52 protein-coding genes and 3 pseudogenes (2 of these 55 only partly in view) are annotated in these 56,843 nt (G+C 61.3%); 25 read left to right on the forward strand and 30 right to left on the reverse strand.

Annotation, left to right across the window (positions count from 1 at the left end):
* Window positions 1–571, forward strand: partial view of a succinylglutamate desuccinylase/aspartoacylase family protein gene (locus ACUN0E_RS18495; RefSeq protein ID WP_408238047.1) — the 3' portion only. 545 nt of this gene lie to the left of the window's left edge; only the last 571 of its 1,116 coding nucleotides appear in the window; its start codon lies off the left edge, out of view; its stop codon occupies window positions 569–571.
* Window positions 572–722: 151 nt separating this feature from the next.
* Here ACUN0E_RS18495 and ACUN0E_RS18500 read toward each other — a convergent pair whose 3' ends face one another.
* Entirely contained in the window at window positions 723–1,529 is an 807-nt protein-coding gene (locus tag ACUN0E_RS18500) for a MetQ/NlpA family ABC transporter substrate-binding protein (protein ID WP_445567551.1), read from the reverse strand.
* A 44-nt stretch (window positions 1,530–1,573) separates the two neighbouring features.
* On the opposite strand from ACUN0E_RS18500, the gene ACUN0E_RS18505 reads away from it, so the two are divergent.
* The 5 genes from ACUN0E_RS18505 (at window position 1,574) to ACUN0E_RS18525 (ending at window position 5,433) form a co-directional block, all read left to right on the forward strand.
* Window positions 1,574–1,807 (forward strand): hypothetical protein, encoded by a 234-nt coding sequence (locus ACUN0E_RS18505; RefSeq protein ID WP_408387814.1) that lies wholly within the window; start codon window positions 1,574–1,576, stop codon window positions 1,805–1,807.
* A 19-nt stretch (window positions 1,808–1,826) separates the two neighbouring features.
* Window positions 1,827–2,990, forward strand: coding sequence for a porin (locus ACUN0E_RS18510; RefSeq protein WP_445567552.1), 1,164 nt, complete (start codon window positions 1,827–1,829; stop codon window positions 2,988–2,990).
* A 206-nt stretch (window positions 2,991–3,196) separates the two neighbouring features.
* Entirely contained in the window at window positions 3,197–3,586 is a 390-nt protein-coding gene (locus ACUN0E_RS18515) for a DUF6232 family protein (RefSeq protein ID WP_408212036.1), read from the forward strand.
* Window positions 3,587–3,732: 146 nt separating this feature from the next.
* The gene (locus tag ACUN0E_RS18520) at window positions 3,733–4,077 is read left to right on the forward strand and encodes a hypothetical protein (RefSeq protein ID WP_408238059.1); all 345 of its coding nucleotides are present in this window, start codon (window positions 3,733–3,735) and stop codon (window positions 4,075–4,077) included.
* Between the two features lie 264 nt (window positions 4,078–4,341).
* Window positions 4,342–5,433: a hypothetical protein gene (locus ACUN0E_RS18525; RefSeq protein WP_445567553.1), complete on the forward strand. Its 1,092-nt coding sequence runs from the start codon at window positions 4,342–4,344 to the stop codon at window positions 5,431–5,433.
* Between the two features lie 98 nt (window positions 5,434–5,531).
* Here the strand turns inward: ACUN0E_RS18525 and ACUN0E_RS18530 are convergent, their stop codons facing one another.
* Entirely contained in the window at window positions 5,532–7,985 is a 2,454-nt protein-coding gene (locus tag ACUN0E_RS18530; RefSeq protein WP_445567554.1) for a glycogen/starch/alpha-glucan phosphorylase, read from the reverse strand.
* A gap of 723 nt (window positions 7,986–8,708) precedes the next feature.
* Between ACUN0E_RS18530 and ACUN0E_RS18535 the strand changes: the two genes are divergently transcribed.
* The gene (locus ACUN0E_RS18535) at window positions 8,709–10,076 is read left to right on the forward strand and encodes an MFS transporter (RefSeq protein ID WP_408238077.1); all 1,368 of its coding nucleotides are present in this window, start codon (window positions 8,709–8,711) and stop codon (window positions 10,074–10,076) included.
* A 159-nt stretch (window positions 10,077–10,235) separates the two neighbouring features.
* On the opposite strand, the gene ltaE is transcribed toward ACUN0E_RS18535, so the two are convergent.
* From ltaE to ACUN0E_RS18550, 3 genes are all read right to left on the reverse strand, one after another.
* A complete protein-coding gene (gene ltaE / locus ACUN0E_RS18540) occupies window positions 10,236–11,243 on the reverse strand; it encodes a low-specificity L-threonine aldolase (RefSeq protein WP_445567555.1) in 1,008 nt (335 codons plus the stop codon).
* A gap of 60 nt (window positions 11,244–11,303) precedes the next feature.
* The gene (locus ACUN0E_RS18545) at window positions 11,304–12,077 is read right to left on the reverse strand and encodes a peptidoglycan DD-metalloendopeptidase family protein (RefSeq protein WP_445567556.1); all 774 of its coding nucleotides are present in this window, start codon (window positions 12,075–12,077) and stop codon (window positions 11,304–11,306) included.
* A 137-nt stretch (window positions 12,078–12,214) separates the two neighbouring features.
* Complete coding sequence (locus tag ACUN0E_RS18550; RefSeq protein ID WP_166678996.1) at window positions 12,215–12,526, reverse strand: cupin domain-containing protein; 312 nt, start codon at window positions 12,524–12,526, stop codon at window positions 12,215–12,217.
* A 249-nt stretch (window positions 12,527–12,775) separates the two neighbouring features.
* Between ACUN0E_RS18550 and ACUN0E_RS18555 the strand changes: the two genes are divergently transcribed.
* Window positions 12,776–13,096: a hypothetical protein gene (locus ACUN0E_RS18555; RefSeq protein WP_408240431.1), complete on the forward strand. Its 321-nt coding sequence runs from the start codon at window positions 12,776–12,778 to the stop codon at window positions 13,094–13,096.
* Between the two features lie 168 nt (window positions 13,097–13,264).
* Window positions 13,265–14,023, forward strand: a complete 759-nt coding sequence (locus ACUN0E_RS18560; RefSeq protein WP_445567557.1) for a DUF2968 domain-containing protein — start codon at window positions 13,265–13,267, stop codon at window positions 14,021–14,023.
* Between the two features lie 132 nt (window positions 14,024–14,155).
* Here ACUN0E_RS18560 and ACUN0E_RS18565 read toward each other — a convergent pair whose 3' ends face one another.
* From ACUN0E_RS18565 to ACUN0E_RS18595, 7 genes are all read right to left on the reverse strand, one after another.
* A complete protein-coding gene (locus tag ACUN0E_RS18565) occupies window positions 14,156–14,473 on the reverse strand; it encodes a DUF4148 domain-containing protein (RefSeq protein WP_408240436.1) in 318 nt (105 codons plus the stop codon).
* A gap of 264 nt (window positions 14,474–14,737) precedes the next feature.
* The gene (gene gndA, locus ACUN0E_RS18570; RefSeq protein WP_408240439.1) at window positions 14,738–16,147 is read right to left on the reverse strand and encodes an NADP-dependent phosphogluconate dehydrogenase; all 1,410 of its coding nucleotides are present in this window, start codon (window positions 16,145–16,147) and stop codon (window positions 14,738–14,740) included.
* 163 nt (window positions 16,148–16,310) lie between these two features.
* Window positions 16,311–16,961, reverse strand: a complete 651-nt coding sequence (locus tag ACUN0E_RS18575; RefSeq protein ID WP_445567558.1) for a DUF938 domain-containing protein — start codon at window positions 16,959–16,961, stop codon at window positions 16,311–16,313.
* A gap of 12 nt (window positions 16,962–16,973) precedes the next feature.
* A complete protein-coding gene (locus ACUN0E_RS18580; protein ID WP_445567559.1) occupies window positions 16,974–17,579 on the reverse strand; it encodes a pyridoxamine 5'-phosphate oxidase family protein in 606 nt (201 codons plus the stop codon).
* 140 nt (window positions 17,580–17,719) lie between these two features.
* Complete coding sequence (locus ACUN0E_RS18585) at window positions 17,720–18,589, reverse strand: NAD-dependent protein deacetylase (protein WP_408387832.1); 870 nt, start codon at window positions 18,587–18,589, stop codon at window positions 17,720–17,722.
* A gap of 51 nt (window positions 18,590–18,640) precedes the next feature.
* Window positions 18,641–18,871, reverse strand: a complete 231-nt coding sequence (locus tag ACUN0E_RS18590) for an oxidoreductase-like domain-containing protein (protein WP_408520086.1) — start codon at window positions 18,869–18,871, stop codon at window positions 18,641–18,643.
* 153 nt (window positions 18,872–19,024) lie between these two features.
* Window positions 19,025–19,789: an SDR family oxidoreductase gene (locus ACUN0E_RS18595; protein WP_408387836.1), complete on the reverse strand. Its 765-nt coding sequence runs from the start codon at window positions 19,787–19,789 to the stop codon at window positions 19,025–19,027.
* Window positions 19,790–20,027: 238 nt separating this feature from the next.
* On the opposite strand from ACUN0E_RS18595, the gene ACUN0E_RS18600 reads away from it, so the two are divergent.
* Complete coding sequence (locus ACUN0E_RS18600; protein WP_445567560.1) at window positions 20,028–20,885, forward strand: polysaccharide deacetylase family protein; 858 nt, start codon at window positions 20,028–20,030, stop codon at window positions 20,883–20,885.
* Between the two features lie 63 nt (window positions 20,886–20,948).
* Here the strand turns inward: ACUN0E_RS18600 and ACUN0E_RS18605 are convergent, their stop codons facing one another.
* Window positions 20,949–22,361: a DUF2252 domain-containing protein gene (locus ACUN0E_RS18605; protein ID WP_445567561.1), complete on the reverse strand. Its 1,413-nt coding sequence runs from the start codon at window positions 22,359–22,361 to the stop codon at window positions 20,949–20,951.
* Window positions 22,362–22,517: 156 nt separating this feature from the next.
* Entirely contained in the window at window positions 22,518–23,531 is a 1,014-nt protein-coding gene (locus tag ACUN0E_RS18610) for a hypothetical protein (RefSeq protein ID WP_445567562.1), read from the reverse strand.
* Between the two features lie 429 nt (window positions 23,532–23,960).
* On the opposite strand from ACUN0E_RS18610, the gene motA reads away from it, so the two are divergent.
* The 4 genes and pseudogenes from motA to ACUN0E_RS18630 all read left to right on the forward strand — a co-directional run bounded on the left by motA (window position 23,961) and on the right by ACUN0E_RS18630 (window position 29,115).
* Complete coding sequence (gene motA, locus ACUN0E_RS18615; protein ID WP_408240467.1) at window positions 23,961–24,830, forward strand: flagellar motor stator protein MotA; 870 nt, start codon at window positions 23,961–23,963, stop codon at window positions 24,828–24,830.
* A gap of 14 nt (window positions 24,831–24,844) precedes the next feature.
* The gene (motB, locus tag ACUN0E_RS18620; protein ID WP_408240470.1) at window positions 24,845–25,834 is read left to right on the forward strand and encodes a flagellar motor protein MotB; all 990 of its coding nucleotides are present in this window, start codon (window positions 24,845–24,847) and stop codon (window positions 25,832–25,834) included.
* Window positions 25,835–26,066: 232 nt separating this feature from the next.
* Window positions 26,067–27,616 (forward strand): IS3 family transposase gene (locus ACUN0E_RS18625; RefSeq protein ID WP_445565976.1). Its coding sequence is split into 2 segments (ribosomal slippage): window positions 26,067–26,541 and window positions 26,541–27,616, totalling 1,551 coding nucleotides; the frame shifts between segments, so codons are not numbered across the junction.
* 249 nt (window positions 27,617–27,865) lie between these two features.
* Window positions 27,866–29,115, forward strand: a pseudogene (locus ACUN0E_RS18630) (IS256 family transposase).
* A gap of 647 nt (window positions 29,116–29,762) precedes the next feature.
* Here ACUN0E_RS18630 and mctP read toward each other — a convergent pair.
* Window positions 29,763–31,244, reverse strand: a complete 1,482-nt coding sequence (mctP, locus tag ACUN0E_RS18635) for a monocarboxylate uptake permease MctP (protein ID WP_445567563.1) — start codon at window positions 31,242–31,244, stop codon at window positions 29,763–29,765.
* On the reverse strand, window positions 31,241–31,438 hold the full coding sequence (locus ACUN0E_RS18640) for a DUF3311 domain-containing protein (RefSeq protein WP_445567564.1): 198 nt from the start codon (window positions 31,436–31,438) through the stop codon (window positions 31,241–31,243). The genes mctP and ACUN0E_RS18640 overlap by 4 nt, the downstream gene beginning before the upstream one ends.
* A 454-nt stretch (window positions 31,439–31,892) precedes the next feature.
* Here ACUN0E_RS18640 and ACUN0E_RS18645 point away from each other — a divergent pair, with 454 nt between their 5' ends.
* From ACUN0E_RS18645 to ACUN0E_RS18675, 7 genes are all read left to right on the forward strand, one after another.
* Window positions 31,893–33,302 (forward strand): cache domain-containing protein, encoded by a 1,410-nt coding sequence (locus tag ACUN0E_RS18645; RefSeq protein WP_408240475.1) that lies wholly within the window; start codon window positions 31,893–31,895, stop codon window positions 33,300–33,302.
* A 2-nt stretch (window positions 33,303–33,304) separates the two neighbouring features.
* Window positions 33,305–33,952, forward strand: coding sequence for a response regulator (locus tag ACUN0E_RS18650; RefSeq protein WP_408240478.1), 648 nt, complete (start codon window positions 33,305–33,307; stop codon window positions 33,950–33,952).
* Window positions 33,953–34,047: 95 nt separating this feature from the next.
* Complete coding sequence (locus ACUN0E_RS18655; RefSeq protein WP_445567565.1) at window positions 34,048–34,590, forward strand: hypothetical protein; 543 nt, start codon at window positions 34,048–34,050, stop codon at window positions 34,588–34,590.
* Between the two features lie 160 nt (window positions 34,591–34,750).
* Complete coding sequence (locus ACUN0E_RS18660) at window positions 34,751–36,700, forward strand: arylsulfatase (protein ID WP_445567566.1); 1,950 nt, start codon at window positions 34,751–34,753, stop codon at window positions 36,698–36,700.
* Between the two features lie 7 nt (window positions 36,701–36,707).
* Window positions 36,708–37,790, forward strand: coding sequence for a formylglycine-generating enzyme family protein (locus tag ACUN0E_RS18665; RefSeq protein WP_445567567.1), 1,083 nt, complete (start codon window positions 36,708–36,710; stop codon window positions 37,788–37,790).
* Window positions 37,787–38,581 (forward strand): MetQ/NlpA family lipoprotein, encoded by a 795-nt coding sequence (locus ACUN0E_RS18670; RefSeq protein WP_445567568.1) that lies wholly within the window; start codon window positions 37,787–37,789, stop codon window positions 38,579–38,581. The genes ACUN0E_RS18665 and ACUN0E_RS18670 overlap by 4 nt, the downstream gene beginning before the upstream one ends.
* The gene (locus tag ACUN0E_RS18675) at window positions 38,575–39,528 is read left to right on the forward strand and encodes a hypothetical protein (RefSeq protein WP_445567569.1); all 954 of its coding nucleotides are present in this window, start codon (window positions 38,575–38,577) and stop codon (window positions 39,526–39,528) included. Before ACUN0E_RS18670 ends, ACUN0E_RS18675 begins: the two co-directional genes overlap by 7 nt.
* Here ACUN0E_RS18675 and ACUN0E_RS18680 read toward each other — a convergent pair.
* The 10 genes and pseudogenes from ACUN0E_RS18680 to ACUN0E_RS18725 form a co-directional block, all read right to left on the reverse strand.
* Window positions 39,525–40,763 carry an HlyD family secretion protein gene (locus ACUN0E_RS18680; protein WP_408340348.1) on the reverse strand — a complete coding sequence of 413 codons (1,239 nt, stop codon included), beginning with the start codon at window positions 40,761–40,763 and terminating at the stop codon, window positions 39,525–39,527. The genes ACUN0E_RS18675 and ACUN0E_RS18680 overlap by 4 nt on opposite strands.
* The gene (locus tag ACUN0E_RS18685) at window positions 40,764–42,296 is read right to left on the reverse strand and encodes an efflux transporter outer membrane subunit (protein WP_445567570.1); all 1,533 of its coding nucleotides are present in this window, start codon (window positions 42,294–42,296) and stop codon (window positions 40,764–40,766) included.
* Between the two features lie 80 nt (window positions 42,297–42,376).
* Window positions 42,377–43,318, reverse strand: a pseudogene (locus ACUN0E_RS18690) (glycosyltransferase family 2 protein); the annotation flags it as partial.
* A gap of 10 nt (window positions 43,319–43,328) precedes the next feature.
* Window positions 43,329–44,846 (reverse strand): DHA2 family efflux MFS transporter permease subunit, encoded by a 1,518-nt coding sequence (locus tag ACUN0E_RS18695; protein WP_408240544.1) that lies wholly within the window; start codon window positions 44,844–44,846, stop codon window positions 43,329–43,331.
* Window positions 44,847–44,938: 92 nt separating this feature from the next.
* A complete protein-coding gene (locus ACUN0E_RS18700; protein WP_445567571.1) occupies window positions 44,939–46,282 on the reverse strand; it encodes a glycosyltransferase in 1,344 nt (447 codons plus the stop codon).
* Window positions 46,283–46,291: 9 nt separating this feature from the next.
* The gene (locus ACUN0E_RS18705) at window positions 46,292–46,861 is read right to left on the reverse strand and encodes a methyltransferase family protein (protein ID WP_408483976.1); all 570 of its coding nucleotides are present in this window, start codon (window positions 46,859–46,861) and stop codon (window positions 46,292–46,294) included.
* A complete protein-coding gene (locus tag ACUN0E_RS18710; protein ID WP_445567572.1) occupies window positions 46,858–47,829 on the reverse strand; it encodes an alpha/beta fold hydrolase in 972 nt (323 codons plus the stop codon). Before ACUN0E_RS18710 ends, ACUN0E_RS18705 begins: the two co-directional genes overlap by 4 nt.
* Before the next feature lie 597 nt (window positions 47,830–48,426).
* Window positions 48,427–48,911 (reverse strand): annotated as a pseudogene (locus ACUN0E_RS18715) (hypothetical protein).
* Window positions 48,912–48,933: 22 nt separating this feature from the next.
* Window positions 48,934–49,731, reverse strand: a complete 798-nt coding sequence (locus ACUN0E_RS18720) for an H-NS family nucleoid-associated regulatory protein (RefSeq protein ID WP_445567573.1) — start codon at window positions 49,729–49,731, stop codon at window positions 48,934–48,936.
* Window positions 49,732–49,910: 179 nt separating this feature from the next.
* Window positions 49,911–50,249 (reverse strand): hypothetical protein, encoded by a 339-nt coding sequence (locus ACUN0E_RS18725; protein ID WP_445567574.1) that lies wholly within the window; start codon window positions 50,247–50,249, stop codon window positions 49,911–49,913.
* 349 nt (window positions 50,250–50,598) lie between these two features.
* Between ACUN0E_RS18725 and ACUN0E_RS18730 the strand changes: the two genes are divergently transcribed.
* A complete protein-coding gene (locus ACUN0E_RS18730; RefSeq protein WP_445567575.1) occupies window positions 50,599–50,835 on the forward strand; it encodes a hypothetical protein in 237 nt (78 codons plus the stop codon).
* A gap of 9 nt (window positions 50,836–50,844) precedes the next feature.
* Here the strand turns inward: ACUN0E_RS18730 and ACUN0E_RS18735 are convergent, their stop codons facing one another.
* Both ACUN0E_RS18735 and ACUN0E_RS18740 read right to left on the reverse strand, forming a co-directional pair.
* Window positions 50,845–51,918, reverse strand: coding sequence for a DUF6765 family protein (locus tag ACUN0E_RS18735; RefSeq protein ID WP_445570473.1), 1,074 nt, complete (start codon window positions 51,916–51,918; stop codon window positions 50,845–50,847).
* 146 nt (window positions 51,919–52,064) lie between these two features.
* Window positions 52,065–52,301, reverse strand: coding sequence for a MipA/OmpV family protein (locus ACUN0E_RS18740; protein ID WP_445567576.1), 237 nt, complete (start codon window positions 52,299–52,301; stop codon window positions 52,065–52,067).
* Between the two features lie 235 nt (window positions 52,302–52,536).
* On the opposite strand from ACUN0E_RS18740, the gene ACUN0E_RS18745 reads away from it, so the two are divergent.
* On the forward strand, window positions 52,537–52,767 hold the full coding sequence (locus tag ACUN0E_RS18745) for a hypothetical protein (protein WP_408240523.1): 231 nt from the start codon (window positions 52,537–52,539) through the stop codon (window positions 52,765–52,767).
* Window positions 52,768–53,005: 238 nt separating this feature from the next.
* Here ACUN0E_RS18745 and ACUN0E_RS18750 read toward each other — a convergent pair whose 3' ends face one another.
* Window positions 53,006–53,353, reverse strand: a complete 348-nt coding sequence (locus ACUN0E_RS18750; RefSeq protein WP_445570474.1) for an FKBP-type peptidyl-prolyl cis-trans isomerase — start codon at window positions 53,351–53,353, stop codon at window positions 53,006–53,008.
* Between the two features lie 276 nt (window positions 53,354–53,629).
* On the opposite strand from ACUN0E_RS18750, the gene ACUN0E_RS18755 reads away from it, so the two are divergent.
* The gene (locus tag ACUN0E_RS18755) at window positions 53,630–54,919 is read left to right on the forward strand and encodes an NRAMP family divalent metal transporter (protein ID WP_445567577.1); all 1,290 of its coding nucleotides are present in this window, start codon (window positions 53,630–53,632) and stop codon (window positions 54,917–54,919) included.
* 14 nt (window positions 54,920–54,933) lie between these two features.
* On the opposite strand, the gene ACUN0E_RS18760 is transcribed toward ACUN0E_RS18755, so the two are convergent.
* Window positions 54,934–55,497, reverse strand: coding sequence for a MarR family winged helix-turn-helix transcriptional regulator (locus tag ACUN0E_RS18760; RefSeq protein ID WP_408240529.1), 564 nt, complete (start codon window positions 55,495–55,497; stop codon window positions 54,934–54,936).
* A gap of 148 nt (window positions 55,498–55,645) precedes the next feature.
* Here ACUN0E_RS18760 and ACUN0E_RS18765 point away from each other — a divergent pair, with 148 nt between their 5' ends.
* A protein-coding gene (locus ACUN0E_RS18765; RefSeq protein WP_445567578.1) for a sulfatase-like hydrolase/transferase crosses the window boundary here: on the forward strand, window positions 55,646–56,843 show its 5' portion. It continues 374 nt past the right edge of the window; only the first 1,198 of its 1,572 coding nucleotides appear in the window; the start codon lies at window positions 55,646–55,648; its stop codon lies beyond the right edge, outside the window.

Below are 56,843 nucleotides of genomic sequence, written 5' to 3' on the forward strand. Positions count from 1 at the left end.
CCTGTGGCCGGAAGTCGAGCCGCTCGCCTGCTACCTGGACGCCAAGGCCTCGCTGCTGGCGCTGAATTCGGTGGGTAATCCGTTCGATGAAATTCACAGCTTCTGCTGGTCGGATCTGCGCGGCCGTTACGGCGACCGTTTTCCGATTCCGAATGGCTCGATCTCGGTCACGATCGAACTGCGCGGTCAACGCGAAGTATCGTACGAGTACGCCGATCGCGACGCCCAGGCGATCATCGAGTACCTGACCTCACGTGGCGTGATCGACGGCACGCCGGCGCCGTTGCCGGCGCTCGAATTCGCCGCGACGCCTTTGGCCGGCGCCGAGCCGATTGTCGCGCCGATGAGCGGCGTGCTGGTTTACCGCTGCGAAGTCGGCACCTGGGTCGATGTCGGCCATGAGATCGCCGATATCGTCGATCCGTTGACCGATCGCGTCGTGACGCTGAAAAGCAGCGTGGCCGGCGTGCTGTACGCGCGGCATTTGACACGCTTTGCAACGGCCGGGCTGGAGTTCGCGCGCATTGCCGGCGCGAAGGCATTCAGAAGCGGATCGTTGTTGAGCAATTAAGAAGCAGGAAACCGCGCTTCCCGGTATTGCCCGTGGAAGCCATGTCTGCAAAGCAGATCGCCCGCTATTTCAGCGGGCGATCTGCGTTTACGCGCCTGTTGCGAAAGAACGGATTGCTCAAAGACGGCTGGAAAGCCGCTCATGAAACCGTTCAGAAAGCCGGAATGATCGCGCCTTTGAACTGCGTGTCGATGTACTTGCGCACTTCATCCGACTCATAAGCCGCGACCAGCTTCTTGACCCACGGTTTGTCGCGATCCTGCGCACGGACGGCGATCAGATTCGCGTACGGACCTTTGAGGTCTTCGATCGCGATCGCGTCTTTGGTCGGCTGCAAACCGGCCTTCACTGCGTAGTCCGTGTTGATCGACGCCGCGTCGAGGTCGTCGAGCGAGCGCGGCAATTGCGCGGCGTCGAGTTCGATCAGCTTGATCTTCTTCGGATTGTCGGCGACGTCGAGCGGCGTTGCATTGACACCGTTCGTGCCGACACCCGGCTTCAGCTTGATCACGCCGTACTTCTGCAACAGCAGCAGCGCGCGATTGCCATTCGACGGATCGTTCTGGATGCCGACCTTCGCGCCTTCCGGCAAGTCCTTGAGCGATTTGAGCTTTTTCGAATAGAAGCCCATTGGCGAAACGTAGGTCAGGCCGACGTTAACGATCTTGTAGCCGCGTTGCCTGATCTGGCTATCGAGAAATGGCTGATGCTGGAAACCATTGGCATCGAGGTCGCCGGAGTCGAGTGCCGCGTTCGGCTGCACGTAGTCGTTGAATTCGATGACCTTCACGTTCAGCCCTTTGCGCGCAGCGACCTTGGTCACAACCGACCAGATCTGCGCATCCGGGCCACTCATCGTGCCGATCTTGAGTTGTTTGTCGTCAGCATGCGCAAACGTTGCCGTTAGCGAAACAGCGGCGATAGCGAGCAGATTCTGGATGATTTTCCGGCGTTGCATGCGTGTCCCTCGAACGGTTTTGACTGATAGGCGCGGATCGTCGCATGCGGCCGATACCCCCGAAAACCAATCGTTTTTCACACGCTTATATGCACGATCCAGAAAAAGCTTATGAACCGCGCGCCTTGCTTGATTTCAACTGGCGAAGCTATCTGAGTGTCGCGCCGGCACGACAGATATCAAAAAAAGCCAAGCTGTCACATACCTTACTCTGCGTTCCCTTAAATTTCGGGCCATCGCACGACCTTACCGAAGAGCACGGCGTCGCGATCGCTTAATTTTTAATCGGAGAAAGTCTTGAACAAGAAAGTATTGACCGCCGCTACTCTCGCCGTCTTCGCCAGTGCCGCCCACGCGCAAAGCAGCGTCACGCTGTATGGCCTGATCGATGCCGGTATCAGCTATGTGAACAACTCGAAGACCGCCACGGGCCACGGCAACCTCTTCAAGTACGACGACGGCGTTGCTCAAGGCAGCCGTTGGGGCCTGCGCGGCACCGAAGACCTCGGTGGCGGCCTGAAGGCGCTGTTCGTGTTGGAAAACGGTTTTAACAGCGGCAACGGTACGCTCGGCCAGGGCGGCGCGATGTTCGGCCGTCAAGCGTTTGTCGGTCTGTCGCAGAACGGCGTCGGTTCGCTGACGTTCGGTCGCCAGTACTCGTTTTCGACGGATTACCTGGGTGGCAACTACTCGACGGGTGGCCAAACCGTCGCGGGTAACTACGCTTACCACATCAATGACGTCGACCAGTTGACGTCGAGCCGTATCAACAACGCAATCAAGTTCAGCAGCGCGAATTTCGCGGGCCTGACTTTCGGCGCAATGTACGGTTTCTCGAACCAGGCTGGCGCATTTGCCGGCTCGCCGGCTAGTGGCACGACCGCAGCACCGGTGGCAGGTTCGTCGCGTGCGTACAGTGTCGGCGTGAACTACGCGAACGGCCCGTTCGGCGTCGGCGCAGCGTACACGGACATCCGTTACCCGAGCCAGGCAACCCCGGCGTTCTCGACCAGCATCGCCAACGTCTCGACGGGCAACGTCCGCGATCTGCGCACGTTCGGTGTCGGCGGCCGTTACTCGATCGGCGCAGCCACGCTGTGGGCGTTGTACACGAACACGCGCTTCGAGCCGATCACGGGCGGTTCGACCACGTTCGCTGCATACGAAGCGGGCGCGAAGTACGCGTTCACGCCGGCACTGACGGCAGGCGCGGGCTACACGTACATGCATCTGAGCAATGCGAACCGCGGCCACTGGAACCAGGCCGACCTGAGCGTCGACTACGCGCTGAGCAAGCGTACGGACGTGTATGCACTGGGTATCTACCAGATCGCAGCGGGTCGCAACGGCACGCAGGATCTGCAAGCGCAGATCGGTTCGAGCACGAGCTACTTCAGCACGTCGGGCACGGGCGCGGACAACCAACTGGCATTCCGCGTCGGTATCCGTCACAAGTTCTAAGCGAGTTTTACCTTGGTCGGCGAGGAGCATCAGTTCCTTGCCGTTCCGAGGTTATGGAAAACGCCCTGCGGGGCGTTTTTCTTTTGAACGATCGGTTTTTCAGGCGCCTGCGCTGATCTAAAGATGTCTTGCGACGTGCGGCCACTTCCAGCGCCGGTGCCGCATCTGTTACGCTGCGCCCTTTGCTACCGCTTGCATTGGACTCGATGGAAACCCCTTTCAACGATCGCGGCGTGTCGGTCACGCGCAACGCACTCTCGTCGGCCGGCCAGGTCTTTCCGCTGCGCGACATCGTGGACGTGCAGGTCGTCACCGTACAGAAGAATAAGGTCTTGCCACGTGCAATCTCGCTGCTTGGGCTCGTCGGCGCTATTGTCGGTGGGATATTGCGCTCGCCGGTCGGCATGGTGTGCGGCACGATGCTGGTGGTGGTCGGCTGGCTTACGTGGGCGACTCAGGACGTCACGCATCGTCTGATGGTACAGACCGCGAATGGCCTGCGTGAGGCGCTCATGAGCACCGATCGCGAGTTCGTCGAGCGTGTTGCCGCGGCCGTGCACGAGGCGAAGGCAGCCGCTCCGGCGCCGAAGGCTTGAGCGTTCGCCATCCGTAAAACGCCGGGCATCGCGCGTTAACACAAAATTGATTCGCGACGCGGCAGCTTTTGCGCGTCGTTGAGGCGCGCGCCGCTAGAGTGGTTGGGTATCAACAACGCGCGCCGCCTCGCCGAATCGGCGCAATCATGATGCTCACGTCCGTAGCCACGTCTGAAGTCTCCATCCCGCGCGCGCCGCGCGAATCACGCCTTCCCCGCCGCACGCATATCGTCGTTCCGCTTGTCATCATCGACGTCACGGTGCCCGGCACTTCGTCGGCAAATGGACGGCGCGCGTTGCATACCGCGCTCGGCGACGATCTGCGTCTCTACGTCGTTACCATCGACAAACAACTCGAGCGCGTGACCTTTCGTGTCGAAGTGACCTCGCGCTCGCTCGAGGACGTGATCGGTCTGCTGACAACCGCGCTCGACCGCGCCACGCTCGGTCACGCGCAGGCCACCGTGATCCGTCGCCCGCGCAACTATTGACATAGATCAATGCTTGCACGGGCAACCTGCTAGCCGCCCCCCAAACCTTTACACATCTTTGCAATTGCCCGAGGGTGGCCATGTAGAGTCGCCGCTCCTGTTACCGCGTGTTCCCTCCCGCAGGCCCCCGCAAGCGTCCCGGTTTCCCCGTCCACGCCGTGGCAATCCAGTGAGATTGCTGCCAGTGCCGTCCAGGCTGTCCAACTCGCAGCTCACGATGCATCGCCTTCGCCAGGGATCCGCCTTTTTGTAAAGCGTGATCCTATGTTTCTGTCGTCTCTCGATGCCGCGCGCCGGCATTACGGCCATCATCTTCGTCGTTCAGCGATAGTGGCCCTGGTCGCAACCGGCACGCTCGCCGCGCTGACCGGCTGCTCCACCACCTTCCCTACCCCCACGCCGCCCGCCGCAAACGCCGCGCTGATCAATGGCGGCAATGACGGCCTGCTGATCCCCCTGCACGTGGAACGGGCCGACGAAGATCATGCACGCCTCGGCCTGCCGGTCCAGCTCGACGGTAAGTCGGTGTACATGGCGCTCGACACGGGGACGCAAGGCGCGCGGGTATTGAAGTCGGTGCTGCCGGGTTCGAACTATGCAAGCGCCGGCGGCGTGACGTCGCTGTCATTCGCGAACGGCGTGGAGATTCTCGGCGCAGGCGTCAAGGTGCCGTTCAGCCTCGCCGGCACCACGCCAACGCCGATCGCCGCGCAAGCGGTAGACGTCGTGCGCTGCCTGCCGAACGCGCGGAAGTGTGTCGGGATGGACGGCTACACCGGCGAATTCGGCTGGGCGTTTTCCGGCATCGTCGGCGTCGGCGCCGCGCAGCCGGACGACAACAGCTACACGCAACCGCTGCGCGCGCTCCCCGGCAACATCGGCCAACGCTATCTGGTGCATGCGAACTTCGCGAAACCGTACATGGTGTTGAGCCCTTCGAGCGCCATCACGAAGGACTACACGATGGTGCCGATGACGGTGTCGAAAGACGGCACGGCACAATGGCCGCGTGGCTGCGTGAATGTGGGCGGCAAGATGACCTTCTGCGCACCGCTGGTGTTCGCAACCGGCAGCACCGGCATGATCCGCATCGAAATGGACACAGCGCCCAACTGGACCGGTGATGGCGATATCGGTAACGTGCTCGAGCAGGGCAACTATGAAACGGCAATCGGCACCGGTCCGTGGGTGCACCGTTACGAGAAGGCGCAAGTCACGATTGTCAAGGCGAAGCCAAACGCTAACCGCATCGTGGTCGGTTTGATGGCCATGCAGAATATCGACGTGCTATTCGATTTCCCGCGTGCGCAATTTGGTTTGCATGCAGCGAACGAGAGCGAACGATTCGCTCCATGATACTCATCGATCGATAAAAAAGGCCGTGCGGATTGTTTCGCACGGCCTTTTTCATTTGAGTTGGCGCCTTAAAAAATACCAACGCAAACACGCCCGCATCACTCCATACTGAGTGGATTCACGTGCCAGATATTGCGTGCATATTCACCAATCGTACGGTCCGACGAAAACTGCCCCATGCCCGCGACATTTTCGATCGCACTCTCGGCCCACGCGCGCTTGTCGACGAAACGCGCATCCACCTCGTCCTGCGCTTTCGAAAACGCGGCGAAATCGGCGAGCACCATGTAGTGATCACCCCAATCCACCAGCGTGTGGAAGATGTCTGAAAAGCGCCGCGAATCGTCCGGCGAGAAGTAGCCGGAGCGAATCTGGTCAAGCGCCATACGCAGTTCCGGATTCTCTTCGTAAACTTGCCGCGGCCGGTAGCCGGTGGCACGCAGGCTGTCCACTTCGTCAGCAGTGTGCCCGAAGATGAAGATGTTCTCGCGCCCCACTGCGTCGCAGATCTCGATATTGGCGCCGTCCATCGTGCCGATCGTCAACGCACCGTTCAGCGCGAGTTTCATGTTGCCGGTGCCTGATGCTTCGGTGCCGGCCATCGAAATCTGCTCGGACAGATCGGCCGCCGGAATGATCAACTCGGCCACACTCACGCCGTAGTTCGGTACGAACACGACCTTGAGGCGATCACCGATCAACGGATCGTGATTCACCTTTTCGCTGACGTCGCCGATCAGCTTGATGATCGTCTTCGCCATGCGATACGCAGACGCGGCCTTGCCGGCGAACATCACCACGCGCGGCACCCAATCGCGCTCCGGATTCGCGCGAATCTGGTTGTACCGCACGATCACATGCAGCACGTTCAGCAATTGCCGCTTATATTCGTGAATGCGCTTCACCTGAAGGTCGAACAACGCATCGGGATCGAAATGCAGTTTGGTGTGATGCGCGAGCCGCTGCACGAGCCGCAGTTTGTTCTGTCGCTTCGCTTCACGAAAGGCGTCGATGAACGCACTGTCGTTGCGCAGCGGGCGCAGTTGTTCCAGCTCGAACAGATTGCTGCGCCAATGCTTGCCGATCTGCTGATCGATCAGCGACGACAGCGACGGACTCGCCTGCGCCAGCCAGCGCCGTGGCGTGATGCCGTTGGTGACATTGGTGAAGCGGTCCGGATAGATGCGCGCGAAGTCGGCGAAGATATCCCGCGTCATCAGTTGCGAGTGCAGCTTCGACACGCCATTCACCTTGTGACTCGCGACAATCGCCAGATACGCCATCCTCACACGCCGCTGGCCATATTCGTCGACCAGCGAAATACGGCGGATCATCTCGCCGTCATGCCCGGATTGTTCGCTGACATGCTTGAGAAAGCCTGCATTGATCTCGAAGATAATCTCCAGATGTCGCGGCAAAAGGCGCGCGAGCATCTCGACGTCCCATGTTTCGAGCGCCTCGGGCATCAAGGTGTGGTTCGTGTACGAGAAGATCTTCGTGACGTGCTGCCATGCCTTGTCCCACGGCTGATGATGAACATCCACCAGCAAACGCATCAGCTCCGGAATCGCCAGCACCGGGTGCGTATCGTTCAGATGCACCGCCACCTTTTCGGAAAAACGCCCGAACGTGCTGTGCGTGCGCTGATAGCGGCGAATCAGATCCTGCATCGTCGCTGAAACAAAGAAGTACTCCTGACGCAGCCGCAATTCGCGGCCGGCCGGCGTCGAATCGTCCGGATAGAGCAAGCGCGACACGTTCTCAGACATGTTCTTGGTGTCGACCGCGTTGCGATAGTCGCCGCGGTTAAACGCGCCGAGGTCGAGTTCTTCGCTCGCACGCGCGGACCACAGTCGCAGCGTGTTCGTCGCGCTGGTCGCGTAGCCCGGAATCACCGTGTCGTAGGCCATGGCGTTCACGTGCTCGGTGTCGATCCACTCGACGTGCTCACCACGCTGCACGGTGCGGCCGCCGAAATGCACCATGTACTTGATCTCGGGCCGCGGAAACTCCCACGGATTGCCCGCGCGCAGCCAGTAGTCCGGCGCTTCGACCTGCTCGCCGTCGACGATCTCCTGACGGAACATGCCGTATTCATAGCGGATACCGTAGCCGAAGCCCGGAATGCCGAGCGTCGCCATCGAATCGAGAAAACAGGCGGCAAGCCGCCCGAGACCGCCATTGCCGAGCGCCGCGTCCGGCTCGATATTGACCAGCATCTCCATATCGACGCCGAGACCCGCGAGCGCTTCCTTCATCTGATCGTGAATGCCGAGCGCGAGCAACGCGTTCGTAAACGTGCGGCCGATCAGGAATTCCATCGACAGGTAGTAGACGCGTTTGACGTCCTGTTCGTACTGCAGGCGCGTGGTCTTCATCCAGCGCGCGACCAGCCGGTCGCGCACGGCGAGCGCCGCCGCGTGCAGCCAGTCATGCGGGTGAGCGGTGACGGCGTCCTTGCCGACGCCGTACATCATGCGATTGGAAATTGAGCGCCGTAGCGCGTCGACGGTACTGTTGAGCTGGTCGAATTCCAGATCGACGGCTGTCATCGAAGCCTCCGGGAAAAAACGACGCGACATACGCGAACCGCATAGATGACGGACGGGAGGCGCGTGTCGGTCAGGCGGGTTAACGAACAGAGTACGACATTTTACGGCCCACGGACACCGGCGAGCGCGAGCGGGTGCTCACGCACATGCCATGCCTGTCGACACGCCGCACTTCACGGGTTTTGCGCACGTACGCGGTGCAGGCAGCCTGTGCGCGGCACTGCGCACGTGCATCGGCCCACAAAACAGGCAAACAATGGCGCACGACGAAAGGCGCTTCCATAGGAGAGACAGCACGATTATTTTTTCGACATGTGACCGGCCGATGAATACATTGACCGGTTCGATACGTGGTCAAATCGGGCGCCTCGTCTGTTGAACCGTTGTGCTGAAGTGGCGTATGACAACCCGGACGGCGCGGGTTCGAAGGTGCCGCGCGGAATTGACCGTTAGTTGCGTTATTAGCGGCCGATTAAGCGCTCCGCCCCGCCGGCCTCCCAGCACGATTTCCATGTCTCTGTAACAATTGCACCATTCCCCGCGCGAGCCGCCCTGACTGCTGGACTCAGGCCACGTGCGCTTCACTCCACGCAACCCTGCCGCTGGCGCGCCGCGCTGTCCCTCCGACATGCCCGGCGCTTCGGCATGCATAACCCGACGAGCCACGCCTTGTCCGACAAACCCAGCGCCACCGCCGCTCAGACCTTTCCAGCGGACGGCCCGATGTCCGCCGCCAACCGCCGCGCGATGGCGGCGATCATGCTCGCGGTCGCGCTCGCCACACTCGATACCGCGATCGCCAACACCGCCCTGCCCGCCATCGCCGCGGATCTGCATGCGGCGCCTGCGGCGTCGGTGTGGATCATCAACGCCTACCAGCTCGCAATGGTCGCGACACTGCTGCCGCTTGCCGCGCTCGGCGACATCGTCGGGCATCGCAAGATTTATATCGGTGGAATTGCGCTTTTCACGCTGGCGTCGCTGGCGTGTTCGCTCGCATCGACGCTGCCGATGCTGGCCGCCGCACGCGTGCTGCAAGGTCTCGGCGCGAGCGCGATCATGAGCGTCAACACGGCGCTGATCCGCTATCTGTATCCGCCGCATCGGCTCGGACGAGGCCTGGGCACCAATGCGCTGATCGTCGGCGTGTCGTTCGCGGTCGGGCCGACGGTGGCGTCGCTGATTCTGTCCGTTGCCGCATGGCCGTGGCTGTTCGCGGTCAACGTGCCACTCGGTCTGCTGGCGCTAGGCTTCGCGTGGCCCGCGCTGCCGCACACCGAGCGCGGCACACACAATTTCGACCCGATTGCCGCGCTCCTCAACGTGGTCACCTTCGCCGCGCTGATCTTCGCGCTCGGCGAGGCCGCCCAGCGCGCGCCGACGCAACTGGTGCTGAGCGCGGCCGCGATCGCCGTGGTGTTCGGCGTATTGCTGATTCGCCGTGAAGCCGGTCATCCCGCGCCGATGCTGCCCGTCGATCTGTTCAAGCGGCCGGTGTTTGCGTTGTCGGCGGTGACCGCGGTGTGCTCGTTCGCCGCGCAAGGGCTGGCGTTCGTGTCGCTGCCGTTCTACTTCGAGGATGTGCTGCATCGCAGCCAGGTTGAGACCGGCTTTCTGATGACACCGTGGCCGGTGGTGGTCGCGTTGGCCGCACCGCTGGCAGGCAGCCTGTCCGACCGTTATCCGCCGGGCTTGCTCGGCGCGATCGGCCTTGCGGTGATGTCGGCGGGAATGGCGTCGCTGGCCTTGCTGCCGGCGCATCCGCACGTGCTCGACATCGGCATCCGCATGGCGATTTGCGGCGCGGGCTTCGGCTTCTTCCAGTCGCCCAACCTGAAAGCATTGATGGCGAGCGCGCCGCCCGAGCGCAGCGGCGGCGCCAGCGGCATCGTCGCGACTGCCCGGCTGCTCGGGCAGACCACCGGCGCTGCGCTTGTCGCGCTGAGCTTCGGTATCGCCGGCCGGCATGGCCCGACACTCGCGCTCAGTGCCGGCGCTTTCTTCGCCGGCGCGGCGAGCCTCGCGAGCGGACTGCGACTGTTCGCGCCGTCGCATCGCGCGGGTGGGCACGCAAAAGCGGCAGCGAAATAAACAAAGCGGGCGCACTGCTGTGGCAGTGCGCCCGCGTTTCCTTCCCGGCATTCCGATCTTAGCCCTTCAATCTCGGGCCCCATCAATCTCGGTCCTTCAATCCCAGCCTTTCAACTCGACTGTTCAATCCGGGGTTCCCAACACCGCTGTTCCGATCAATCAACGCGCGGCGAAATACCCCTTCACTGCGGCGATAAACGTATCGATATCCGCACGCGACACATCTTTATGCGTAACGAATCGCGACGCGTACAGCATCTGCGTAAGGATGCCGCGCTCCTTGAGCCACGCTTCGAGCGGCACGCAATCCTGCTGGGGAAACTGCGCGAACACCATGTTGGTCGCGATTGACTGCACCTTGACGTGGTCGATCGATTCGAGACCGGTGGCCAGATGCGCGGCGTTCGCGTGATCGTCGGCGAGACGTTCGACGTTGTGATCCAGCGCGTACAGGCAAGCCGCCGCCAGCACGCCGGCCTGGCGCATGCCGCCGCCCAGCACCTTGCGCCAGCGATGGGCCACCTCGATCAACGCCTGGCTGCCGACCAATACCGAGCCGACCGGCGCGCCCAGCCCCTTCGAAAAACAGATCGAGACCGAATCGAACGGTTCGCACAGCGCCGCAACCGGTTTGCCCGATGCGACTGCCGCGTTGTAAACCCGTGCGCCGTCGAGGTGAGCCGACAATCCGCGCTGACGCGCCAACTGCACCGCCTCGGCGACGTAACCCGCCGGCAGCACCTTGCCGCCGATGGTGTTTTCCAGCGCCAGCAGCCGCGTGCGCGCGAAGTGATTGTCGATCGGCTTGATCGCGGCGGCGATCTTCTCGAGCGGAATCGAACCGTCGGCGGCATTCTCGAGCGGTTGCGGCTGGATGCTGCCGAGTACCGCCGCGCCGCCGCCTTCGTACTTATAGGTGTGCGCCAACTGGCCAACGATGTATTCGTCGCCGCGCGCGCAATGCGCCATCAACGCCGCCAGGTTGCTTTGCGTGCCGCTCGGGAAAAACAGGCCCGCTTCCTTGCCGGCGCGCTCCGCGACCGTCGCCTGCAGACGCAGCACGGTTGGGTCGTCGCCCCAGACGTCGTCGCCCACTTCGGCGGCCGACATTGCCGCGAGCATGGCCGCGGTCGGACGGGTTACGGTGTCGCTGCGCAAATCGATCATGATGAAAGCCTTGTATGTCTCTGTTTGTCTACGCTACGTGTGGGATTCATGCCGCCCGGCTCACCCGCCTGACTTCGGCAGCCACGCAAGCGGATCGACCGGCTGGCCGTTCTGGCGAACTTCGAACTGGATCGACGCCACGCCCCGGCCATCCACGCCGACTTCGCCGATCGTTTGCCCTTGCGCGACAGCATCGCCTTCCTTGACCAGCAGCGTGCTGTTCTGCCCGTAGGCGGTAATCAGCGAGTCGTCGTGCTTGATGATGATAAGCGGACCGTACGCCTCGATACCCGTGCCCGCGTAAACCACCCGGCCGGTCGCGGCGGCCTTGACCGGATCGCCCGGGTGACCACCGATCACGATGCCGTTCGACTTGCCCGGCACAAAGGTTTTCAGCACGGGACCACGCAACGGCCATAGCAGCACGCCTTGCTGTGCAACACCAGCGGCGCCGGGCACGCCAGGCGTCGTGGCCGAACCATTCTGACCGGCAACATTAACCGGCGGTGTCACCACACTACCCGACGCCATTGGCGGCGCCACCCGCAGAACCTGCCCCGGATTGACCGCGGAATTCGACGCGAGGCCGTTCCATGCGGCAATCTCCTGCGGCCTACGGCCGTACGCCGACGCGATGGCCGCCAGCGTGTCACCCGGATTGGCGCGGTAGTAACCGGCCGGCACAGGGACCGTGCCAAGGGTGGTCGGATGGGATGGCGCGCTGCTGTAGAACGGCGTGCTGTCCCACGGCATCGACGTACAGCCGCTGATCATCACGCCGAATGTGGCTGCGATCAGCAACCGGGTCGCCGTGAATTGCCATTGTCTTGTCATGTGATTTTCCTCGACATTTGATTCAATCGGATTCAACCAGCCCGAAACATTTGCCGTGCCGCTCGCCGCGGCGCCTGTCCATTATGCCGCCGTGTGCATCGGCGATGGCTTTGACACAGCATCGGCGCTGGGAATCGTCAGACACTGCCCTCAGCCTCGACCACCAGAATGCGCGCCACACCAACTGGATGCGCGACATGCTCAGTGCCCACCGACGCGTAGAACACATCGCCCGTTTCCAGAATGGCCGACTGTTCCACGCCGCCTTCGCGATAGCGCATCTCCACGCGACCGTCGAGCACGGCGAATACTTCCTCGCCGTCGTTGACATGCCATTTGTACGGCTGATCGGTCCAATGCAGGCGCGTCGTGATGCCGCGCATGTTGGCGATATCAAGCGCGCCCCATGGACGCGTCGCGGTGAAGTTTTTGCTGCGAATGATCTTCATGGTGAATAGCAGGTTGAGAAGCAGACGCTGCCGGCGCGTTATCCGTGCCGCATACCGAACCATCCGGCCCGGCAGGATCACGCGTTTCGACTGGCCCTATTATAGGTGTTGCGGCAGGCACGACCGCTGGCACGAGATCGCTCGAGCACATTCGTGTGATTATTGAATCCTTTCAACCCTCGCCTATACTCAGTCATGCTGCCGGAACGCACCGTACGCAAAACGCCTGGATCCTGCGAGGAGTTGGGGATGAACAAAGCCACGTTTCTGGCCGTGCAACTCAACGTCGACGATATTGCGGCGTCGCCCGGTCTGGTCGAGTTGCTGAACACGCACCTGGTTTTCGCGGCAGACGTTGCCGAAGCCGCCGACGCGCTGGTCCAGCTTGCCAGCATCGCGGGCTTGGCGAGTGGCGTTGAAGCCAGCGTCGAGATTCCGGCTCTGGCGATCGAACGGCTGCGTGAGGCGCTCGACAATCTCAGCGGTTACGACGAATCCTGGTTGCTTGCCCTGGAACCCAGCCGCGCGTTGTTCGATGAAATAGGCCGCCGGCACCGCACCCTGCATTAAAGCCGCGCTCGCGCAAACGCATCCGCATTGCTGCGCACCCTCGGCGTTCACCGACAAGCGCCGCCGGTCCGCCACTTTTCGCTCACCGCTCGAACCGCCAGATTGTCCGGCATGCTTGACCGTCGGCGCCGTCTGAAGGTTTCGGGCGAGTCAACCGGAGGAACCGCCGTGAAAAGTCTCCTGAACCGCCGCAGCGTACTGGCAGGCCCATCGCATCTCGTGCAGGTCGCGCGAGAGAACGCCGCCGATCCCGTCTCGCTCGACGACAGGGAGGACGCGGCGCTGGCCGCGGCGGCCGGCGTGACACCCGCTGCCGCTGCTGCGCCCCTCCCGGCCGCTGAGCCGGCGCGGCCGGTGACGACATTACGGCCTGTGCCTGTGGTGCCCTCCCAGGTCAGCGCACGCGGCGTGCAGATGGCCGACACCGCCGAAATCGAATGGCTCGCCGAAGAAGAAGCGCTGACGCCGTTCCGCGTGTTCCGCAGCTTCGCTTATTCCGTGAGCCTGCTTTTTCACGCGAAGGAGCTAACCTACTACGTCGCGCTGTATCAGGACGGCTCGCTGTGGCGCGCGCTCAAAGCCGCCGACCTCGAAGCCGCCGAAGCAGCCTTCCATCACTTCGAGGAACAGGCGACACGGCTCTCGGACGGCGAAACGCGCCGCGCGCAACTTGAGGCGCAAAACGAGCAGCTTGCGCGCATGATCGCGCGCTCCGAGGCGCAGGCCGAGCGACTGCGCACGGATCTGCAACGGCGCGGCGCGCAGGAACAGACGGTGTCGAACCGTCAGCATCAGTTGCATAAGGAGGTGTCGCAACTGGAAGCGCAACGCGTGGCCGCGCAGGCGCATCTGAACAAGGCGCATCGGCAGATTCATCAGCTCAATCTAACTAGCAACGAAGGAATTCCGCATTTGCCGAATCGTTGAGTCGCAGCCTGAAATCAAACTGACGGCTGACCCGCGCCGTAAACGACAAACGCCGCCCGGCAATCCGGTCGGCGTTTTTTTATTACCCGCTACCTGTCAGCCAGGCGGCGTTTGCATCAGCTTCGGCGCAGATTAGTTGCCGAAGTAAACCGAGTTACGGTCGTTGCCGCTCACCGGACGGCCGGCTTGCGAGGTGCCGGCGATCGGCGAACCGTAGCCGCTGTTCACAGCTTGAGCAGTGCCGTTCTGCGCATCGACGCGTGCTTGTGCGGCCTGAATGTTAGCCGGATAGTCGATTTGATCGCCGATCGGGTTGTAGCCGGCCTTTTCGAGTTGCACGAGTTGAGCGCGGACTTCAGCGCGCGTAACCGGCTGGTTCGACTGGGCAAACGAAGCAACAGGAGCGACCAGAGCGGCGGCGACGACAACTGCAGAGATAAGAGTCTTCATGATGTAAACCTCCAGAACTTGTTTTGATTCGCCTTGGGCTCGTTGTCCCGTAGCGCTTAAGTACAAGTTTAGGAGCGACGACACCTAGGGGAAACCCCTAAAACGACGAAACTCTATTTCGATTTTCGCAACAGTAGGCGGCTTGGCGCCCCGCCATGCTATTTGCCTAATAGCTTTGAGCAATAATTGTCTGTCTCGATTTCAATCGGACCTGCAGCCCGGCGCACCTTATGGCAAGCGCGCGCCAGGCTACGGTTCAAACGCTTAGCTCCAGTTCGCGTGGAAGCTGCCCGGCTTGTCGATACGTTCGAACGTATGCGCACCGAAGAAATCGCGCTGTGCCTGCACCAGATTCGCCGGCAGGCGTTCCGAACGATAAGCGTCGAAATACGCCACTGCCGACGCGAATGCCGGCACCGGTACGCCTGCATTGATGGCGGCAATCACCACCTCGCGCAACGCCGACTGATAGTTCTTCGCGATGTCGCGGAAGTACGGATCGAGCAGCAGATTGGCGATCCCCTTGTCTTTCGTATAGGCGTCCGTGATCTTCTGCAGGAAGCGGGCGCGGATGATACAGCCGGCGCGGAAAATCTTCGCGATCGTGCCGTAGTCCAGATCCCACTTGTATTCTTCCGACGCCGCTCGCAGTTGCGCGAAGCCTTGCGCGTACGAAATCACCTTGCTGAAGTACAGGGCACGGCGCACCGACTCGATGAACGCGTCGCGCTCGGCGCCGAGCGGTTTGGCCGCCGGCCCTTCCAGCACCTTGCTTGCGGCCACGCGCTGCGTCTTCAGCGAAGACAGCACGCGTGCGAACACGGCTTCCGTAATCAGCGGCAGCGGCGCGCCGAGGTCGAGCGCGTTCTGGCTGGTCCACTTGCCCGTGCCCTTCTGCGCCGCGCGATCGAGGATCACGTCGACCAGGTCCTTGCCGGTTTCCTCGTCTTTCTTGCCGAAAATCTTCGAAGTGATTTCGATCAGATAGCTGTCGAGTTCGCCCTGATTCCACTCGGTATAGACCTTGCCCAACTCTTCGTTCGACAGACCGACAACCTGCTTGAGCACCGCGTAGCTCTCGGCGATCAACTGCATATCGCCGTATTCAATGCCGTTGTGCACCATCTTCACGAAGTGGCCCGCGCCGTCCGGCCCCATGTACGCAACGCACGGTTCGCCGTCCGGCGCCTTGGCGGCGATTTCGGTAAGGATCGGCGCGACCAGGTCATAGGCGTCGCGCTGGCCGCCCGGCATGATCGACGGGCCTTTCAGTGCGCCTTCTTCGCCGCCCGACACGCCCGTGCCGATGAAATGCAGGCCGGCTTTTGCCAGTTCCTGATTGCGGCGGATGGTGTCGGTGAAATGCGTATTGCCGCCGTCGATCAGGATGTCGCCCTTGTCCAGCAGCGGCTTGAGCGAAGCGATAGTGGCGTCGGTCGGCTCGCCTGCCTTGACCATCAGTAGAATGCGGCGCGGTTTTTCCAGCGACTCCACGAACTCTTCCAGCGTGAAGGCCGGCACCAGTTTCTTGTCCGGATATTCGGCGATAAGTTCGTCTGTTTTCTCGCGGCTACGGTTGAATACCGACACCGCGTGGCCGCGGCTTTCGATGTTGAGCGCCAGATTGCGGCCCATGACCGCCAGCCCCACCACGCCGATTGCCTGTTTGCCCATGTGAATTCTCCAGAGTCCAAAAAATGTCGAGACGCCGCGCCGGAAGAAACGTCGGCGGGACGTCGAGGGTGAAAGGATAAAAGAAATGCCGGCTTGGCGCTCGTTGGCGGGCAAGGAGCGGGACTTTCCGCCGCGCGCGGCGCCTCACGCAACCGAACGTCTGTCAGACCCGCGCCATGTGCAGGTGTTTCCTGAAAACCAGACTGAAATTATTCGCCGGCATCGCGATCGGTTCGTCGCACACGAATCCGACCGATGCGCCTAACGCTACCACGGCTTCCATGTCGCGCACGCCCCACGCCGGATCGCGGCTGCGCAATTGTTGATCGAATGCGTCGTTGCTCGGTGAAGTTTGCGCGCCGCCCCGTTTGTAAGGACCGTACAGATACAGTACACCGCCATCGACAAGACGGCGGCTCGCGCCGGCGAACAGCGCCTGCGTCGCGCTCCACGGCGAGATGTGAATCATGTTGATACAGACTACGGCGTCGAGCTTATTGAGCGTATCCAGCGTTTGCACGCCCCAATCCACCTGATGCACGTCGAGGGCGAGCGGTGCGCGCACGTTCGCGAGTCCTTCGTGCGAGATCCACGCGGCAATCGACGCGCGCGCATCCGCATCGAGATCGCTCGGTTGCCAGTCAAGCCCGGGCATCGCGCCGGCAAAACAGATAGCGTGCTGGCCCGTGCCGCTCGCGATTTCCAGCACGCGGCCGGTGGCGGGCAGCACCTCGCGCAATACAGCAAGGATCGGTTCGCGATTGCGTTCCGCGGACGGCGAGCGTTGCCGCAGCGCCAGATGGGAATCAGTCATGTTCACTTTGTTTCAGTACAGGGTCGTGCGCACGCGTTCGGCAAGTTCACGGTCGTAGGTCACGGCATCGAAACTCGCACCGTTGATGCGCTGATGGATCGCGCCCGCACTCGGCAGGCGTGAACGTTCGACATGACGCGCCGGATCCCACAATTTCGAGCGCACCAGCGCCTTCGAGCAATGAAAGTACACCGCGTCGACGTCGATCAGCAGCACGGTGCGCGGCAGTTTACCTTCGACGGCGAAACTGTCCAGCAATTCCGGATCGTTGGAAATGCGGCCGCGGCCGTTCACGCGCAAACTTTCGCCGACGCCCGGAATGATGAACAGCAGCGCCAGACGCGGTTCGGCGATGATATTGCGCAGACTATCGATGCGATTGTTGCCGATGCGGTCCGGCAGCGCGAGCGTACGTTCGTCGATCACTCGCACGAAGCCCGGCGCGTCGCCGCGCGGTGAACAGTCGAGGCCTTCGGGACCGGCGGTGGCGAGCACAACGAAGGGCGCGACTTCGATGAACGCGCGATAGTCTTCGTTGACGTAGGGAATTTCTTTGCGCACAGCGCGCTCGTGGGGCTGACCGTAGATTGCTTCGAGCTGTTCCATCGTCGTCAACATCGGCTTACCTTGTGTGTGGCGGTTGCTTTGAGTGAGAGCGGTGCTGCGTGAAGCGAGATTCGGACTGGGATTATGGGCGATTTACGCGGGCCGCGCGTGACTCGGGCGACCCGTTGGGCGGCAGGGTTCGAGCAGCCGGCTCAGCCCAGCGCAAGTCGGCCCGTCAGCGCGGTTAACGTATCGGCACAGGGTGCGATGATTTTCAGCGACAGCAGCGCATCGGCGCGCGTGCGCCCCAGATTGATCGCGACGATCGGCTTACCCAGCTTCTGCGCCCACACGCAGAAGCGGTAGCCCGAATAGACCATCAGCGACGAGCCGACCACCAGCACGGCGTCCGCCGCATCGAGCGCATGCGAAGCCGCTTCGACACGCTCGCGCGGCACGCTTTCGCCGAAGAACACCACCGCTGGCTTTAGCACACCGCCGCAGTTCGTGCACGCCGGGATGCGAAAAGATTCGAGATCGTGCCACTCCAGATGCGCGTCGCCGTCGGCGGCGGTTTCGGCGGTGACGTTCAGCAGCGCGGGGTTGTCGGCTTCGAGTGTCTGCTGGATCGACGCGCGCGAATGCTGCATTCCGCAGTCCAGACACGTCACTCCGTCAATACCGCCATGCAGCTCGATCACCTCGCGGCTGCCCGCCCGCTGATGCAAACCGTCGACATTCTGCGTGACGAGCGTCGGCACATGGCCCGCTGCCTCGAGTCGCGCCAATGCCGTATGCGCGGCATTCGGCTGCGCGTCGGCCACGACCGGCCAGCCCACCATACTGCGCGCCCAATAGCGCTGACGCATCGCCACGGTGCCAAGAAATTCCTGCAGCGTGATCGGCGGTGAACGCTTCCATTCACCGTTGTCGTCGCGATAGCCTGGAATGCCAGAGTCGGTGCTGATGCCCGCGCCGGTCAGCACGAACAGTCGTGGATAACGCTGCACGAAGGTATGCAGGTCGTCCAGCGTGTGCGATTCGTTGAAGGGTTCGATGTGCGCGAGCGGGAGGTCGGTCATGACGGAGACGTGGTATGGCTGTGGCCTGGGCGTAAAAACCGGAAACGCCGTTCAGCGGCGCGTGCGCGGTTTGCTCTGCGGCGCATGCGCCGTTCGTGCCGTTCGCACCTTCAGCGCCGCCTGCCGTGCTTGCCACTCGGCGAGCGCCGACTGATAGCGATCGAGCGCTTCATCGTAGAGATCGAAGACACACGGATTGCAGCCGCTATGACAACAATCGTCGAGGTCAGGCTGCACGGGCGGCACCGGCTGTGGGTCGTCCTTGGGTGTGGCTCGGGGCACGGCGAATGGCTTTTTCGAAAGCGGGAAGGCCTCAGTATAAGTTGATCTCCCGCGATACGCGCGGCGGCGGCTCGCGACTTGAGCCCGCGTCTTCAATTCACATCCAGGCCCTTTCCTTCTGCCCGCTCACGCCCGAACGCCGCGCCGCCGCGCTCAGCCCCTGCCGACGAACGGCATCGTGCTCGCCATGATGGTCATGAACTGCACATTCGCCGAGAGCGGTAATTCCGCCATATGCAGCACTGCGTCGGCGACGTGCTGCACGTCCATCAACGGCTCGACTGCGATCTCGCCGTTCGCCTGCGGTACGCCGCGCGCCATCCGCTCGGCCATTTCCGTCGCGGCATTGCCGATGTCGATCTGCCCGCAGACGATGTCGTATTTGCGGCCGTCGAGCGAAACCGCTTTCGTGATACCCGTAATTGCGTGTTTGGTCGCCGTGTAGGCGATGCTGTTCGGCCGCGGCGCATGCGCGGAAATCGAGCCATTGTTGATGATGCGGCCGCCCCGCGGCGTCTGCGTTTTCATCAGACCGAAGGCCGCACGTGTGCAGAGAAATACGCCGGTGAGATTGGTATCGACCACCGAGCGCCATTCGTCGATAGCGAGTTCGTCGATATCCACGGGCGAGCCGTTGCGGCCCGCGTTATTGAACAGCACGTCGAGCCGGCCTAGCCGCGCGCGGATCGTGTCGAACAACGCGGCGACGCTGTCGGCATCCGTCACGTCGCAGGCAACGGCGAGCGCGTCGCCGCCGAGTTGCCGTGCTTCTTCAGCCACGGCGTCGAGCGGCGCCTGGCGACGGCCCGCGAGTACGACGCTATAGCCGTGTTCCAGCAGCTTGAGCGCGCAGGCTCGGCCGATACCGCTGCCCGCGCCCGTCACCAGCGCGACTTTCCTGATTCCCGTTCCTGTCACCGTGCGTCTCCTGCTCCGTTTTTGGCCCTAGCACCATACAACAGCCGATCGTCCATCACAAACGCAACGTCACAGCCGTTGTCGCGAAGCATGGTGTCTTTCAGCGTGCTTTCATTACTTCTGGTTACCCTCCGCAACAGCGTCGAACGACGCTTCAATGGTATGGTTTGCCGTTGCGCGTCACGCGCGATTCAAGACCTTCCCAGGACGGAGGGAGGAAGACAGGAAGCACGCTTTTATGAACGAATTCACCACGCCGCCGCAGGGCGCCCCGTCCGCGCCGCAGCACCGCTGGCCGCGCACCGGCTATCCGGCGATGCTCACGGCCACCGCCGCCTGGCACATTTTCGTGCTGGCCGGATGGCTGCTGGCGCCCGCCGCGTGGCCATGGTGGCTGGCCGCGATCTTCGCGAATCACGCTATTTTCACCGTGGCCGGCCTGTTGCCGCGCACCTCGCTGCTGGGCCCAAACTGGACGCGCCTGCCAGAGGGCACGCGCAACGCAGACGCGATCGCACTGACCATCGACGATGGTCCCGACCCTGTTGTCACACCGCAAGTGCTCGATCTGCTCGATGCCTTCGATGTGCGCGCCACCTTCTTCTGTATTGGCGCGAAAGCGCAGCGCTATCCGGACCTCACACGCGAAATCGTCGCGCGCGGCCACACGCTCGAAAACCACTCGCAGGTTCACGTGCACACGTTTTCGATCACGTTTCCGGGCGCACTCACACGCGAGATCGACGCCGCGCAGCGCACCTTCGAGTCATTGAGCGGTGAGCGGCCAATGTTCTTCCGTGCACCGGCGGGGTTGCGCAACATCTTTCTCGAGCCCGTGCTGCGCAAACTCGATTTGCGACTCGCGGCGTGGACGCGGCGCGGCTACGACACACGCGAGCGCGATCCGCAGGTGGTTACGCACCGGCTGCTCGACGGCCTTGCCCCGCGCGACATTCTGCTGCTGCACGACGGCAATGCCGCGCTCACCATCGAGGGTAAACCGCTGATACTCGCCGTTCTGCCACGCGTGATCGACGCGGCGCGCCGGCAGCATTTGCGCTTCGTGACGCTGCGTGAAGCACGTATCGACGTCTGAACCGGGCACACCTTCCGCGCGGCTCGCTGACATATTCATCAGCAAGCCGCGCCAACACCGCGGTCAAACGCGGAAATCCGCTGCCATGTCTTCGTCCGTGCGCGCCTCGAGCTCGCCACTACGGCAGGCCTTCAGGAACACGTCGTAGTCACGCTCCACCTGGTTCGCGTAGCTGGCGGCGTAGCCGGCCAGCGATTCCGCGAACTGATCGCCACGGCCGATATACGCGCCGATCTCGATCGCCTGGCCACTCGCTTTGGCATGCGCGCGCGCCATGATCCAGCCACAGAGTTTCGCGTAACCTTCCAGCAGATCGGTGTCGAACAACTCGATGTTCGCCGACAATTTCATGTCGCGCAGTTGCCGAAAATAGAAATGGCGCCCCGCCGGTCCACTCGCCCAGCCGAGAAAAATGTCGCTCGCCGCCTGCAACATACGCTGCCCCTGCACGACGCGTTCGCCCTCGTGCTTGATGGGCGCCGACTTATAGTACTGGGCGATCACCGACGGCCGCGCCTCCTTGATCTGCAGAAACAGAGGCTTGTCCATGTGATCGACGCTCAACACCACCATGCAGCGCGTGCCCACGCTGCCGACGCCCACCACTTTGAACACAATGTCCTGTACGGTGAAATGGCTCAGCAGCTCACGCCGGTCGTGCGACATCGTCTTCAGGTACTCGCCCCACATGCGCTCGAGCATCTTGCGCCAGTTGCCCGCCCTGTATACGTCGCTCTCTTCCGGCGTAAATAGCGTATTCGCACCCAACACGTGGAACAACGCCGGCGGCGCATCACGGATCGTCCAGTGGTCGCCGTCGCGTTCCGCCATTTTCTCCAGCAGGTTTTCGTGCGTACGGCTCGCGGCCTTTTCCATGCCGCGGCGCACGGTGCGACGACGCTCGGGGGTCAAGGCGGTTTCCGCCATCCGATCGAAGGTGATACGGTCGTACCATAGTTCGAGTGCGCCGCATTGCGCGTATTGCGCCATGCGATCACGGTATTCGCTAACGGCTGTCATCACCAGATTTTCTGCCGCACCACTGCTCAAACGCATGTGCCGCGCGGCGACTACAAGACTCGCAGTCAAACGTTTCAGGTCCCATTCGAAAGGACCGATCGCGACTTCGTCGAAGTCGTTCAGATCAAATACGAGTTGACGCTCCGGCGTCGCGAATCCGCCGAAATTCATCAGATGGCCGTCGCCGCAAATCGGCATGATGAGGCCGGTGTCGGGAACCTGGCTTAGGTCGTGGGCTTGAATGATCGCGGTACCGCGAAAAAAGGTGAAAGGCGATACGGCCATGCGCCCATAGCGCAGCGGCACCAGATTCGTAATGCGTCCCTCGCTGCTTTGCCTGAGCAACTCGATGGGGTTGCGGTTCAACTCCCCTACCGTACGATGGCTCGAACGTTTCGAGTGTTCGCGGGCCGCACGGCCACGGGCCTCCCGCTCGACGATGGTGCTGGCTTTCATGCTCTTCTCCGGTTTCTGTACGAATCTTGACTATCGGTTCTAGAAGACTGCTTCTGCTGGCACGGTAAAACGGGACGTCTTATGAAACGGTTTGCGGGCATTCAGTATCGAATGCCACGCCGCCGGGTGCATCGAACTACGCAGTTACGTGAGCCATCACCAACGGTAACCCACACCGCCGAAAATCACATCTGAATCACGATCATAGCGTGTCACGACACGATTCCATTCGAGCCGCGCGTCCCAGTGATCGGTCAGGCGATACGAGCCCGCGATCGTGACGAGGCCGGAAAACTTCCCGGCGCCCGGGCCCGGCGTCAGGCTGTTTTCGTACTCATTGATCGCATAGTAAGCGCCCACGCCGAGTCCCAGCGTAACTTTGTCGTTGAGGAACGCACGGGTCGCCCACAACTGGCTGGTGATACCGTCGCGACGCGACGCCTTGCTGCTGCCTTCGTGCAGATAGCCAACCGTCACGTCGAGGTATTTCGCCAGGCCGCGACGGTATTCAATCGCGCCGCCCAGCGCACTCGGCGAGTCAGTCGAATTGATGATGGTCTGGCCAAGGTACACCGCCACTTCGTTGTTGGTGACCTTGTGTATGCTGCCGCTTGCCCAGTCGCGCGGACCCGGGCTGCCCGGGGCATCGAGCTGATAGCCGACGCCGAACATCACGCTTGTCGCATCCGGCCCGCGTTGCACATGCACGCGATTCAACTGCAGTTGTGTAATCCACCGGCTCGACGCGTAGTACGCCGCGCGCACGCTATACACGACACCCCAGCCGTGGGTGTCGGAATAACTTCCGCCTTGCACGGCGGTAGTGGTGTCGAAGTAACGGTATGGGCCGACGCCCGCCTGCAGGACGAGCTGCGGACTCCCCACGGGAATGCGGCCCCATAGCTGGACCATCTGGCCGTCGCGATGATGATCGGGAATGTGCCCTTCATTGAGCCACGTGAAGCTCGCGGCGAAGTATTGCCCGAGCCCCTCCTGATAGTTGAACGCCCACGTGTAAGTGTTCGTGTTCCCCGCGCGCGAGCCACCGCCAAATAGCGAAAACTCCTGAGCATGGACGACGCTGGATGAGAACAGAAGAGGGAGACCGGCGATGCACGAAGCCGCCGTGATTGCCAGCCTGCGGCTAACAGCCGAATTCAGATTCTGCATGCAGTTCACACTCCGGATGGGCCGCTGTCGCTGCCGGGATTCATGAGCCGACGAGAAGCCGGATGACGGCTTTGAGCGCCGGGACCGGTCGTCTTTACAAATTGTTTGCCATGCTAGCAGAGCACTTGGCGACATGCATTTTGAATAGATCTGCCCTGCGTCGACGTTGTCAATTATCCAATCCGGGAATATCCATAATTGGTTGCAGTCGCAACGATAGGCCGCAATGTGGACAAAATTACCGGAAGCCGATTCGAAGAATTAACCAATTGGTGAATATTTTCATTTCTACGGGTAGTCGACACTTCAGACATCGCGAATCCAGCCGTTTACCGGTACATACGAAACTTTTGTGACGCGCGCGAAAAGACTCCTGAAATGGGGCCTGTTCTGTCGAACGTTCGTCGCGCAAGGGTAATCGGAGAAAGCATGTTTGTCGTAATTGGCTGGGTGGTGGTAATCGGTTCTGTCATCGGTAGTTTTCTCGGTGTGGGTGGGCATCTTCTCGCGCTCGTTCAGCCGTTCGAATTACTCTGTATTTTCGGCGCGGCGATCGGCGCGTTTGTCGTGAGCAATCCGACCTCCACGCTGAAGAAAACCATCAAGACGATTCCTTCGTGCTTCAAAAGCGGCGGTTACACGAAAGAGAAATATCTCGAACTCATCGCCCTGCTCTACGAGTTGCTTCAGAAGGCGCGCAAGGAAGGCATGATGTCGCTCGAAGCCGACGTCGCAGCGCCCCAGGAAAGCGTGCTGTTCCAGAAGTATTCGCACGTGCTGGAGGACCATCATCTGCTCGACTTTATCGTCGACTATCTGCGCATGATGTCCGGCGGCAATGTGAACGTGCTCGAGGTGCAGGATCTGATGGACGAAGAGCTGGCCACGCATCACGCGGAAGCGTCGATCGCGGCCAACGCGATTCAGAAGATGGCCGACGGCTTACCTGCATTCGGCATTGTGGCCGCCGTGATGGGTGTGGTCCATACGATGGGCTCGGTCGGCGCGCCGCCCGCCGTGCTCGGCGAAATGATCGCCGGTGCGCTGGTCGGCACGTTCCTCGGCATTCTTCTCGCCTATGGTTTTATCGGCCCCGTCGCCGATCTGCTCAATGCCAAGGGCCGCGCCGAAGCCAAACCTTATCAATGCGTGAAAGCCGTGCTGCTCGCTTCGCTTTCCGGCTATGCCCCGCCGATTGCCGTCGAATTCGGCCGCAAGGTGCTATTCACCGCCGATCGTCCGAGCTTCCAGGAACTCGATGACGCCGTGCGCGCTACCAAGATGCCCAAATCGGCCTGAAATGGAGCGGCATCATGAGTGAAAGAAAATCGAGTGCGTCGCAGCAGGGCGAAATACCCGCGGCAGTGATCGTGCGCCGCTCGAAAAAGGGCGACGATCATGGCGCTCATCACGGCGGCGCATGGAAAATCGCTTACGCCGACTTCGTCACCGCGATGATGGCGTTTTTCCTGTTGATGTGGCTGCTCGGCTCGACGTCAAAGTACGACAAGCAGGGCATCGAGGATTATTTCAACACTCCGTTGTCGAGCCTGCTCGGCGGCAATGAGGGCACGGCCGCGGCGCGCCCGAGCGTCGTGCAAGGCGGCGGCCGCGACATCTCCGACTCCCGGCCCGGGGTTGGCAAGAAGAGCCAGACCGAGCCCACACCACCGGCTGCGGCCCCATCGGCCATAGCGCCCTCGGATGCGGCGCGGCTCCAGCAGTTAAAAGAGAAGCTCACTGCCTTGATCGAACAGAGCCCGGCATTAAAGGCCTTCAAGGATCAGATACGCATTTCGATCACCAACGAAGGCCTGCGCATCGAGATCGTCGACTCGCAGAACCGGCCGATGTTTTCGTCTGGCAGTCCGAAGCTGCAGCCTTACGCCGTGACGATCCTGACGCAAATCGGCGCCGCGCTCAACGATGTGGAAAACCGCATCTCGATTGCCGGCCACACCGACGCGGTGCCCTACACGGCCGGGCCGGAAGGCTATTCGAACTGGGAGTTGTCGTCAGAGCGCGCCAATGCCGCGCGCCGCGCGCTGGTGGCCGGCGGCATGCATGGCGAGAAACTGCTGCAGGTGCGCGGGCTTGCCGATGTGTTGCCGCTGAACAGCAATGTCGCCGACGAACCGACCAATCGGCGCATCAGCATCCTCGTGCTGAATAAGGCTGCGGAGCTCGCCTTCTTCCGCGATGGTGGCCGTACTACGATCGATGAAAGTTCGCCCGCCAGTTCGGCTATTCCAGCGGCAATTGGGCGGTCCCAGCCGGTTGGTGTTTCGCGTAGCATGCCGTAGTGTTTTTTTGTCTGTCTGGATTGGTTTTGGTGTTGTCTGTTTACCTGCGGTTTTGGATTTTTCTTGATCTGGCTTCTTTGGCCTTTCCTTGAATTGTTAGTGGTTTATTAGCGTCGCCCCTGTGCGGGGCAGGCACCTACTTTTCTTTGCCTGCTGCCCCTCCATGTCAGGCTAGTTGTCGCCTCACCCGAACCGATTGATGTAAAGATGGGGGGCGGGCAGCGAATGGAAGATGAAACGCTATTCAGCGGAAACCCGGGAGTGGGTAATCCAGCAGATGATGCCGCCGTTCAATCGTGCGGTCATCGAGCTGGCGGGGGCGACGGGCATCACCACGGTGACGCTGCGGACCTGGCGGCAGCATGCAAGAGATACAGGGAAATTCATGCCGGGCAATGGCAAAACGGGCGATCAGTGGTCAAGCGCCGGGAAGTTCAGGGCGGTGCTGGAGACGGCGTCGCTCAACGAGATCGAGACCTCACAATACTGCCGCAGTAAAGGCATTTATCCGGAGCAGATCCGGCAGTGGCGCGAGGCGTGCGAGCAGGCCAACGCGGTGCCTGAAACGAAGCCCACGGCGGCCCGGCGCAACGAGGCGAAGGCTGCGCAAAAGCGCATCCGTGAACTGGAGCGCCAGCTCAAACGCGCTGACGCGGCCCGTGCGGAGGCGGCGGCATTGCTGAACCTGCGAAAAAAAGCCGAAGCGATCTGGGGCAAGGAAGAGGACGACTGATCAGCCGCCCGGATCGTGAAGAAGCCATGCAGCTGATCGATGAAGCCGTACAGCAGGGGGCACGCCGTGCGCGTGCATGCGAGCAGTTGGGACTCAGCGTGCGCAGCGTCCAGCGCTGGCGCCTGTCGCCGCAGGACGGGCGCGCTCAGGTGAAGCGTGCAGCGCCGCCCAACAGGCTGAGTGAGGCAGAACGTCAGGCCGTGCTCGATGCGGCCAACCGTCCGGGCTACGCGAGTCTGACGCCGCACCAGATCGTGCCGAAGCTGGCGGATGAAGGGATTTATCTGGCTTGCGAATCGACGTTCTACCGGATACTGAAAGCAGCAGGACAGGGCCAGCGCCGGGGCCGCGCGCGAGCCCCGCAACGACGCACGCTTACGACGCATTGTGCCGATGGTCCGAACCAGGTGTGGTGCTGGGATATCACGTGGATGCCGGGCACGGTCAGGGGCCGGTACTTTTACTGGTACATGATGAAGGACATCTACAGCCGCAAACTGGTGATGAACGAGGTGTGGGAGCAGGAGTCGGCTGAGCACGCGAGCGAGTTGCTGAACAAGGGATGTTTGCGTGAAGGTATCGCCGGGCGTCCGCTGGTGCTGCACTCGGATAACGGCAGTGCAATGAAAGGCGCCACGATGCGCGCGGCCATGATCGATCTGGGCGTGCAGCCTTCGTTCAGCCGGCCGCGTGTGAGCAACGACAACGCCTTTGCCGAGTCACTGTTCCGTACGGCCAAGTACTGCCCGTTATGGCCTGAGCAGCCGTTCGACACGCTGGAGGCGGCCCGCGCATGGGTGCAGCGCTTCGTCCAGTGGTACAACGAAGAGCACTGTCACAGCGGCCTGAAGTATGTCAGTCCGGGGCAACGGCATCGCGGCGAAGCCAACGATCTGCTGGCCCGCCGGTGTGCGCTGTACGAAGACGCGCGCAGGCAGAACCCCGCACGCTGGTCAGGTGCCATCCGCAACTGGCACCTGGCAGACTCGGTCTATCTGAACCCGGAGCGAACTCACGCGTCGGCCAAAATGTATAAGCACGCAGCGTAACGGTTCATGCGACAACTACCTTGACACACACCGCTGCAAAGAAAAGTAGGCAAAAGAAAGCAGCTCAAACCACTAACTCTTAAGTGGGTCCCCTGGCTTGGAAGGGTTAGTGGTGCATCTGGAATCTGTGTTCCCGCACACTCCGCGTTCGTGACAAGGCTGTCATACTTCCGGCAGCGCCGCGGAGGGTGTAATTAGTTTTGTGTAAACGGTCATTTGGCAGGAGACTGCCAGTAATCAGGAGCGACGATGACCGTAGCGAAACGCAACAAACGCGTGAAACCCGACCCTGAGCTCGTCAAGCTGGCCGACAGCCTGCTGGCGAACTACCAGAAACCAGAGGACCTGATTGGCGAGAACGGCCTGCTCAAGCAGCTCACGAAGATGCTGGTTGAACGGGCGCTAGAGACGGAGATGTCCGAACACCTGGGCCACGGCAAGAGCGAAGCGGTCACCAATGCCACGGGCAACACCCGCAACGGCCATAGCGCCAAGACGTTGCAGGGGGAGTTTGGCGAGTTGCCGCTCGATATCCCGCGTGACCGTCAGGGTGCGTTCGAGCCGAAGCTGGTGAGTCGTCATCAGACGCGCTGGTCGGGCTTTGACGACAAGATCATCTCGCTATATGCCCGCGGCCTGAGCGTGCGGGAGATTCAGGGGCATCTGGAAGAAATGTACGGTACCGAGGTGTCGCCCACGCTCATCTCGGCCGTAACAGACGCGGTGAGCGAGGATGTGAAGGCCTGGCAAGCCCGCCCGCTCGACGCGCTTTACCCCATCGTTTATCTCGACTGCATCCACGTCAAGGTGCGCGACAGCGGTGCTGTACGGACCAAGGCGGTCTATCTCGCCATCGGCGTGAACATGGACGGCCACAAGGAAGTCCTGGGGCTGTGGATCGCCCAGACCGAGGGCGCGAAGTTCTGGCTGCAGGTGGTGACCGAGCTGAAAACGCGCGGCGTGCGGACATTTTTATTGCCTGTGTCGATGGGCTCAAGGGCTTCCCCGAAGCCATCGAAGCAGTCTATCCGAAGGCAGCAGTTCAACTGTGCATCGTGCATATGGTGCGCAACAGTCTGAACTTCGTGTCCTGGAAGGTGCAGCGCGAGGTCGCCGCCGACCTGAAGACGATCTACACTTCATCGACGGTCGAGCTGGCCGAGCAGAAGCTGAGTGCCTTCGAAGCCACGTGGGACAAGGACTATCCGTCCATCGGGCAGAGCTGGCGGCGCAACTGGGCACGCGTCATTCCGTTCTTCGACTATCCGCCGGAGATCCGGAAGGTGATCTACACCACCAATGCCATCGAATCGATCAACATGAGCCTGCGCAAGGTGATCAAAACCCGCAGTTCGTTCCCGACCGACGAGGCCGTGACCAAGCTGTTTTACCTGGCACTTAACAACATCAGCAAGAAGTGGTCGATGCCGATCCGGGACTGGAAGGCAGCCCTGAACCGCTTCACTATCCAGTTCGAAGACCGCCTGTTACCGGGTTAAATCAATACCCGTTTACACAAAATTCCGGACACCCTCGCGCCGCGCGCGCCGACGCGCACCTCATAAAACCACCCGCTGCGTTTTACGCTCCCACTTTTTACCCAGTGCCGTCGCTCGCCGTTGCATTGCCACTGCCACTGCCACGGCAACTGAAACTGAAACTGCAGCCACGGCTATGCCTATGGCTGCAACATCCACACACTGACATTTCCTTCGAAGAGGGGCATGAGTGCGGATGCGTCTCGCCGAGGCGAAGCCGACGGCTCCCACCGCGCCCAAACGAAGCCCCCGGTTTCCCTGGCAGACCCATCCGCGACGCACGCAGTGCGGAGTGGGAGCTGATGAGCCCTGTGTCACTCACGCCGAATGTACGAGGATACGGATTCCAGATGCACCACTACCGCAACTGTGCGGGGGACCCGCTTAAGAATTAGCGGTGTGAGCCGCTTTCTCTTGCTTACTTCTCTTTGCGGCGGCAAAGAGAAGTAAGTGCCTGCCCCGCACAGGGGCGACGCTAATAAACCAATAACAATTCAAGGAAAGGCCAACACCGCAGGCACACAACCCAAAAGCGCCGCGCGGGCAAACAAAACAAGGCAACGCCGTAGGCAACCAGACATAAAGCGCCAGCCAGCCAAACCCCAACTTCAAACCGCAACCACACCCCTCCTCGGCGACAAAACTGACACCACAAAACTCACAATAATATTAGCCACCAACGCAATCAACCCAATATAAAGCGGATAGGTCGCATCACCGATATGAAGAGCAAACACCGGCTTAAGCCCTTGCGAAATGGCCATCCCCGTCCCAATCACAATCCCGGCAAGCCACCCAAGAAACAACCCCGGCGTGTTCAACCGCCGCGTATACAAAGAAAACACAATAGCCGGGAAAATCTGCAAAATCCAAACCCCACCCAGCAACTGCAAATCAATCGCATACTGCGTCGGCAAAAACACAATAAACAACAGCGCGCCGAACTTCACGACGAGCGAAGCGATCTTCGCGGTCGAAGCCTCCGCCTCAGGCGTGATATTCGGCGAGACGAGCGGGCGCCACAAATTCCGCGTGAACAGATTGGCCGCGCCAATCGACATGATCGCGGCGGGCACCAACGCGCTAATCGCAATGGCCGCGGCCGCAAAACCGACGAACCACGACGGGAACAGCGTATTGAACAGCGCCGGCACCATGTCGGACGCCGACTTCACATGCACGCCGGCCGCAATCGCCATATAGCCGAGCAACGCAATCAGTCCCAGCAACAGCGTGTATGCCGGAAGAAAAATTGCATTCTTACGCACTGTATTCGCCGACGATGACGACAATACCGCCGTCATCGTATGCGGATACATGAACGCCGCCAGGGCCGAGCCCAAAGCAAGCGATGCATAAGCGGTGAATTGCGTCGGCTTCAAAATGATCCCGGTTGCGCCGCCCTTGGCCTTGAAATACGTATCGGCTGCATCGAACACATGCGCATAGCCGCCGAGCTTCGCAGGAATCAGCCATACAGCCGCGATCACGACGATGTAGATCATGATGTCCTTAACGAACGCGATCATCGCAGGCGCCCGCAAGCCGCTCGCGTACGTGTACAGCGCAAGAATCACGAAGGCGACGATCAGCGGCATTTCGCCCGTCACGCCGAGCCCCTTGATCACCACCTGCATCCCCACGAGCTGTAGCGCGATATACGGCATCGTCGCGACAATACCGGTGATCGCAACGGCAGCAGGAAACCACTTGCCGCCGTATTCACCCTGCACGTAGTCCGCTGCCGTGATGTGGTTCTTCGCGTGAGCGATCTTCCACAGCTTCGGCATCACCGCGAACACGAACGGATAGACAATGATCGTGTACGGCAGCGCAAAGAAGCCATACGCGCCCACCGAATACACCAGCGCGGGCACCGCGATCACGGTATAGGCGGTATAGAAGTCGCCGCCCACGAGGAACCACGAAATCACCGTGCCGAACTGGCGGCCACCCAGGCCCCACTCGTGCAATTGCGTCAGATCGCCCCGCTTCCAGCGCGCGGCAAAAAAACCGATCACGGTGACGAGAACAAAGAACGCGATAAAGACGGTCATCGCAACCGGGTTCACAGGATTGACATCGCTCATTTGACACCTCGATACACGACGTAAATCAGTAGGGAGGTCAACGGAACCCACAAGAACTGATACCAGTAAAAGAACGGGAAGCCGGCGAACGAGGGACGCGTGTCGTTATAAAACGGCAACCACAGCAACGCAATGTACGGGATCAGCAAGATAAGCCATAGCCGTGAACGGCCGGCAGATTGGGAGGTCTCCACACACTTCTCCTAAGTCTATTATTGAAACCGCGTGCCATGACTTGTGGCCGGGCACGCGGAAAACCGGTTACCTGATATTAGGCGGCAAAACCGGAGTTTGCTTTTTGCACAGCGCCAGAGCGCGACGGCCGATACACCCCGGCGAGTCGAACGTTCATACGAATGAGCAATGGCCTCGAAGCACGTCATGCACGGGGCGTGCAGATGCCCGCTCGCGGCGACGGCAAGCGCCATCGCCTTGCGACAGTACGCACACTGGCATTGAAACCGGATTCATATGTCTCCTGCCTGATTATAAAAATGCCGGGGCGGCCCGGACACCGCGACACCGCACGCCGGAAGGCGCGATACGTCGCGGGGATGTAGTATTCGCCTTCGTGAGCGTCCTCACAAGCGCGCAACTACGTAAGCCGGCTACGTACTACTACGTAGCCCATCGGCCGCCCTTTCAACGATGAAACTCAAAGCGAAGATTGTCCTGCTGGCGATCGTGCCTTTTCTGGCGGCCATCGCCAGCATTGAAACCGGTGTCCGTCAGGAAGCCACGGCGCTCGCCGAGACGCAGCACGCGACCACCCAGGCCGCGTACATGGCCAGCAAGGAAATCGAACTCAAACACTACGTCGAGCTTGCGACCACGGCGATCGCCCCGCTCTACAACGCCGGCCACGACAACGCGCGCGACGATGCGATGCTGCGTACCCGCGCGCTCGACATGCTCGAAAAAATGGATTTCGGCAAGGACGGCTACTTCTTCGTCTACGACATGCACGGCCGTTCGCTGATGCATCCGCGCGAGCCCGACCTCGTCGGACGCGACCTATGGGCGCTGCGCGATCCGCAGGGCACACTGACGATCCAGCAACTGCTCGCTGCGGCCTCGCGCGGCGGTGGTTACGTGCGTTACGTGTGGCATCGTCCGTCGACAGGCAAGCTCGCGTCGAAACTCGGCTACGTGGTGCCGCTCGAACGCTGGGGCTGGATGATCGGCACCGGCATCTATCTCGACGATATTGACGCCACGCTGGCGCACATCGATCAGGGCGCGGCGGCCAACATCGATCGCACGATGCAGTGGATCGACGGTATCGCCGTGGCCGGACTCGCCGTGATCGCATTGTGCGCACTGGTGCTCAACGTCACCGAATATCGCAGCGCTGACGCAAAACTGAAGCGGCTCGCGCAGCAGGTGGTCGACTCGCAGGAACACGAACGGGCACGCCTGTCGCGTGAATTGCACGACGGCATCAGCCAGATGATGGTTTCCGTGAAACTGCTGCTCGAATCGGCGCAGGCGCGTTTCGAACGCAGCGACGTGCGCGTGCCCGCAGCGGAAGCCGCGCTATCGACCAGCGTCGCGCGCATCGGCGACACCTTGCGTGAAGTGCGCCGCATTTCTCACGCGCTACGTCCGTCGATGCTCGATGACCTCGGCGTAGCGGCCGCACTGGAGCAGCTCACGCGCGAGTTGAGCGATGAATCGGGTATCCAGATCGGCTTCACGCAGATCGCACATACAAACGCGGTGTCTTTGCCGGAGGCGGTAAACACCGTGCTGTTCCGTATTGCTCAGGAAGCGCTGACGAATATCGTGCGACACGCACACGCATCCAGCGCGGCGCTATCGCTGGAGGTATCGAACGACGCCGTTACGCTGACGATCTCGGACAACGGGCACGGTTTCGACGTGGCGCACGCACTCGTCAGTCTTCGCGCGGGCGTAGGCCTGCGCAATATGCGCGAGCGGCTGGACGCGCTGGGCGGCAAGCTGTCACTCAGTTCGCAAGCCGGCCACACGATCGTGACCGCGCGCGTGCCAGTCGTTGCGTCTGCGCACCAATCGCCGCCCTTGCAGGAAATCTGATCATGAATGACATCTCACTCGCTATCGCACGTTTGATTCTGATCGACGACCACCCACTCGTACGCGATGGTTTGCGCGCCCGCCTCGAAGCCGTGCGCAACATCGAAATCGTCGGCGAAGCGGGCAATGCGCAAGAAGCACTCGCGCTCGCGGCCAGCCACGAACCTCATCTGGTGCTGATGGACGTCGGGATGAACGGGATGAACGGCATCGCGCTGGCCGGCATGTTTCACGAGCGCTTCCCGGCGATACGCGTGCTGATGCTGTCCATGCACGACAACCTCGAATACGTGACCCAGGCAGTGCGGGCGGGCGCCAGCGGCTATGTGCTCAAAGACTCGCCCGCTACGGAAATCATTCAGGCGATCGGCGCGGTGTTGGAAGGTAAGACGTTTTTCAGTGCGGGGCTGGGTGCGCGACTGATTCAGGCATCGGCAACGCAATCGCCCATTGAACGGCTCACACCGCGCGAGCGCGATATTCTCGATGCGCTCGCGGAAGGCCTCTCGAGCAAGCAGATCGCTCAACGCAACGACCTGTCGGTGCGCACAGTAGAAACGCATCGGCTGAATCTGAAACGCAAGCTCGATATCGAAGGTCAGGCCGAGTTGATCAAGTTCGCCGTCGAGAATCGGCGTAAAAGCCAATGAGGTCCTGAGCCACCGCTGCATAATCTCAACTGAGTAGCCGAGAATCAAAACCGTCGACCCGTCTACCCACGCTCGACATCCGGGAGCCCAGGACGATGAAACGCCTGATCCAACAACCTCTGTTCAGTCTGCTGCTCTGCCTGGCCGCCACTCACGCCCACGCAGAAGCGCAACGCGTCAACCGTGGCCACGACCCGTTCTTTCAAGTATCCAAAGCGATCAGCGAATGCCCGGTGCCCTTAGGCCCGCTCGAAACCGAGCAGGAATGGCTCGACGACAGCCATTACCGGATCGAGCGCGGCAATAGCTGCTGGGTGGAAGGCCGTTGCCGTCTGTCGAACGCGTACCTCTACGACGTGGAAATCGCCGACGCCGTCCAACGGCGTCTCGCCAACATCAATTACGCTACCCACTGGCGCGAACAGTCAACGCTGTGGCTCACACTGCAACGCCGCTTCATTTACGTGCAAGGCTGCGTTGCGCCGGGCTTCGACAAACAGACATTCCTCGCAGAACTCGCTAGAACCGCGGATGTCGATCGCGTGATCGACGACACCACAATCAATCCGCACGCAGCGTCGCTCCCCTATAAGACGCTTGCGGTTCCGGACAAACCCGTGACCGATCCGGGCAACTAGCCGCGCATAGAACACGCACGAAATAGCGTCACGCGTTATATCCCCCATCACGCTTCAGCGCCTATATCGACAATCGAACATAGCAACGCAGAAATCGATCTTTGGCCGTCCTGACGTCATTGCTAACATCGGCGACCCGACATATCCGGTCAGCACAACAATGACAACACAACGATCGCAACGCCCCACCCTTCGTCTTGGCATTATCGGCGCGGCCGTCGCCAGCCTCGTCGTGCTCGCCTCCTGCGGCGACGATAATCTGCCCGGACCGGCTGCTGCTGCGCCCGTGGTCGCGCAGAAGCGCCCGAACATTCTGTACATCATGGCCGACGACCTCGGCTATTCCGACATCCATGCCTTTGGCGGCGAAATCAACACGCCCAACCTCGACGCATTGGTCCAGTCGGGCCGCATCCTGACGAACCACCATACCGGCACCGTCTGCGCCATCACGCGCTCAATGCTGATCTCCGGCACCGATCACCATCTGGTCGGCGAAGGCACGATGGGGGTGCCCACCGACGAACGCAAAGGCCTGCCCGGCTATGAAGGTTATCTGAACGACCGCGCGCTGTCGGTCGCGCAATTGCTGAAAGACGGCGGTTATCACACGTACATGGCCGGCAAGTGGCACATTGGCTCGGGTATCGTCGGCAGCACGACGGGCGGCGGGCAGACGCCGGATCAATGGGGCTTCGAGCACAGCTATGCGCTGCTCGGCGGCGCCGCGACCAATCACTTTGCTCACGAACTGGCGAACTCGCAGAACTACACCGAAGACGGCAGGTACGTGCAACCCGGCCAGCCTGGGCAACCGGGCGGCGCAGGCGGCAGCCCCGCCGTGTTCTACTCGACCGACTTCTACACGCAACGCCTGATCTCGTACATCGATTCGAACAAGGGCGACGGTAAGCCGTTCTTCGCTTACGCGGCCTACACGTCACCGCACTGGCCGCTGCAAGTCCCCGATCCTTATCTACACAATTACGTCGGCAAATACGATGCCGGCTACGACGTGATCCGCAACGCGCGCATTGCGCGGCAAAAGGCGCTCGGCATCATTCCGAACGACTTCGTGCCTTATGGCGGCGCATCGGAAACGCTTGTAGCAACAGCGGCCACCGCAAACAACGGCACCGCCAATGCGAAGTATGTGAGCGCCGTGCATAGCGCCGCGCAGGGCTATACCGACTATGGTCCAGGCAACGTGAACAAGACATGGGCAAGCCTCTCGCCCGCCGAGAAGAAGGCCCAGGCGCGTTACATGGAAATCTACGCGGGCATGGTCGAAAATCTCGACCACAACATCGGCCTGCTGATCCAGCATCTGAAAGACATCGGCGAATACGACAACACCTTCATCATGTTCCAGTCGGACAACGGCGCCGAGGGCTGGCCAATCGACTCCGGCGCGGACCCAACCGCCACCGACACAGCCAACGCCGCGGACCCGGTCTATTCGACACTCGGCACCGACAATGGCAAGCAGAACGCACAGCGCCTGCAATACGGTTTGCGCTGGGCCGAAGTGAGCGCCACGCCGTTCCGTTTGACGAAGGGCTATTCGGGTGAGGGTGGCGTATCCACGCCATTGATCGTCCATCTGCCGGGTCAGACCGCCCAGAAACCCACGCTGCGTGACTTCACGCACGTGACCGATAACACCGCCACGTTCCTCGCCGTCGCGCAGATCCCGCCGCCCACACAAGCCGCGCCACCGCTGATCAATACGCTCACCGGTGTCGATCAGAACAAGGGCAAGGTGGTCTACAACAATCGCTACGTTTATCCGATCACCGGGCAGTCTTTGTTGCCTTTGCTGAACGATCAGACTACCGACGCCGTGCACACCGCGTCGTTCGGCGACGAAGCCTACGGCCGCGGCTACCTGCGCAGCGCCGACGGCCGCTGGAAAGCCTTGTGGACCGAACCGCCCTTGGGCCCGGTGGATGGACACTGGCAACTGTTCGACATGAGCGCCGACCGCGGCGAAACGCAGGACGTGTCGACGCAGAATCCGTCCGTAATCGACGGCCTCGTGCAACAGTGGAACACCTATATGAGCAGCGTCGGCGGTGTCGAACCGTTGCGTCCGCGCGGTTACTACTGAGCACACCATGTCCGTCCGATTCAAGCTGAAAAGCACCGCGGCGTGGCACGGAGCCTATGCCGCGATCGCCACGGTCGCGTTTGCGGCCGCCTTTACCGCCGCGATGGCCGCCTCAGCGGCATTGAACGGCGGTAAGCAAAGCGCGTTCGACGATCTGAACCGCTCACGCGCATTAGTGGCACTAGGCTCTGAACAGCAATGCGAGCGCTACGCCGGCTTGCCTTCGCGTTGGCGCGACGATCCGAAAGCCGGCATGGTGCATCTGCACGGCGGCAACTTCGTATTCGGCAGCAAGCTCGGTTACGAAGATGAGCGACCTGCGGGCGACGGCAAAACCCACGTCACAGGTTTCTGGATCGATCAGACCGACGTGACGAATGCGCAGTTCGCGGCATTCGTGAAGGCGACGGGCTATATCAGCGATTCGGAGCGCCAGGGCGGCGCCGTGGTCTTTCATACGCCGACGCACGAAGAAATGAACGCGCGCGATCTGGCGTGGTGGACGTGGGTCAAAGGCGCCGCGTGGAATCACCCGGCGGGCCCCGGCAGCAATCTCGACGGGCGCATGAACCAGCCAGTGACGATGGTCACGCAGGCCGACGCGCTCGCCTACGCGCATTGGCTCGGCCGCGATCTGCCCACCGAAGCCGAGTGGGAATACGCCGGAAAAGCCGGCCATGAGGGCACGGATCTCGACACCGCGCCACGCGACGAACACGGCAAGCCGAGTGCGAATTACTGGCAAGGCGTGTTTCCCGTGCTGAACACCAATGAGGACGGTCACGTCGGCCTCGCCCCGGTCGGCTGTTATGCGGCCAATGATTTCAGGCTCTACGACATGATCGGCAACGCGTGGGAATGGACCCGAGACGTCTACAGTGGTCCGCATCAGTCGCACACCAATGGCGATACGGCAGCGGTCGCGCCGCTCAGCCGCAAGCACGATACGCCGATGGTCATCAAAGGCGGCTCGTTCCTCTGTTCCCGCGACTATTGCGTGCGCTATCGTGCGGCGTCCCGCGAGCAGCAGGAAGCGGATTTGCCGGCTTCGCATATCGGCTTTCGCACGGTGTTGAGGGACGCATCATGAAACCACGCGCGTTCATCACAGCAGTGATGCTGATTGCGGCTTCATGGGTTCAACCAGGGCAGGCCGCCGCATCGCAGATCGTGAAAATCGGCGTCACGGCCGGCGCCCACGCGCAGATCATGGAGGAAGTGCGGCGTGTCGCCGCCACACAAGGACTCACGCTCGATGTGGTTGTCTTCGACAAACCCGAGGGCATCGATGCCGCGCTCGCCGCGAAACAGATCGACGCCGCGAGCTTCGAAGACGAGCCGGGTTTCGAGGCGCAGCGCAAACAGCATGGCTACGCCTTAACGAGCGTCGCCACTACCGTCACGTTTCCGATCGCGCTGTACTCGCGAAAACTGACGAACCTCGGCCAATTGCAGCGCGGCGCGACGATAGCGATTCCCGACGACCGCGCAGGCACCGCGCGCGCCTTGATCCTGCTGCAAAACTTCACGCTGCTGACGTTCAGGGACAGCGCCGGCTTGCATGCCACGCTCGCCGACATCACGAGCAACCGGTTGAAGCTGAAGATCCGCCAGGTGCCGCGTGCTCGCCTGTTCGACAGCCTGGATAGTGTGGCCTTCGCCGTAATCGATAGCGACGACGCGGCACGCGCAGGCCTTTATCCCGCGCGTGACAGCCTCGGTCTCGAAGACGCGCGCTCGCCCTACGCTAACGTATTGACCGTGCGCGACGATGACCGTGCGCAACCGTGGGTTGCCCAACTGGTCGGCGCCTATCATTCCGCCGACGTCGCGCATTTCATCCTGACGCACTATCAGGACTCGGTACGCCGGCCATGGTGAACGCGTTTTCATTCGCGTGCTCGGCATGCGGCAAATGCTGCAACAGTCCGCCGGCGATGTCGTTGCCGGAACTGTTCCGGCATCGCGATCTGTTCGTCGGCTGTATTGCGATTGGGCGCGTGCCTCGCAGGCGATTGCACGAAAAGCTTCGCGTCGGCAAACACGAAACCATACTGAGCGACGCGGAGATCGCCGCCTTCGATGCGATCGCGGATACGCTGCTGCATCGCGCGGGCGACACGTTCAGCATCACGACACAGGGCTACGACTACCCTTCCATCGCACGCTGCCCGGCGCTAGAAGATGATGGACGCTGCGCGATTCACTTCGAAGGCAAGCCCGTCACCTGCGAAGTGGTCCCGCTCGATCCGCTCGTGCCAGATGCGTTGCAACACCTGGTATTGGCCGGACGCAATCAGAGCGCCGCCTACCTCGGCGCCGATTGCATTCAGGAAGGCGAACGCACCGGCGCTGCGTTGATGGTCGCTGAAGGCCGCATTGAAGACGCGAGCGCAAAAGATGCACTCGCACGCCGCCGCGCCTCACTCGCTGCCGAGCGTGAAGTATGGGGGAAAACCGTATTCGAATCGCTGCGCAAAGATCTGTTCGAGTCTCCCGCTGCGTTGGCGCGCGTTCCCGCAGGCGGTTTCCTGACGATTTCAATTGCGCCGGCATTGTTAGCGGTAGCAGGTGTTTCAGCGCGCTGTCGTCAATTGTGCCTTGACTATATCGACAGCCAGCTCGCACTGATCGAGCGTTGCATTGCGCAAGCGCTGCTAAGCCGACGGCTTGATGACCGGCCGTTTACGCAGGAATTGCGAGGATTCGCCAGCGCTTATCAACGCGCAAAATCCATTCTTGCCGTGCCTGCCTCCGCTGGCGACTCCAGTAGTCAACCGTCTCGCGTACCGTCCGTCGAGGCGTATCTCAGTGGCGCAGATCGCTAATCGGCAGCGCCACCGCGATCGCTATTCTCACGAATGATTTGCGCGATCAACGCGTCGGCGTCACGCGAGACGCTATCGTGGACGCGAGTACTTTGCGTGGCCGCGGGCGTATCGTTGCCGATCAGATGACCGCTGCGCACATGCGTATCCACCGACACCTGCATCGACAGCCCTAACCGCAACGGATGCGCCGCGAGCTCGGCAGGTTCGAGCGAAATCACAATCGGCACGCGCTGCACGACCTTGATCCAGTTACCGGCCGCGTTCTGCGAAGGCAGCATCGAAAACGCGCTGCCCGTGCCTGCCGAAAAGCCTTCCACGCGCCCCCGATACACCACTTGCGAGCCATACACATCCGACACGATGCGCACCGGCTGCCCCACGCGCATGCTGCGTATCTGGCCTTCCTTGAAATTCGCCTCGACCCACAGACGCTCGAGCGGAATGATCGACATGAGTGCGAGCCCCGGCCCGACCTGCTGGCCGATCTGCACCGACCGCTGCCCGACCGTGCCGTCGACAGGAGAGATGACGGTAGTGCGCTGCAGATTCCGATAAGCAAGCCGCAATTGCGCAGCGGCCTGCAGAACCGGCGGGCTGGCTTCGACCGGAAATTTTCCGCCAAGCGCGCGTGCGGCGTCGAGCTGGACTTGCGCCGAAGCGAGGTTTGCTTGCGCGACTGCCACTGTTTCGCGGGCGCGCGCCAGTTCTTCCGGCGACACGACCTCCACCGAAGCATGATCGCGCGCGGCCAGCGCACGTTGCGCCAACGCGAGTTCGGCGCGTCGCGCGTCGATCGATTGGACGTATAGCTTGCGTGAGATCGTCGCGTTCGCCACCTGGCGCACGGCGAGCGTCAATTGCGCTTTCGCCTGCGCGAACGCGGCGGCCGCTTCGGCATCGTCGAGTTTGACGAGCGGCTGACCCGCGCGCACCTGCCGCGTGTTGTCCACCAGAATATCGGTGACTGTACCCGGTATTTGCGCCGCGATCTGCACGATGTTGCCCGCCACGTAGGCGTCGTCGGTCTCTTCGTAGAAGCGCGCGCTCAAAATCCAATAGGTCAGCCAAGCCACACCGGCGAGCGCCACCACGCCGAAGAAAACGGCAAAACGGCGCCGGCGCACCGTCCGTTTCGAATCGTGGGCGTCGGTCGCTATGCCTGCCGTGTTTGCCGGGTTTTCCTGCCCCTGGGTCCAGCCGGCGGCATGCTGTGCCTGTTTATCGTTGTGCATTCAATCGAAGTGCGTATCCGTGATGCGTGCGTGAGAGGGAAAGGTCGGCTGATAGTGAGAGATCGGCGCGCCGGCCACCTTGTGTACGTCGAAGCCGCCACCGAGCGCGCCGACCAGCGCGACCTGCAGCAGCCTGCGGCGGCCCTGCAAATCCACTTGCTGCGCGCGTTCGTCGAGTAAAGACAGGTCGGCCAGCGTCACATCCTTCTGCATGCCGATACCGCGCCGATGCCGCTCTTCGGCGATCGCGACGATGCGTGAGGCTGCGTCCACTGCGCGCGTCTGCTCGGTAGCGAGCGTATCGATCGTACGCAGGGAAGTCAGCTGGCGCGCGACCTCGCCGAGCGCCTCGTCAACGGTCTTGTTGTAGAGGCTTATCGCCGCGTCGACATTGGCGTAATCGCCGCCTAGTTGCGCGCGCAACCGGGTCCGGTCGAAAATCGGCAAGGAGATCGCCGGCCCCACTGAGCCGGTCAACGCCGCGCGCGAAAAAAGCGCTGCAGGCGTCAATGCTGTCAGCCCGGCAAAGGCCACCAGGTTCACATCGGGATAGAACTGCGCCCGCGTGGCGTCGATGTTGGCGAGTGCGGCTTCAGCCCGCAAACGTGCCGCCACGATGTCGGGCCGGCGGCCCAGCAGATCGACCGGCAGCTGCGCGGGCATCGGCGCGTCAACAGCCGCGGCCAGTTGCGGACGATGCAGCGATAAACCCCGCTCCGCGCCACGCCCCGTCAACACGCCGATCTGCAATTCGGTCAGTTTGATGCGCTCGTCGTTCAGCGCCTGTTGTGAGGCGAGCCGGCTTCGCTTGAGTGTGGCGTCAGCTGCGTCGTACGCGTTATCGAGGCCGCGCGCACCGCGCTCACGCAACACCGCATCGACACTATCCGCGGCCTGTTGCTTTTGCAGCAGAATATCCTGCATCGCAAAGGCGCGATCGAGCTCACAGTAAAGCGTCACGAGCGCGACAGTCAACGTGAGCCGGGCCTGCTCTGCATCGATTCGCGCCGCGTCGCGCGTGGACAGCAGGCTGCCGGTCAGCGCCGCATTCTTGCCCCACAAGTCGAGCTGGTAGCTCAAGCCTGCGAACAATGCGGCTGGCGAGACATTCGGATCGCTGAACAACTGCACCGGAATCTGCTGGCCGCCGACGGATACGTTAGCCACGTCATTCGACTGCGGCAAACGGGTTTTGCTCACCGTCGCGCCCGCGGTGCCGGTGAGGCCCGTGAGCGAAGCAAACTGTTCGAGTTGCGCCTGCGCGGCGCCCACCCTCGCCCTGGCAATCTGCAGGTCGGGATTGTTCTGCAACGCTTCGGCGCTCAGTTCATCCAGTTGCGGATCGCGATAACGCTTGACCCAATCGGGCGCGGGCCACACGCCGTTCGCGCCTGGCCCAATGGTCTGCGCGAGCGCATCGGCAGATGGTTTGAGCGGGTTGACGTTGGTATGCAGACCCGAATCGCTCACGCAACCCGTCAGCGCCGCAGCAATCAGCAGCAGCGGCCAGGCGCGCGGCATGGAAAATTGCATAGGCTGCCTCATGAGTGCCGGGTACGATGCATTGCACGCTCTCCCGCCGCCGGTGCGTTTATCTCGCCGGGCCTCGCTGCGCTGCCCTGTTTAGCAGGTTTAGCCGCTTTGGCCGCGAGCCGCGGACGCGTCCGCGCGAGCGGCCCCATGCGCCCGAAGAAGCCATCGAAAAGACCTAGCGCAATCGCATTGAGCTTCGCCAGCTTGTCTTTTTCCAGCAGCACGATCTGCACGATTTGCCAGAGCGTCAGCACGTTCGGCACGATCGCCACCGGCAATCGTGGTCCGTATTGCAGCGCCAGTTGCATTGCGTTTCGCGCGCTGTAATAGCGGCGAAAACTGGGGTGATTCATTGTCGTCAATTCCAGAGAACCCAGTTTGTGACGGCGCCGCGAGCCGATTCGATGCAGCAGTACGAGTGACGGCACCACGTACACGGGCACATTGCTCAGTAGCGCACGCAAGCAGTACTCGGTATCGACATGGTCGATAAAGAGCGCTTCGTCGAAGCGGCCGAGCCGCGCGAACGCCTCGCGTGAAATGACACAGCCGGACGAAATCAGAAACGCGCAGCGCTGCAACGCCGCGTCGGCATGTATGGACAGTCTCTCCACCGCCAAACCGCTTGTTGCGAGCTCGGGCAGGAAACGTTGATCGTTTTCGTCGAAAATGCGCGGGCCGGCTAAAAACGCCAGGCCACTCATCGATGCACACCGGTCGCGCATCACATCGAAGTAAGCAGGTGGCGCCTCGGAATCCTGGTCGAACAGCGCGACCGCATCCGCACCCGCCTCGAAGAGCGCGCTCAGGCCGCAATTGAAAGCACCTGCAATGCCGTTGCGATTACCGTGATGCAGCAACGCAACGCCCGCCTCGCCCAGCATCATCGCGGCGCGCGCATCCGGCAATGGCGAGTTATCGACGACCAGCAAGCGGTCACACGCCGAGCGCATCGCCACCGCGCGCGCGAGCTGCTCCTCACTCGGATGAAACAGGATGATTAATGCGCCCAGGATCGTCATCGGAAATCCCTCAGTGACCTAAAGCCATCGCCGCGCCGCGCTTCGGACGCGTGAGCCACATCATCGCGGCGAGCACGAGGCAGGTGATGCTTGCCATGTAGAACATGTCGCCGGTCGCCATCATGTAAGCCTGCTGCTGCACGAGGTGATGCAAGGTGCTGAGTTCGCGCACGCCGTCAATGCCCATGCCGTGCAGACTCTGAACGAAGCGCTGCGTGTTGCCCGACGATTTCGTCACGGACTGTGCGACGACGTCGTAGTGATACAGCGCACGGTTATCCCATAGCGTAACGCTCATCGCCGTGCCGAACGCCGCCGAGAGCGTGCGCAAGAAATTCGACAGGCTGGAAGCTGCGGCGAGCTTGTCGTCGGACACACGCGACAGCGTTGCCGCGGTCAACGGAATGAAGAAGCACGGCAAGCCGATGCCCTGGATCAGACCTGGCGTAATGATCTGCGTAAAGGTCATCGTCAGCGTGAAATGCGCATCCCACCACAGCACGGCCGCAAACACGAGAAAACCGAACGTCGCAAGCACACGTGCATCTACACGCGCCGCGTAAATGCCGACCAGAATCGAAAACACCAGCGCGAGCACACCGAGTGGCGCGGTGGCAAGCCCGGCCTGGTACGCGGTATAGCCCATCACGGCCTGCAGCCAGAGCGGGAAAATCACACCGACCACCGAGAAGGCCATCATGCCGAGCGAAATGATCAGCACGCAAAACGAAAACGTGCGGTCACGGAACAGGCTCAGATCGATCACCGGATGCCGTTCGCCCGCCTCCCAGATCAACAGCGACACGATCGCCAGCCCGGCAACGATGGCCAGTGTCAAGATCAAAGGCGAATCGAACCAGCCGCGATCGTGACCGAGATCGAGCACCGTCTGCAGCGAGCCGACGCCGATTACCAGCAAAATGATGCCGGGCAGATCGATTGGCGCCGCCTTGGCGGCGGCTGCCTTTGCGTCGGGGCGCAGCAGCGTCATGCACACCGCGAACGAGAAGATGCCGATCGGCAGATTGATCAGAAAGATCCACGGCCACGAGAAACTGTCGATGATCCAGCCGCCAACCACCGGACCGAAGATCGGCGCGAGCAGCACCGTCATTGCCCACAAAGCCAGTGCCACGACGCGCTTGTCCGGCGGAAAGGTACGCAGCAGGATAGTTTGCGAAAGCGGCACCATCGGCCCGGAAAAGAGCCCCTGCAATGCCCGGCATACCACCAGAAGGTGAAAATCGCCGGCCACGCCGCAGAGCAGCGACGTCAACGTGAAAAGGATCACCGCACCGAGGAACAGCCGCGTTTCGCCAAGCCGCCGTGAGAGCCAGCCCGTCAAGGGCACGGCGATGGCGGCGGCCACGGAGTACGAGCTGATCACCCACGTACCCTGACTGTTGGACACGCCAAGGCCGCCGGAAATAGCCGGCACCGCGACATTAGTTACCGTCGAATCCAGCACTTCGATGAACGTGGCCAGCGACAGCGCGAACGTCAGCAAGGCGAGCTGCGCGCCGCGCATGCGGGGGACGCTGCGCTCGCCGGCGGGGTCGTCGCCGACGCTTTGCGTCTCGTGGGCCGATGCGGCGTGCTTCGGCGACGGCGTGACGGCGCTCATACGCCATGCCCGCTGTCTGCCAGTGCCGGCAAAGACACGCGGTCGACCGTTTGCGCTCGCGCGCCGGTGAGCATAAGGCCTTCGATATAGCTGGCGGCCGCCTCGCAACCATCCGGCGACGACGCGAGCCGGTCCTGCATGCGCCCGCATTGCGTCGCGATCGACGGGCTGCCCAGCACATGCTTCAGTGCACGCGAGAGAGCCTGTGGCTGCAGGGGTTTATCGAGCCGAACACCGCAACCGCTCGCAGCCACGCGCTGCGCGTTATCGAACTGATCGTGCGCGAAGGGCGTCACGACTTGCGGAATACCGGCGGCATACGCAAGCGCCGCCGTGCCGATGCCGCCGTGATGCACCATCGCCCGGCAGTTTGGCAACAGCTTTTGAAGCGGCACGTAACGCCGCTTGAGCAGTACGCCCTGGGCGTCAGCCAACACACCCGTCGTCTGAGCGGTAGTCGCATCGGATCGAACCGCATCCGGCGTCAGAAGAATGCCGCGCAACCCGCTTTCCATCAGCGCAGCACTCACTGCATTCGCATAGCGATCGTGATCGATCAAGGTCGAGCCCGCCGTGAAAACCACGGGCCGCTCGCCTGCGGCGAGAAAGGCGTCGAGTTGCGGATCGGACGCCTGAACGCCCGTGTCGTTGAATAGTGGAAAACCGCTGAGGCGGCGCGGCGTCGGCCAATCCGGCTGAGGTTGCGCGAACCACTCCGGAAAGAGACACAGCACGCCGTCGGTCGAATGCAGCCACTCGCCGAAAATGCGTCGTGCCGGTGCGAGCGCCAGTTCCGCACGTAACGCGTTCAATGCGGGGCCACAGACCTTGTCAAGCGCATACTGCTCGATCAACCGCATCAGCGCCGCTTTTACAGCCAGCGGTAAGCCACGCGGAATCGTCAGCCGCGGATGCGTCGGCGGCGCATCCGCCGAGAGCAGGGTCGATGGGGACACCTGCACCGATACGAATGGCACGCGGTACAGCTCCTGCATCAAGCGTGCGGAAAAGGCCCATAACGTGCCGACCAGCACGGTGTCGTCATCGGTCAACGCAGCCAGCGTGTCGAAATGCGGCCGCAGCGTCGGCGCAATCACTGCCCACAGCGTACGGAACGAGGTACGCGGATGCCATAGCGCCGGGTTCGCCATCGCCACTTCATACTCGGCGGCGGTGCCGATTGGCACGAATGCGAAGCCTTGGCGCGTAACGGCCGCAGCAAACGGCGGATGCGTGCAGAAGACGATCTCGTGACCGCGCGCAGCCAGAGCCGCGCCGATGCCAAGCAAAGGGTGCACGTCGCCCGCTGAGCCGATCGCGGTGATGATGACTCTCGCCATGCCTGTGGCTCAGAAGAGACCAGGAATCAGCGCGGCGACGTCGCGTCGATACTGCGAATACGCTCGGCCGAAATGACCGGTCAGCCAGCTCTCCTCGACCCGCACCTTGTAAGCCAGCGACGCGAAAACCAGCAATAGCCCAGCCACGCCACGCCATTGCGCGCCGATCAGCACGGCCCCGAGGAGCGCCAGCAGGCAGCCGGTATAGATCGGATGACGAACCAGTCCATACGGTCCGCTGCGCACCAGTTCATGCCCTTCCTTTAGCGTGACCGACACGCTCCAGTTGGTGCCGAGATGCAGCCGCGCCCATACGGAAAACGCGAGGCCCGCCAGCAGCACGGCGAAGCCGGCAAGCTGCAGCGGCCCGATCGCATGGGGATCAAGGGACAACGCCGCTGCGTTGAAGTCCGGCAGCACGATCAGCGCGCCACCGCCAATCAATGGAATCGACTGCAACGTGCGCGAAAGAGACGCCTCCTTGCGCGCGGTCTCCTTGACGCGGTTCGACGTCGCGACCCAATACAGCAGCCACAGCCCCCAGGGTACGACAATGGCGATGCTCTGAACGATATTCACGGTAGTTCGACCTGTTGGAACGAGTGATCGGCGGTGGCCTGCATCGCGACGTTCGCGATAGCGGGTTGCTGCACCGGCATGATGGGCGAGCGTGCGGCGAACGTGTCGAAGCTATCGAGCGCACGGCCTGTCGCCGGCACCGGCGCGGCGCCGAAGTAATCGAAGATCGCCGTCCGAACCTGGCGCAGCGCGGGCCGTCCTTCGAGATCGAGGAAATGCCCGGCCTGCTCGATCGTAAGAAACTCGGCGCGCTTCAGATGCGTGCTGAGTGAGCGGGCGTCCTCTGGCGTGGTGTACTCGTCGAGCTCGCCGTTGAGGAACTTCAATCCGCAATCGATGTTGCGGAACTCGTGCAGATAGTCCTCAGGACGAATCGCCAGAATCTGGTTGACGTGAAACGCCACCTGGTCCTGCTCATCGCGTGGCAGCGTGGAGAGGTAGCGATAGTTGTAGAGCTTCATGATGCGCGGCAGATGCTGGCCAACGGTATCGTTGAGCAACTGCGCGGCCTTCAGATTTTCGCCGGCGGCGATGTAGTCGCGTGCCGCGGTCACGTACGCGGTCATCGCCTCGTTGAGCCGCGGCGAGAACGACGCAATCACTGCGCGCCTCACGCTGGTGCGCGCCCGCGAGAGCGCAAGCAGCGACGCCACCCCGCCCCACGACACCGACAACAGGAAGCTCGGCTCGAATAAGCCTATTAGATGCAGCAGAATGCCGACTTCATCGTCTTTTGTAAGAACGAAGTCGCACACGTTATGCGCTTTCGATTGACCCGCATAAGGTAAATCGAAACAAATTGGGTTGTAGCGTTCGCCGAGATATTTGATTGTCTGTCCGAACGACGCTGTGGTGGCTAGCGCGCCGTTGATCAGAATGACACTCTCGAAGGCCGGATCGAATACGTGACGTTCAACGTAGACTTTCAGGCCCGCCGGTAGCGGAACAAGGAGTTTTTCGATGGGCATGGCGTATTCGCATGCACTTGCGCAAAGCAAATGCGTACCGATACCGCGCCCGCATTCGCGGACGCATTGCGGCCGTACTACCGCGGATCAGGCCCATGCGACTTGCCTTTGTGCCGGCAAATCCGATCCGCGACGACCACTGCTGCATCGAAAACATGCATCACCTGACGTGATGTCCGCCTGCTCTCCGTGACACGCGCCTGAACTCAGGGTGCGCTTCAATCGAGCGTTCGATGCCTCGTAATATATTTATATGTAATTTCGAAAACGGTGCTTCAATCTCTGCGGCACGCCATTCGTTGACGCCAGTCTGGCCTCACTGCATGAAGACTTGATGTCAATATACGATGACGGAAAGCTTTTTAACATATTTCAAAAATAAAAGCTAAAAAAGTCATTGCGCATACGTTCGAAATACCAAAAGAAATCTAATTGAAAGGAAACGGCATTGCGTTGCGCATACCTCAACGAGGCATGCACGGATAGCCCGAAACGCCACGCGAGCACGCGAGCGTTTGGGCAGCAGGAAAGGAATGGAAAGAAGCGGCTACCCCTAATAGCACGAACTCTAGCCACGAACCACACTAACGGATCACACTACCGGACCAGCGAGAATGCTTCCCGGCTGGCGATCTCACCCGCGCCATACACACCGACCACCGTATAGTCCGACGCCACGCATTCGAACGTCGCGTCCTGAAACGTGATGACAAAATGGCGCTGCATTGGGCCGGTTGATGTGACGGCCGAAATCTCGGCGGCCAGCGACGAATTCATCACTTCGTGAACCGAGTACCCACTGAGACCTTGCGAAGCGAGAGGATGGATCTCGAGATCGGCATCGCCGGGTGGCCCCAGTCGATGAAAGACGGCGTCTGGAAGAGCACCGTGCAAAATGGATCGTCGTCGGAATCGAATGGTCCGAACCGTTCAAAGTCGGATTCGGCAATCGGATAAGCCAGGATCACCCGGCGGCCGCTAACGACGATGAATGGTTCGGCGGCATGGGCGGCCGGATGAGGAACAGAGTCCAGCAGGACGACGTGGTCTTCCTGCTGGGGTGTTGCGAACGTACTAGTCATCTACTTCGCGACTCCGTTGTACTCAGGCGCCGGCTTGTACCGTCGAGGTTTGCGGCGCTGCTGCAGCGCTTGCCGCGGCGGCTTTACCTTTACTACCCGCTTTGCGACCCGGTGCTTTCTTTGCCGCAGCGGTTTTCTTCACAGCAGCTTTCTTCGCTGCAGGTCTGCCAGCGCTTTTCTTTGCCGCAACTTTTTTAGTCGCCACACGGCCCTTCTTCGCAGCCGCTTTGGGCACTACTGCCTTTTTCGCTGTGACTACCTTTTTCGCGGCGACATTCTGGGTAGCCGCGGCGCCATCGATCAGAAACCTGGTGCGGTCTTTGACCGTTGCGAGCCATGCCGGTGCCGGACCGCGCCCACTCCAGGTAGCGCCGGTTTTCGGATTGAGGTACTTCGGCGGCTGGGCACCTTTGGGTTGACCTTTGCTTCCGGCTTTGGCGCGAGTAACCGCCGCTTTTGCCGTTGACTTCAGTTCGCTTGCGCCTTCGATCAGGAATTGGGTCCGGTCTTTCACGGCGGCAATCCACGCAGGTGCACGCCCGTGACCCGTCCAGGTCGCGCCGGTTTTATGGTCACGATACTTTGGAAGCGACTTGCCCGCGCCGACGGCTTTTGCCTTGCCACTTGCGGCATGGCCATTCAAGGCGTGCGCGGCGCGTCTCGCCTTTGCCTTTGCTTCGATATCTGCAGTGGTCAGGCCGTGCTTGAGCATCAGGTCGCGAATCTGGTTGACCGCGACTTGTGCTTTCCTGGCAATAAGGACGTCAGCTTGTGCCTGGAGCTTCTTAAGCTTTGCCTGGATTTGCTCTAACGTGGGCATTTGATTGCTCCTTATGTGGTAATCGATCGAACTATGCCATGAATGGCGCGAGAAAGGCAGATCTATGCTCCTATAAAGACATCAGGTTTACACCGGAACGCATCTAGTGGAGTACGAACCTTTCGAGTCCACGACTCAATCGTTCCATTCTTTAACCTTTCCAATTGCTGGCCAGCCGCTTAAGTCGGCGTAAAAACGACAGCCTGGCGATCGGCGATATACCGTACGCTGCGCATGAACCGGTACTGTTGATCGTCCGCGGTTATCCGGTTGAGCCCCAACTGCGTCAACGCCAGCATCTCATCGGCCTGAAAAGCTGCCACTACGCCGTGATCCGTCAAATCCTCCAGCGTACCGGACGGATTGCCGACATAAACGCAGCGCACCTGCGTACCGATCCGCATCAGGACCACGCTTTCTCCTTCGTCGAGCGCCAGTTCGAGATAGCCGGCAAGCGTTCGTAATGAATCCGGCGTGCAAGTCTGGGCCTGATAGATCGCAGCGTTCGATGGCGTCATTTCTGTTTCTCCGTCACCCATCAAGAGAAGCCGGCCGCTGTGCAATGCGGCAATAGTCGCTTCTACTATAGGCAAGCATCCGGAGATTCAAAGGGTGGCAGTTCTTTTTTTTAGCCGTAACCGCGCGTTACCAATCTCGCAGCGCTGTTTCACCTGTGTCCGGCCCGCCCTTCTACACTCCGAACCGCGCTCAGAAGCAACGCAATGCAACCCGGTAGTAATCGGGTGCATCGCACCTGGAGCACGAGGGAAAGGAGCACAAATGGCATGAACGCGGCCGCTGGGGCGGCTATTGAAATGACGCATAAAAGCACCACTTTAGAGAAACTCAATAGCGGGGTACTTTCAGATGAAAGCTGGTTTTATCAAGGCCGCCCTTGCGGCGATTGCATTGACGTCGGCCGCGGTCGGCACGGCGAACGCGGCCGGCTGTATGAAAGGCGCGGTTGTCGGCGGGGTCGCCGGACATTATGCCGGGCACCACGCGGTAGTGGGCGCGGTGGGCGGTTGCCTGGTGGGAAGACACATGGCGAAGAAGCAAGCAGAAGAACGAGCCGGGCAACGTCAGCAAGCGCGAGTGGAATAACCCACCTGTTCACGCGATCCGGAGTCCGCAAGCCGGCAGAATTTCCTGCGTAGTAACGAAACGGTGCTCTTTGACTGCATCGTGAAAGCGCCGGCAATCGCTTTTCTCGAAGACTTCGCTCCACCGGGGGCGGCCCCCCGAATCGTCGTCGGAGCGCAAACCGGTGGCTTTGTATTTCCAGGAGCCGGGCCCCTTGGGTACATAGTCCGGAATTGACTCAGAGAGGCCCGGAATGGCGCCGGCTTCCACCGCTTCGCAAAGGGTCTGCAGGCGCTTGTTGTCGTCCGGGTTCCGATTGGTGTCGAGAAACGTTGTAAGCGCGGCTTTTACATCTTCCGGCAGTCCGGGCTGGTATTCAAAATCTTCCCGTCCCGCAACGTAGGCGCGCACCGCGCGGCAAGTCATCTCGGCCGCCTGCATGAATTCGGGCAGATTGTGCCTTTTGACGCACACATTTTTGCCGTCGACGTAATGCCATTTCGCCCACGGCTGGTCGGGATAGTGCAAAGCGGCACCGTGGCCGACGGGCAGTGCAAGCGTCAGTACATCTTCCTCGATACGCTGGACCAGATGCCGCGTGGCGCGGGTAAGGTGGGCAAACCAGCCTTCCTGCGTGCAGTCTTCCGCCTCCAGCATACGAACGCGGTTCGTCGGGCTTTCGATACCGGCGAAGCCCTGGTGGGCCCACGTATCGACGTACGTGTGAAGCGTCACGCCCAGGCGGTGCAAGGCCGTATCGGTGTCCCGCTGCCGGATCGCCCGACGAACCACTTCGCGCGCGACAGCGCTATCCGCCCGGCACACCGCCTTATCTTCGAGTGTCTCTCCAACACCCGCGGGCAGAAAATGAAACGGTGTCCACACCAGCCGGTTCTGGTCGTTTTCCGTATTGGTATAGTCAAATAACTTGTGCGCGGTGGCGAAGCGCTCGAAAGTCTCGCCACCCGAAAAACGCAGTATTCCTGAAGTGGTCGCATCGTCGACATACTGGCACGCATGCGCCACTGTGAGCGCATCGCTGGCTGTCATTCCGCCAGTGCGGGCGACGATATAGACCACACCGTAGTGAAAATCGATGTTCATGCACGCGCTCCCCACGCTCAACGAATGACAGCCAGATCTTCCGGAATGCGCAAAGCGACTGTTGCAACGACGACGCAAGCGCACGCGCACGCGCAGAAGGTAAACGACCAAGTACAGCGGAACTTTAAAAAAGACTCCGCCCGCACTCAACGGAGAGCATAGGCCACGCCGACGCCATACGTGATCTGATTGCGCGTGCCGCGCTGCGCGACAATCGGACTATCAGGGGCCAAGCCCGTCAATCTCTGATAGTAGATCATCGCACCACCGAGCCAGTTCTTGTTGAACGGGTAGATCGCGGCGCCCCGACCGGTGATGTGTTCCAGTCCGCCGGACGGACCGACTGCGGGCAGACCGCTGCGCCCAGCATCTTCCGCGGTCACGCCGTAGCAGGTTCATTGAAGCCCTGTACCCAGCCGGCACCCGGCCCTTCCCCGAGAAACACGCGCAGCGACAACCAGATGCTGAATTTTCAGGTTTGTTGTTTGCACGGTCTGGCGGCTCATATATGCTTGGTGTAATTGGAAAACCAGTCGCAATGCGAAACGGGGCGCTTTGTCGCATTGCCTCTAATTGAACCTTCTGGCCACTTGCACACTAGCGGAAGAGGATACTGCAATGAAATTCAATGAATGGAGAGAGGGCGCCAGTCCGGAACGGCGCACCTTGATTCGTAGCAAACTTCACGTATTGCTGGCCACGATCGGGACACTTTCTTCTGTCGTCGGTATCGGTGTGGCGCTCGACGGCGGCCTTGAATTCAATCGCACCAAAGTCTTCGTCGGCGTCGGCATTATCGTCGTGTCCACTATTGTGTACGTGTCGATGCTATTCACGCCGGCCGAGTGAGACCAGAACTTCTATTCTTTCAGAAAAACCGGGCTATTGAAAATACGTCAGGCCCGTTCACCGCGCGAGCATAACCGGCTTTAAAACAGGCGGGTAACCCTCAGGCAGTTGTTCCTATACGAATCCAGGTACTTCAACCGCATCAGGGTTCAGTGTCAATGAGCAATGCAGTGTCCTGAAAAAAAACCCCGCTTCGATCACCGGAGCGGGGTTCAGTTTCAGCGCGCTTCGCGCCGGATTACTTGACGATACCAACCAGTTCGACTTCAAACGTCAGATCGCTATTCGGCGGAATCGTGCCGACGCCGCGATCGCCATAGGCAGTGGCCGCCGGGCAGGTCAGCTTGGCCTTGCCGCCAACTTTCATTTTTTGCACGCCTTGCGTCCAGCACGGAATCACGCGATTGAGCGGGAAGGTTGCCGGGCCGCCATGCTTCGCCGAGCTATCGAACTCGGTGCCGTTGGCGAGCGTGCCGCGATAGTTGACCTTTACGACGTCGTCAGCGGCCGGCAGGGCACCCGTGCCCTGCGTAAGATGTTCAACGATTACGCCGGAAGGCAGCTTTTCAGTGGTGGAAGCGGCCATCGCCGTGGAAGAAAGAATAGCTGCGGCGACCAAAGCAACGATAGATTTCAAAGCGAGTCTCCAGGTGGGTAGTGCGCGTCATTGTAGCGGATGACCTGTCGCAGGCCGCCGCTCAGCGATGCAAATAATCGCAGATGCAATGGCAATTGAGCGCCGGGCCAGTGGCACAGAGAATGCTACATCCTGACGGGCGACGCGTATCGCCGCCACCAGGCGCCCACACGCGCGCGCTATATATAAGCGACTCAATACGAATTCCCTTGCAGGCGGATGACAATGACCACGGACAACCTGGAACCGGAACTTGTCGTTGAAGACTCCGCCGAACGCTCCTGGATGAAGCGGCTAGGCCCTGGCCTGATCACCGGCGCCGCGGACGACGACCCGAGCGGCATCGCCACCTATTCGCAGGCCGGCGCCCAATTCGGCTTCGGATTGTTATGGACGCTGCTGATTACTTACCCACTCATGGTGTCGATCCAGTTGATCAGCGCACGCATGGGACGGGTGACGGGCAGCGGGCTCGCAACCAATCTGCGCCGCCACTACCCCGCTCCGTTTTTGTATCTTGCTGTGCTCGTGCTGCTCGCGGCCAACATCATCAACATCGCGGCCGATCTCGCGGCAATGGGCGCCGCCGCCAAACTGGTGATCGGCGGCCCGGTTCAACTCTACGTGGCGTTGCTCGGCACGGCGTCCTTGTTGATGCAGGTATTCATTCCATACCAACGCTACGCCAGCATTCTGAAATGGCTAACGCTTGCATTGTTCGCTTACGTCGCCATCATCTTCGTGATTCCGGTCGATTGGAAAGCAGTCGGTCTGAGTATCGTGAAGCCGCCGATCCAATTTTCAGGCGACTATCTGACCACCGTGGTCGCCGTGCTCGGGACAACGATCAGCCCATATCTTTTCTTCTGGCAATCGTCGCAGGAAGTCGAGGAAATCCGCTCGGAACCTGTGCAGAAAGCGCTATTACGCGCGCCGATCCAGGCGTCCACGCAACTGAAGCGGATCAACATCGACACATGGGTCGGAATGGCCGTTTCGAACGGCGTGGCGTTTTTCATCATGCTTACCGCCGCCGCCACGCTGCACGCGCATCACGTCGAAGTCAAAACCACCGCCGATGCCGCCAGTGCGCTCAAACCAATTGCCGGCAATCTGGCGTTTGCGCTGTTCAGTCTGGGAATCATCGGCACGGGTCTGCTGGCGTTGCCGGTGCTGGCGGGTTCGGCCGCCTACGCGGCGGCGGGCACGATGAAATGGCGCAACAGCCTGGCATTGCAGGTGAATCTGGCAAAGCAGTTCTATTGCGTGATCGCGGTAGCGATTGTCGGCGGTATTGCGCTCACGTTCATGCGGCTCGACCCGATCAAAGCGCTGTATTGGAGCGCGGTGATCAATGGCGTCGCGGCCGTGCCGATCATGGCGCTCGTGATGGTCATGTCGGCCAGCCCCAAAGTGATGGGCCAGTTCGCCGTGACCGGATGGTTGCGCTGGCTCGGCTGGATCGCCACCGCCGCAATGGGGCTCGCCGCGGTCGGCATGTTCTGGCCGACATGATTGCGTGTGTGGACTTATTCGACGTCTTCACTGAGTAATGGCATGGGACCGCTTCTGGCGATCTCGCGTTGCGTCAGTTGCACGGCTTGCTGCTCCATCCGCTTGAGCAAGCCGTCGAGTAAAAGCGCTTCTTCATCGCTCAGGCAAGCCGCGAACTCAGTGTTATAGCGTTGCCCAATCACCCGTGCCTGTTCATAAGCGATACGGCCGGCTTCGCTAAGCGCGAGCACGGTCACCCGCTTGTTCTCCGGCAGGCGCGTTTTCGCAATCAACCCCTTCTTCACCATATTGGCGACGCAGCGACTCGCCACCACCATGTCGAGCGCGGCCGATTCGGCGAGCTGCGTCAGACTCGCGTCCGGGTATTTGCCGACGAACGCGAGGATGCGCCAGTCGCGCCGGCTAATGCCGAGTTCGCGCCGGAACATCAAACCGACGCCCTGGGTCGCCACGCGAGCCAGGTTGTGAAGCCTGTAGAGCAGAAATTCGTCGATGTGCTCGGGATGCTTCAGCACGGGTATCGATTGAGGGTCGGTCGCGGGCACGATGAGCACGTCCAATAAGGGTTTGACGGCCATTATGACGCGCTTTGGCGGCACCGGCCCCGGCGCATTGTGCGTTCGCACATATATTTGATTAGGTCAATCGTCAGGTTCGTTTTTAGCATCGAAGCATCTCCCCGGTTTTTCCCACTTCAGGCCGCAAGGCCGCAGACGGTGCTTATCGATGGCGGACACCCGCAACGTTCTCTTCATCATGTGCGACCAGCTTCGCCGCGATCATCTCGGCTGCTACGGCCATCCCTACCTTCAAACCCGTCATATCGACGCGCTGGCCGCGCGCGGCGTGCGTTTCGACAATGCCTTCGTCAGTTCCGGCGTATGCGGTCCGTCGCGCATGTCGTATTACACCGGCCGCACGATGAGCAGTCACGGCGCCAACTGGAACCGCGTGCCGCTCTCGATCGGCGAAATGACGCTCGGCGAATACCTGCGCCTGAATGGCCGCTCGCTCGCGCTGGCCGGCAAGACGCACGTGATGGCCGACGGCAACGGCATGCAGCGCCTCGATATCGCGCGTCAAAGTCCGCTCGGACAGCGTCTCTCGACCGGTTCGTTCGACGAACTCGACCGCTATGACGGCCACCACGAACCCGGCAAGGAGAGCGGCTACCCCGCCTTTTTACGCGAACACGGCTACGCCAGCGACAAACCGTGGAGCGATTTCGCGATCAGTGTGGAAGACGACAGCGGCGCGGTGCATTCCGGCTGGAAAATGCGCAACGTGCGCTGGCCGGCGCGGGTGGCCGAGCCGCATTCCGAAACCGCTTATATGACGAATCAGGCGATCCGCTACATCGAGGAGCAAGGCGACACGCCGTGGGCGTTGCATTTGTCGTACGTAAAGCCGCATTGGCCCTATGTCGCGCCGCGTCCCTATCACAACCTGTATTCGCTCGATCAATGCCTGCCGCTCGTGCGCAAGCCCGCCGAACTCGACAATGCCCATCCGGTTGTTGCCGCATATCGCACTCAGGAAGAATGCGTCAATTTCGCGCGTGAAGAAGTGTCGAACACCGTGCGGCCGGTTTATCAAGGTTTGATCCAGCAGATCGACGACCATCTCGGCCAACTGTGGGACACACTCGAACGACTCGGCCGCTGGCAGGACACCCTGATCGTGTTCACGGCCGATCACGGCGACTTCCTCGGCGATCATTGGCTCGGCGAGAAGGAACTGTTCTATGACACCGTGCAGCGCGTGCCGATGATCGTCTACGATCCGTCGACGCGTGCTGACGCCACCCGCGGCAGCGTCGAAACGCGCTTCGTGTCGGGCATCGACGTCGTGCCCACCGTGCTCGATGCACTCGGTCTGCCGGCCTATGAAGAGCGCATCGAAGGAAGCTCGGTTCTCGCACTCA

It is taken from the genome of Paraburkholderia sp. D1E (genome assembly GCF_052682275.1).

What these genes read in the sequence shown, in the direction of transcription:
- ACUN0E_RS18545 (WP_445567556.1), bottom strand. Translation starts at nt 12,077, where the DNA reads ATGACAAGACAATGGCAATTCACGGCGACCCGGTTGCTGATCGCAGCC.
- ACUN0E_RS18750 (WP_445570474.1), bottom strand. Translation starts at nt 53,353, where the DNA reads ATGGCCGCTTCCACCACTGAAAAGCTGCCTTCCGGCGTAATCGTTGAA.
- ACUN0E_RS18650 (WP_408240478.1), top strand. Translation starts at nt 33,305, where the DNA reads ATGAATGACATCTCACTCGCTATCGCACGTTTGATTCTGATCGACGAC.
- ACUN0E_RS18555 (WP_408240431.1), top strand. Translation starts at nt 12,776, where the DNA reads ATGAACAAAGCCACGTTTCTGGCCGTGCAACTCAACGTCGACGATATT.
- motB (WP_408240470.1), top strand. Translation starts at nt 24,845, where the DNA reads ATGAGTGAAAGAAAATCGAGTGCGTCGCAGCAGGGCGAAATACCCGCG.
- ACUN0E_RS18515 (WP_408212036.1), top strand. Translation starts at nt 3,197, where the DNA reads ATGGAAACCCCTTTCAACGATCGCGGCGTGTCGGTCACGCGCAACGCA.
- ACUN0E_RS18610 (WP_445567562.1), bottom strand. Translation starts at nt 23,531, where the DNA reads ATGCAGAATCTGAATTCGGCTGTTAGCCGCAGGCTGGCAATCACGGCG.
- ACUN0E_RS18655 (WP_445567565.1), top strand. Translation starts at nt 34,048, where the DNA reads ATGAAACGCCTGATCCAACAACCTCTGTTCAGTCTGCTGCTCTGCCTG.
- ACUN0E_RS18520 (WP_408238059.1), top strand. Translation starts at nt 3,733, where the DNA reads ATGATGCTCACGTCCGTAGCCACGTCTGAAGTCTCCATCCCGCGCGCG.
- ACUN0E_RS18500 (WP_445567551.1), bottom strand. Translation starts at nt 1,529, where the DNA reads ATGCAACGCCGGAAAATCATCCAGAATCTGCTCGCTATCGCCGCTGTT.
- ACUN0E_RS18665 (WP_445567567.1), top strand. Translation starts at nt 36,708, where the DNA reads ATGTCCGTCCGATTCAAGCTGAAAAGCACCGCGGCGTGGCACGGAGCC.
- ACUN0E_RS18675 (WP_445567569.1), top strand. Translation starts at nt 38,575, where the DNA reads ATGGTGAACGCGTTTTCATTCGCGTGCTCGGCATGCGGCAAATGCTGC.
- ACUN0E_RS18550 (WP_166678996.1), bottom strand. Translation starts at nt 12,526, where the DNA reads ATGAAGATCATTCGCAGCAAAAACTTCACCGCGACGCGTCCATGGGGC.
- ACUN0E_RS18670 (WP_445567568.1), top strand. Translation starts at nt 37,787, where the DNA reads ATGAAACCACGCGCGTTCATCACAGCAGTGATGCTGATTGCGGCTTCA.
- ACUN0E_RS18695 (WP_408240544.1), bottom strand. Translation starts at nt 44,846, where the DNA reads ATGCGCGGCGCGCAGCTCGCCTTGCTGACGTTCGCGCTGTCGCTGGCC.
- ACUN0E_RS18720 (WP_445567573.1), bottom strand. Translation starts at nt 49,731, where the DNA reads ATGCCCACGTTAGAGCAAATCCAGGCAAAGCTTAAGAAGCTCCAGGCA.
- ACUN0E_RS18525 (WP_445567553.1), top strand. Translation starts at nt 4,342, where the DNA reads ATGTTTCTGTCGTCTCTCGATGCCGCGCGCCGGCATTACGGCCATCAT.
- ACUN0E_RS18730 (WP_445567575.1), top strand. Translation starts at nt 50,599, where the DNA reads ATGAAAGCTGGTTTTATCAAGGCCGCCCTTGCGGCGATTGCATTGACG.
- ACUN0E_RS18700 (WP_445567571.1), bottom strand. Translation starts at nt 46,282, where the DNA reads ATGGCGAGAGTCATCATCACCGCGATCGGCTCAGCGGGCGACGTGCAC.
- ACUN0E_RS18600 (WP_445567560.1), top strand. Translation starts at nt 20,028, where the DNA reads ATGAACGAATTCACCACGCCGCCGCAGGGCGCCCCGTCCGCGCCGCAG.
- ACUN0E_RS18535 (WP_408238077.1), top strand. Translation starts at nt 8,709, where the DNA reads ATGTCCGCCGCCAACCGCCGCGCGATGGCGGCGATCATGCTCGCGGTC.
- ACUN0E_RS18565 (WP_408240436.1), bottom strand. Translation starts at nt 14,473, where the DNA reads ATGAAGACTCTTATCTCTGCAGTTGTCGTCGCCGCCGCTCTGGTCGCT.
- motA (WP_408240467.1), top strand. Translation starts at nt 23,961, where the DNA reads ATGTTTGTCGTAATTGGCTGGGTGGTGGTAATCGGTTCTGTCATCGGT.
- ACUN0E_RS18755 (WP_445567577.1), top strand. Translation starts at nt 53,630, where the DNA reads ATGACCACGGACAACCTGGAACCGGAACTTGTCGTTGAAGACTCCGCC.
- ACUN0E_RS18575 (WP_445567558.1), bottom strand. Translation starts at nt 16,961, where the DNA reads ATGACTGATTCCCATCTGGCGCTGCGGCAACGCTCGCCGTCCGCGGAA.
- ACUN0E_RS18710 (WP_445567572.1), bottom strand. Translation starts at nt 47,829, where the DNA reads ATGCCCATCGAAAAACTCCTTGTTCCGCTACCGGCGGGCCTGAAAGTC.
- ACUN0E_RS18530 (WP_445567554.1), bottom strand. Translation starts at nt 7,985, where the DNA reads ATGACAGCCGTCGATCTGGAATTCGACCAGCTCAACAGTACCGTCGAC.
- ACUN0E_RS18760 (WP_408240529.1), bottom strand. Translation starts at nt 55,497, where the DNA reads ATGGCCGTCAAACCCTTATTGGACGTGCTCATCGTGCCCGCGACCGAC.
- ACUN0E_RS18660 (WP_445567566.1), top strand. Translation starts at nt 34,751, where the DNA reads ATGACAACACAACGATCGCAACGCCCCACCCTTCGTCTTGGCATTATC.
- ltaE (WP_445567555.1), bottom strand. Translation starts at nt 11,243, where the DNA reads ATGATCGATTTGCGCAGCGACACCGTAACCCGTCCGACCGCGGCCATG.
- ACUN0E_RS18725 (WP_445567574.1), bottom strand. Translation starts at nt 50,249, where the DNA reads ATGACGCCATCGAACGCTGCGATCTATCAGGCCCAGACTTGCACGCCG.
- ACUN0E_RS18680 (WP_408340348.1), bottom strand. Translation starts at nt 40,763, where the DNA reads ATGCACAACGATAAACAGGCACAGCATGCCGCCGGCTGGACCCAGGGG.
- ACUN0E_RS18745 (WP_408240523.1), top strand. Translation starts at nt 52,537, where the DNA reads ATGAAATTCAATGAATGGAGAGAGGGCGCCAGTCCGGAACGGCGCACC.
- gndA (WP_408240439.1), bottom strand. Translation starts at nt 16,147, where the DNA reads ATGGGCAAACAGGCAATCGGCGTGGTGGGGCTGGCGGTCATGGGCCGC.
- ACUN0E_RS18605 (WP_445567561.1), bottom strand. Translation starts at nt 22,361, where the DNA reads ATGAAAGCCAGCACCATCGTCGAGCGGGAGGCCCGTGGCCGTGCGGCC.
- ACUN0E_RS18585 (WP_408387832.1), bottom strand. Translation starts at nt 18,589, where the DNA reads ATGACCGACCTCCCGCTCGCGCACATCGAACCCTTCAACGAATCGCAC.
- ACUN0E_RS18505 (WP_408387814.1), top strand. Translation starts at nt 1,574, where the DNA reads ATGCGGCCGATACCCCCGAAAACCAATCGTTTTTCACACGCTTATATG.
- ACUN0E_RS18580 (WP_445567559.1), bottom strand. Translation starts at nt 17,579, where the DNA reads ATGTTGACGACGATGGAACAGCTCGAAGCAATCTACGGTCAGCCCCAC.
- mctP (WP_445567563.1), bottom strand. Translation starts at nt 31,244, where the DNA reads ATGAGCGATGTCAATCCTGTGAACCCGGTTGCGATGACCGTCTTTATC.
- ACUN0E_RS18645 (WP_408240475.1), top strand. Translation starts at nt 31,893, where the DNA reads ATGAAACTCAAAGCGAAGATTGTCCTGCTGGCGATCGTGCCTTTTCTG.
- ACUN0E_RS18735 (WP_445570473.1), bottom strand. Translation starts at nt 51,918, where the DNA reads ATGAACATCGATTTTCACTACGGTGTGGTCTATATCGTCGCCCGCACT.
- ACUN0E_RS18685 (WP_445567570.1), bottom strand. Translation starts at nt 42,296, where the DNA reads ATGCAATTTTCCATGCCGCGCGCCTGGCCGCTGCTGCTGATTGCTGCG.